The sequence below is a fragment of the Lacinutrix sp. WUR7 genome (assembly GCF_016864015.1).
Taxonomy (GTDB): domain Bacteria; phylum Bacteroidota; class Bacteroidia; order Flavobacteriales; family Flavobacteriaceae; genus Oceanihabitans.
Genome location: NZ_CP045067.1, coordinates 2872057 through 2929727, shown reverse-complemented (window position 1 = coordinate 2929727; position 57671 = coordinate 2872057). Strand labels below are relative to the sequence as shown.

Genomic DNA, 57671 nt, shown 5'->3' with positions numbered 1-57671 from the left:
TTTTTATTGTCAGTTTCCTTATTCCTATTTGGTTGGTTATCGATTTAATCCGAAAAAAAGTAGCAGATAAATCCATATTTAACCTTACCTTTTTTATATCTTCCATCTCTTTACTGCTCCTGTTTTTTGCTATAATATTTATTAAATAATACTATTTATTAGGAAAAATAAAAAGGAAATATTAATTTTACATAAGTACTTATATAACTATTTATATTATGGATGCACTACAAGGTTTCGGAGAATTAGCAATAGGCTCTCGATTAAAACGAATTAGTGAGTTTATGATGAAGGAAACACAACTCGTATACAATCATTTTAACATCGATTTTGATCCGTATTTGTTTCCCACTTTTAAAATAATTGTCAATAAAAAAGGAGTTACAAATACAGAAATTAATGAGTCTTTAAACATATCACAACCTGCCGTTACACAAGCATTAAACAAATTATCTAAAAAGGGATTAATAGCGGTTTCCAATTCAAAAACAGATAAAAGAAAAAAAAATATTCAGCTTTCCAAAAAAGGAGAAAATTTTCTTATTCAAATTATACCTATTTGGAATGGCATCGATTCTATAATTAAAGAATTCACCATGCATTCTTCCTCCTCATTAATAGAACATTTAAATAAATTAGAAAGTAAACTAAATGCACAACCATTAAGTCAATTAATAATAGATAAAATAAAAATGAATACACCAACACAACTAGAAATCATTGCTTATGATAACATATATGCTAAAGATTTTTACAACTTAAATATAGAATGGTTAAAAAAATATTTTGTTGTTGAGCCGTATGATGAAGAGGTGCTTGGCAAGCCTGATACATATATTATAGCCAAAGGTGGTTATATCTTTTTTGCTAAATTAGAAAATGAAATTGTTGGCACAGTAGCACTAATGCCAATAGAAGAAGAAGGGACTTTCGAGCTAACAAAAATGGCAGTTTCTCCTGCACATAGAGGTTTTAAAATCGGACAAAAACTCATGCAACATTGTTTAGATTTTGCAAGAGAACAAGAATTTAAAAGACTACTACTCTACTCGAGCCGAAAACTAGAAAATGCAATCTACATTTATAGAAAATACGGGTTTATTGAACAACCATTAGAAAAGAATTCGCCGTACCAACGAAGTGATATTAAAATGGAATATCCTTTATAACAGCAAAAAAGATGTCTGTTTGAGCACAGTCAGAAATTTTAAGAATTGGTTTTAAAAGTATTTCGTTTTCGCTCTATATGATATTAAAATCAAAAAGACGTTTCTAAAATTAGAAACGTCTTTTTATTTATTATATTTATTTAATAACCTTAGGTCTAAGCTAGTACACCTTCTTTTTCCTTAGCTTCCGTACTTTGTTTATCGGAACCAAATTGGTTAGAAGTATTATTTTCACCTCCTGCTTTTAAAGCTCTATCTCCTGCAAAAAAGGCTTTATGATCATCTCCAAGATCAGAACCAGCCATTCTTTGGTGCTTTACACAAGAAACTCCTTTTCTAATTTCTTGTCTTTGTACACCTTTAACATAAGCAAGCATACCTTCTTCTCCAAAATAACCTTTGGTTAAATCATTCATATGCAATGCGGTTGTATGGTAGGTTGGCAACGTAATTAAGTGGTGAAAAATACCAGCTTCTCTTGCGCCATCTTTTTGGAATGTTTTGATTTTCTCGTCTGCACGGAAGCACAACTCAGTATTGTCATATTCTGCATTCATTAAATTATTTCTATCGTAAGCAGTCATATTTTCTCCTTCTGCAAGCATTTCTTCAAATACTTGTTTACGGAAATTTAATGTCCAGTTAAAAGATGGTGAATTGTTATAAACCAATTTCGCATTTGGCACCACTTCTTTTACTCTATTTACCATATGTGCAATTTGTTTCACATTTGGTGTTGGGGTTTCAATCCATAATAAATCTGCGCCATTTTGAAGACTGGTAATACAATCTAAAACCACACGATCAATATTCGATCCATCTTTAAATTTATACAAACCGTTTGGTAAACGTACCGGACGCACTAATTTACCATCTCTTTTAAGCAATACATCATCTTCTCTAGCTTCATCAATAGCAATTTCTTCTGCTTCTACAAAAGCTAAATACTGTGACGCTAAATCTCCTGGCTCTTGACTTACTGGAAGTTTTTGTGTTAAACCTGCTCCTTCCGAATCTGTTCTTGCTACTATAATTCCATCCTCTATTCCTAATTCTAAAAAGGCATAACGAATAGCATTTAATTTCGCTATAAAATCTTCATGTGGCACGGTTACCTTTCCATCTTGATGTCCGCATTGTTTTGCATCCGACACCTGGTTTTCTATCTGAATCGCACAAGCTCCTGCTTCAATCATTTTTTTAGTTAATAAATACGTCGCTTCTTCGTTTCCAAAACCAGCATCAATATCTGCAATAATTGGAACGATATGGGTTTCAAAATTATCTATTTGATCTTGCACATCTTCCCCGTTTTCTAGTCTTTTAAATAAATCATTCAATTCGATAGCATCTGCCTGACGTAGAAAATCATAGATTTCTGCTATAAGACTTGGTACTGCAGTTTTTTCGTGCATAGACTGATCTGGTAATGGTCCGAATTCTGAACGTAATGCAGCAACCATCCAACCAGAAAGGTATAAGTATCTTTTGCTTGTTGTTTTATGATGTTTTTTAACGGCAATCATTTTTTGTTGGGCAACAAATCCGTGCCAGCAACCTAAAGATTGTGTGTAATTCGAAGAATCGGCATCATAAGCAGCCATATCTTCTCGCATAATTGCTGCTGTATATTTAGCGATGTCTAAACCTGTTTTAAAACGATTTTGTGTCACCATTCTAGCTGCGTTTTCTGGGTTTATTGCATTCCAAGTATTTCCATACTTTGCTTTAAGATTTCTTACTTTTTCTAAAGCTGAACTATAATTACTTTGTGCTAAATTTTTCATAATTTTGTATTTATGTATTAAGATTTTTTTCTAGATTTTGATATTGTTGTCTCGCAAACTATTGCAGTAGTTGCGAGACTTTTTTTTTTTACCCTTAGTATGCGATAGAACTTCGTTGTGAAGTTTGGAGATACAATAAATACTAGTGTTTTTTATTTTTAGCATAGCATTGTTATGGTGAAAATAAAAGGCGCTGCGCAGCGATAGTATTTGCAGTAGCTCCAAGCTGTAATAGATTTTCTATTGTATACTATGGGTTAAATGTATTGGTATGCTGAAAGTGTTAAAAACTCTTCAAATTTTTCTTGTGTTACTAATCTTTCAAACAACTCAATTGCCAATTCAAACTTGGTATCCTCTATTTTATCTTGACCAATTATGGTAATGATTTTTTCGACTTCACTATCAAAAATAGCATCAAATAAAGATCTTGTAAATAATCTACCATCCTCTAGTTGGACTTCGTTTTTTAGCCATTGCCAGACTTGTGTTCTGGATATTTCGGCAGTTGCAGCATCTTCCATTAAATTATATAATGCTACTGCGCCATGACCTCGCAGCCAAGCTTCGGTATATAAAATACCAACGTTAATATTTTTTCTAATTCCTGCTTCGGTTACGGTACCTTGAGGGATTTCGACTAAATCTTCAGCGGTAATATGTACATCTTCACGAAGCACATTTAATTGGTTTGGTGTTGGCATGTATTTGTTAAATTCTTGCATAGCAACGGCAACCAAATCTGGATGTGCAACCCAAGTACCATCGTGTCCGTTTTTAACTTCACGTTCTTTGTCTTTTCTAACTTTTTCTAAAGCCGCAGCATTTGCTTCTTCATTATTTTTAATCGGAATTTGAGCTGCCATTCCACCAATAGCAAGAATTCCTCTTTTATGGCAACGTTGAATAACCAATTTTGAATATGCATCCATAAATGGCGTAGTCATCGTAACCTGATCACGATTAGGAACTACGAAATTTGGATGGTTTCTAAATTTCTTGATATAGGAAAAAATATAATCCCAACGACCACAATTTAAACCTACAATATGCTCTTTCAACTCATAAATAATTTCGTCTAGCTGAAAACTTGCCGTAATCGTTTCTACTAAAACGGTTGCTTTAAAGGTTCCTTGTGGCACATTTAAATAATCTTCAGCGAAAGTGAATACCTCATTCCACCAACGTGCTTCTAAGTAATGTTCTAATTTTGGAAGGTAAAAATAAGGAGCCGTTCCGTTTTCCATCAAGGATTTTGTATTATGAAAAACATATAAACCAAAGTCTACTAAACTTCCTGAAGCCTCTTCATTATTAATAAGAATATGTCTTTCGTTTAAATGTAAACCTCTTGGTCTTACTAATAAAACCGCTGTTTTACTATTTAATTGGTACGACTTATCTTTTCTAGAATCATATAAAGAAATCGTCTTATTATTGGCATCTATTAAGTTTTGCTGTCCTTCAATAGTATTCGACCAAGTTGGTGCATTACTATCTTCTAAATCGGCCATAAACGTTTTTGCTCCAGAGTTTAAGGCGTTAATGATCATTTTTCTATCGACAGGACCTGTAATTTCTACACGTCTGTCTTGCATGTCTAAAGGAATTCTTCCTGCAGTCCATTCGCCTTCTCTAATGTTTTTAGTCTCTCTAGGAAACTCTGGAAACTTTCCAGTATCAAAAACTTCTTGTTCTTGTTCTCTTCTACTTAATAACTCTAATCTTTTCGAATTAAACTTTTCATGTAAAGCAGTTATAAAAGCTAGCGCATTATCGGTTAAAATTTCAGGATAGTAATTTTTCACGGATTTCGCGAATTGGATCTTCGTTTGTTTTAAAAGTGTGTTTTCCATGTTGTTATGATTTTACTCTACAATATTAAAACAAACTTTTCAATAAAACAAGCGAACGTTCGCTAAATTTTACAAATCCTCTTTTTTTATAAAGTTCGCAATATTTTGTATCTTTGATTTTATAATTATGGAAGAAGAATATATAAAGCTCATATTTGGCTTGAAACTCAAGCAAATACGTACAGACAAGGATTTATCGCTTTTTGGTTTATCGAAACTTTCTGGACTTTCAAAATCGTATTTAAACGAAATTGAAAAAGGAAAAAAATATCCAAAACCGGATAAAATCGCAACACTTTCGGAGAAATTAGATATCCCTTATGATCAAATGGTATCTCTAAAACTAGATAAGAACCTCGCTCCTATTGGTGAGATTCTTCAGTCCAAGATTTTAAAAGAAATTCCGTTAGAAGTCTTCGGAATCAAAGAAAGTACCTTGATAGAAATTGTAGCGAATGCTCCTGCAAAAGTGAATGCTTTTATAAGTACCATTATTGAAATTGCACAGCATTATAACTTTAGTAAGGAAAGTTTTTACTTAGCTTCGCTTCGTTCATACCAAGAAGCAAATAATAATTATTTTAATGATTTAGAGGAAAGTGTTATTGCTTTCGCTAAAGCCTATCAAATCGATCTAACGCAACCGATTACTTCTAAAGACCTGGAAGATATTTTAGTGGAAGAATACGGTTATACCATTCATAATAACGAATTAGACAAACATAAAAGCTTAGATAATTTGCGTTCTGTGTTTGTGCCGAAAAACAAAAACTTACTATTAGCAAGTGAAATTGATGATGCACAACGTACTTTTATTTACGCGAAAGAATTGGCTTATAATTATTTAAAATTAGAAGATAGATTATACACGTTCTCTTGGATTAAATTTGAGAATTTTGATCAGGTGCTAAATAATTTTTATGCTTCGTATTTTGCAGGAGCATTAATTTTACCAAAAGCATTAATCACAGAAAAACTAAAAACTATTTTTAATAAAAAGACTTTTGACACTTCGCTTTTTGAAAAAACAATGCAAAGTTTTAATGCTTCGCCAGAATCTTTTTACCAACGTTTAACGAATATTCTACCTAAAGAATTTAATATTCAGAATTTATTCTTTTTACGATTTACGCATAAAGCTGGAACCGATAAATATCATCTTAAAAAAGAGCTACATTTATCGCATCAACATTCTCCTCGTGCCAATGAAACCAATGAAAGTTATTGTCGACGTTGGGTTTCTTTACATGTATTAAAAGAAATTAGCAACAACAATAAAGAACATGTTTTTGATATGCAAATATCGAATTACCCAAGTGATAATATGAAGTATTTAGTGCTTTCCTCGGCCACTAAAGATCCGTTTAGAGAAAACCATTACCGAAGTATCAGTATTGGATTACTAATAAATAAACAACTTCTTAAGAAGCTTCAGTTTGCGGAAAACAAAAAGATAATAACGCAAGATGTTGGTGTTACTTGTGAACGTTGCGCCATTCAAAATTGTGAAGTACGAAAAGCGCCAGCTATATTTTTAGACAGAATAGAAAAGAATAATCAGATTGAAAAGGTGGTTGCCGAATTAAATGAGAGGTTTAGTTAGTAAACAATTGTTTCACTGCGTTTTACAAATCCTCTGAATTTCTTTACCCGGAAATCCACCTCCTGTTAACTAAAAGGAAGTGACAGTTCTAACAACATGTATCTAATTATTTATGCTCTCCTCTTATTTTAACAGTCGAATGAATTTTGATTTTCCGTAAAGAAAATCGGAAGAAATAGGAGTTAAAAATTACTTACCAATAAACCCAACTCTTTACAGAATGCATTATTATTTTCACACAAAATATAGGTAGTATTAAATAATAAATCCTTTGCTTCTTTATTTTCGGGACTTAAATTGTGCGCTAGTTTGAATTCAGAATATGCTCCAATAATATTATTATTCTGCAAACGACTTTTCCCCGATTTCATTAAAAACAAAAAAGCTTCTTTATTAAAGACTTCTATTCTTTTGGTTTTTTGGTGTTGTACTTTCCTTGCATGTTCTAAAAACGCAGGTTTTTTCACAAACACAACAACCACGAAGAAACTTAAAAGCAATAAGGAAAAAATAATATAAAAATTACCAACCGGTTTTGAAGGCTGTAATTTAAAAGTCCTACTGTATTTTGGTAAGGCAGTAAATGTTTTTTTAGGCTCTACAGAAAATGGCTTACGAGGTTGCATTCCATAAATCCATTGCTGTAAACCCATTCCCATGTAACCCATAATATACTTTATATTATAAGTCATTCAGAATAATAAAATGTTACAAACTAATCCTCTTTAATCACTTCTTTCAATCCCTTAATAGAATCAATCTGACGTTGTAACTTTTCAATTTGCAACGACTCTTTATCTACAGCAGGAATAGATTTTATAGAATCTAAAATCTTTTGTGCGGTTTCTATGGTTTTTGTTTCGTCTACAAAATAGTAACCAATACCTTCACTTGCTCTCCAAGCTTCGTTTAATTGGTCGTACACTGTTTTCTCCCATTGACTTGGGTGTTTTGCATCAATCCAAACGACATCTCTGTACTCGCTGTCTATTAAAGCTAAATCTGGAGTTGCAGAACCATCAAATTGCGCGCTTTCATCTCTAATAGCAGAAACAGTTCCTAAGAAAAACATACGTTTTCTACCAGCGATATCCTTAATATATGGTCTAAATTCTACGGGTTTATTAACCGACCAATCGTATTCTTTTCTAGACTCTATTACTTTTAAAGGCATTGCCGAAACTCCTGCATACCCTTGTTTTTTTGAAGCATGATCATAATAATACAAAGCATCAGTACCATCTGCAGGAACAAATACACTATAAGTTAAACTGGTACGTTCATCACCAACGGGCTCTAAACCGAACCAGTGATATAAACCACTATATGCACTTACTTTGGTATCTGAGAAATCGAAATCGGTTACAAATGGTTGCTGATTTTGATCGTTTGGCAAATTCGGAATCTTAACAGCCGTTTTCATGTTCCATGGTAATGGATCACTAAATCCGCCAAGAAACTTTAAAGATTCTGCTTGTAAACGAGAAACTTTTTCCGATAAGGTATTCTGCTTCGTTAAATACGGATGGTTTTGCATTTCTTCAGGTGAAATAAAAGTTCCTTTACCAATAGTAACACGTTCTAGATAATCGTTAAAATCGTGTTCTCCACTATCTACAACCATAACACCACCAAATGTTGGATATGGAAATAAGAAACCTTTCCACTTAATTAAACTTACCACTTCGACCCATTTACCGGAATCATTTTTCATATAAAACGTATCGCTTGGTTCGTAATTAAATAGCATCCAAGGATTAAAACGCTGCACTACTGCATTGTATGTATTTCTACTAAACTTTAAAGATTCGCCAATAGAAAAAGTTACCGAAATTCTGTTTTCACTAGAAAAACGAGGAAAAGGTGTGGTACTGGATACCGCAAAAACTTCTTCGGTATTATCGCTCATTCCTTGCCAAACGTATTTCTCTGTTGGTTGGATTGCCATAGTCCATTTATTTAAGCCATCCACTCTAACTAAATGAGGCAAAGAAACATCTTTGGTTTCTCCAACACTTTCGTTAGCCATAGAATAAATATTTCTTAAAGGCTGAATACGTTCGTTTTGCGTTAAAGGCAATTCGTTAATTTCTATTTTATTGAGATTATTAAAAACGTTGTATGTTTTCATATAATCGTACATTTTAAAATGCCAACCTGCAATATAAAGAATCCCAAAAAACAGCATCATCATTACCAAAACACCAATTCGTGTTCCTCCTGAAGCCGAATTTCTAAATCTTCGTAAACCAAAAAAGAGCACAATGGCACTTAAAAGTATTACAAAAATGTACTTTCTAACAAATAGTAAAGCTGGTTGATAATCGTCACGCAAAACAAATAATGCGATGATTAAAACAAGTAATCCTATAATTACTATTCTTTTTTGCTTTCCTCCTTTTCTCCAGTAGTTTTTAATCATTGAAAATTTATGTTTTCATTCCCATGAAAATGGAAATCTTATTTTTTTGGTTTATTTTTCTTTTATGAGATTCCTGCTTTCGCAGGAATTTGCTACATCAATCCTTTATCCTTCAAACGATCTCTTGCACTTTTCGTTTCCGCCTTTACATCTTCTTTAATCTCTTCTATCTTATCTTCGGTTTTATGAAAAGATTTCTCTCCTTTCTCTTTTAAGTCTTCCATAAAATCTTTTCCTTTTTCAATAGTTTCATGAAAAACATCTTCAATAGATTCGCTTTTCTCATCTATCACTTCTCCTGATTTAAACACAAAATTAGCGATGTATGTTCCTACTAAGGTTCCAACAATCATAGAAGCAAATAAAGAAATAGTCGCAATATCTATAGGAATTAAAAATCGTGCGATAACAATTCCTACTAAAAACAAAGAAGTAATAAACACGATGCGCAACAATAAGGATTGCTGATACACAAAGCCTTTTTTATTACCAGACTTCATTTGCAATTCTTTAGCATTAAATAGTTTATTAAAAAAGCGATATACGCCATTTCCTTGTGATTCTCTCCAATACAAAAGGATTCCGAATAAAATGGATGCGATAAATATGATGAGTTCTAGTGTCATAATCTAAGTTAAAAGTTAAGAGTGAAAAGTTAAAAGTTTCTTCTACTAAATTAGTCTAATTTCTTTAGATATTGTTACTAATTGTTTCTATAACCCAATCTTTCATAGAGTCGCTGTATGTTTGATAGGCTTTATAAAATGCTTCTTTATCGTACCAATATAAAAACAGCACATCTTTAGGTGACACATTAATTAGCAGTTTCCAGATTAAATCTTGGTGTTTTGCATTTAAGGAAGAATGCGGCTGGTGCAATGCATCATAAAACTTTTGATCTACTAAATCATGAATCTTAAAAGCGTTGCTTCGTTCCATTTTTTCCAAATAAATCTCTACGCCATTTACGCGTTTTAAAGCAGCTCCATCGATAGTGTTTAAATATCTTCGAAATAACACATTGTCGTCTAAAATATCTTTTATAGGATGCTTGGTTTCTTTTAATTCCTTATACAGCATCATTTTCTTCACACGACTGTATTGTGGAGTTTTAATGACTTTATCTAAATCACATTCTATGATTACATGATCACGTAATTTCTCCATGAGTTCTGGTTGCTCGATATGATAAATTAGTACGTCGTGAATGGTATCTTTTATCGCTTCTTTATAACTTTCCTTATCTTCGAAAACTACAATTTCACTAATAAAATCTCGCAATACATAAACGCCTCCAAGCGCTCTTGTATAAAATGAGTTTGTTTTAAATTCTAATACTGGTAATTCTAAATCTCTCTGACGTAAATCACCGTAGGTTTTCGCCGAATTTAATAATTGCTGCTGTAAATCTTCGTCTATAAAATTATTACCTCTTTTAAACTTTTCTATCAGTTCAAATTGTTTTTTTTGCACATGATACAATTCATTTATCAAATGAAAATTTATAGAAACCGTATCGTATTTAAGCACATCTAACGGCTCATAAAAAGCATCAATATGTTGATTGAAATCTAAACAAATAGCGCAATCTCTGGTGATATCATTAATTTTAGTTTCGTAAGTACTAAAAACAAATTTCATCATTTCACGATCGAAAGTGTGATACGGAATGTACACTGGTTTTCCTTTTTGTAATGGTGTAATGATGATTCCGTGCGGATTTGCATCGCCATGATTTAGGTAATGCATGTCCTTTTTTTCTGCAGCTATTTCCGGACTCCAACCAATTCCGTCGATAGAAAAACGAGTGAGCGAAGTAGCATCAAACCCTAATTTCACTAGGCATTTGTTGTAACGCTCTACTAATTTTCCACTTATTGGAATTAGTTCGCTTTGGTATAAATTTGCGTTTTTTAATTTTTGCATCTTGTTTCGGTGAAAACGGTAATCTGGTTACTATTATTTTTTTATTCATGAGATTCCTGCCTACGCAGGAATTAACAAATTATGTATTTGTGCATATTGCAATAACATAATTGTTTTTGCATCCAGAATGGTTTGATTGTTCATCATCTCAATAGCTTTAGTAAAAGGAACTTCCATAACTTCAATTTCTTCATTTTCGCTTTCTAATCCGCCACCTTCATTTACTTGCATGACATCTGTATATGCTGCAACAAACAAATACATTTTTTCGGTAACGGCTCCTGGAGAAGTGTACGCTTCTAAAACCTTGGTTGCTTTTGGTATTTTATAACCAACTTCTTCTTCCACTTCTCTAATTATACAAACTTCGGGAGCTTCATTATTATCTATTGCTCCTGCGCAAACTTCGATGGACATGCCTTCGTTTTTGTTGTTTGCATAGGCTGGCATTCGGAATTGTTTCGTCAAAATAACTGTCCCTTTTTCTTTGTTGTATAATAAAATACACGCGCCGTTGCCTCTATCGTAACTTTCTCTAGATACGCGTTTCCAACTGCCATCGTTAAATTGATAATCGTAATCGATTTGATTTAAAGTAGCCCATCCATTGGAAAGTATTTTGTTTGTTATGTTTTTTAGTTTGTTCATTTTGTTTCCTTATTTCCGCTTCGTAAAATATAGACTTAAGAATTTTTAATATTTAAATTCTATAAAAATTGAAATCTAATTAACTGTCTAATTAATAATTTGTATAATTCCGATTATAGACAAAACTATCATAACTCCCAATAAAAACATAAAACTCCAACCTACTAAATTATCCTTAAAACTGCTTTTATAAGGTTTAGAAATATTTATTTCGCTTCTGTTCTTATAAATTGGCTGAATTAATGAACACATATCTTTTATGTCATAACCCAACCAATCTTTTCCCTCAATTTTTATTACTTCGTTTTTTTCTTTTAAATTATTCATAGTTTTTAGACTTATCAACAATTCTTTAGCAAACAGGACAATACCATCTTTATTGGTTCTAATACAAGCAGAAAACTCTTCTCCTTTAGTATTAACGCGTTCATAATCTAGATCAAAATATCCATGTTCTTCCGAACCATTAATTTCTAGAATATCAATGATTTTATTTAATTCTTCATCTTTCATAAACCTTACTTCCCAAAAGTCTCTCTTGCTTTTAGATCTATATTCATTTGATTTACTCTTGCATCTACTTTTCGTTTAAAGTCGGTATCTGCAATGGTTGCCACATTATCTAAATAGCGTACTACTTCTTGTCTTCTTATTTCTGAAAAATCTAAACCTTTCATATTGGCACGCATTAATTCTTGCAGCATATTGAATTTGGTATCGTAATCTTTTTTGAAATAGATTTCCGGATTATCAAACCAATCTTCTTCTAAATCGAAATCGGTTAAACGCAGCGAAACAGCACTTTGAATATTACGCACATCACGAGAAGAAAAGAATGGAAATATCTTTTGAATCTCCATATACAGATTCGCATAAAATAAATGATGGTTGGTTTTAAAATGTTTTTCTACTTTACCATAGGCATCTAAAACTCGCTGTTCTGTTGGTTTGTTAGAAACATTTAGAATTTCTCCCATACTTTTTGCTAAACCTTGATCTTGCAGATAACTATAGTTTTCTGGACCTTGCATGTTTACAAAATTTGGCATGGTAGTATCTAATTTTCGCCACCACAAATGATCTTGATCTAAAAAGTCGTGTTCGGTTCTTGCTCCATCAATTTTAAATCGTCCTTGTACACGAGAAATAACCGCTTTATCTAACATCTCTGGAAGATTGGTAAATAAACCTACCGAACTATTTCCATAATTCACAGCATAAGCACCTTCTGTGTACCTTAAAAATACACCAATTACTTCTTTAACTCCTGCCGAAACACCTTGTGCTGTACGTTCTTGCAGATTATTTTCGGCATCATCAATTGGTGCAAAAATTAATTTGGTAGGATCTTGTAAAGGCTTCATCCACTCTACCATTTTCTCAGCAGAACCACCTTGAAACGTACTAATTAACGTGTCTGGCATTGGGTGAAACAAAAACGGGATATCTAAATTATCGCAATGCATTTTTAATCGTGTGGCAATAGCTGCAATAAGCATACTCTTTCCCGTTCCCGGAATTCCGTACCCCATAAAAACAGGCATAAAACCACCAAGTTCTTGAAACGGATTCTTTTTTTCTTCAAAATCGTAACTCAGCATACGTTCTGTTAAACGTCTTGCAAAGTGTTTTGCATCTCTGTTTCCAACAATTTGTTCGAATTCTATTTTATTGAATTCGATACTTTTTGCGGTTCCTTGAAATACATTATCCCAACCAGAAACTGCAAAATCACTTTTTTCTAGTTTATAGGTTCTATCGACAATGGTTTCGGTGTATTCTAAACTACTTTTTCGGAGTTGAATTTCATCGATTAATGCTTCAAAATAAACCACTGTAAAATCGATGACATCTTTATCCGATTTTATAATATCTGGATGCGAAAGGTATTTATCATAATAAAACAACTGACAAGCAATTCCTTTTAAAGGTGAAATCAAAGAGACTTCTGGAATGCCTGCAAACTTTTGCTTCATAACCGATAGATCGTCGGAAGCATGTGGTTTTAAATCGTATAAAATTTTATAAGCAGTAGCAAAAAGCATATATGCCGTTGCGGTGTGCATTTTACTTTCGTATTCTCGTTTTCCGTCACTATCTAAAGCAGATCTATTATCTATCAAAGTAGATAAACCAGATGCGTCGTAAAAACTATCTTTTATCCAAATACCCAATGTAATTCCTTCTTGAACTGCGTAAAGCGTGTGATTTAAATGAATAGGAATTGCTACAGATTCTGGCAACAAACGCTTTTTTAAAGCTAAAATCGTTTTAGAAACAGACGTTAAACTCACATTGCTTCCGTTATTTGCTCGTGACAAATACAGTAATATGGATTCGTCTTTTGCGTCCTTATCTTTATTTTTTGCACGTTGGCTTTGTTCCCATTGCACCGATTTTATATAACTAGTTGCTTCGTCACGAAGCATATCTAATTCATTTTGTTTTATTGGGAATGTTGAGTTGTGTTCCATTTTATTAGTTTTCAGTCTCAGTCGCAGTAAACAGTTGCTTACGCTGCACTACTTTATTTATCTAAAACTGTTTGTTATTATTATGTAATACTATCGCAATACTGAAAACGGAGACTGCGACTGTACACTTATCTTATTTATCCACGATCAATTCTGAAATCTGAATCGGAGCTTTCGCCAACTTATTCATGATTTCTGGTGTTTTATTATATAGTAATTGTATGATTCTATGTGGCGCAAATACGTAACGTTGTCTAAAAATAGCATCCCATTTTTGAAAGGTTTGCTTACTAAAGAAACTACCTTCTTTAAATTCGCTTTCTGACTTGAGTTCATCTATTTTAAAAGAAATGGCATAGGAATTTAACGGAATGGTTTTACTCGCAATACCTTCTAAAATAGCGTGTGTTACTTGATTTTCATCTTTTGCAAACACATTATGTATTGGTCCTAAATCCACACGTTTTATTAATTTAGGAAACACTTTTGGTAAGCGTTTATCAATACCATACGCCATGGTATCTAGATTCATGTCTCTATCTGCAACGGTTTTAAGCGTCTTGTAGATTTCGTCTCTTTCTTTTTGCACATCGCTACCATCATAATCAAAATACATATAGCAAATAAATGGTCGGTTATGTGATACATCATAAAAACTCCAACTTACTAGATGTTCCCCTGGAGCATTTTCTGGTGCTTCTAATATTTTACCTTGTACAAAACGATTGAATATATATTCTTTTTTTGCCGAAGCGTAATAGACTATGGAAGCTGCTTGAAATAATTTTCGTTTGGATATTGGTTCTTTTTTATGAAGTAGTGTCGTTAAAAATTCTTCTTTTAAAGTTTCAATATTGGTCAGTTTCCCTAAGTATTCTTCGCGTAATTCTAAATCGTTAAATAGATAACGAAATTCTAAATAGTTTGGAAAACCAGAATCTGTTAAATCTACTTTCATGTTTTCCTCATCGTCATACATGTATTTTACACGCATTGCTTCTACCGAATACAATAGTAAATCACTGTATTGTTTAAACAGAAGGATTTCTTGCTCGCTTAATATTTGTTTTTGTTGTACAGCAACTAGGAGTTCTTTAAGTGCAAAATCTACCATTTTGTGATAGAAAACGTATTGCTCTTTGGAGTCGAGTACTGCGGAATCTAAAGGTGTTACTATCATTGTATTGCTATTAGCTTATAGCTTTTGGCTCTTCGTTTAAGGTTACACGAATGTTGCGTTAAGGATGGAACGGTTTGTTTGAGCTCCTCGCAGAGAGCGAGTAGTGAGAGCCTGACCCTCTGAAGCTTTTCAGCGAAAGAGGGAAACGCCCAACTTCGCTTTAAAAGCTACGTTGGACATGCCATCTTTAAACTATCCTAATAAATCGTCGTCGTTAGCTTCTGGTTTAGGAGCATCTGCAGGTTCATCTCCTCCACCTGAAGGTGCATTTGCATCTGCATTGTAATAATCTTCAAAAATTTCTTTCATATCGATTCCGTAACGTTCTGCAAAGTTCTTTTGGATTGCTGAATCTTTAGCTCTAATCTCGCTTAAAGCCTCTGCATAACTACCATAAACACCTTGCATTACTTTTTCATGCACCGGAATATTATCCATCATTTCTTGACGTGCTTTTGCACTTGCTGTATGCATAGATGCTAAAGTTTCCCCAATATGCTCATCGGTTTTCACACCTAAATGTTCTAAAATAGCAGCGAATTCTTGATCTGTTCTTGCTTTTAATGCAACAACATAACCATCGTAATATTTAAGACGCTCGTCAGTATCACTCTTTAATTTTGCACGATGCGTTTGTAAATTACTACGTAAAGAAGTTAATACTTTAATCGTTAAATTATGCTTGTGTACAAAACTGTCTTTAGAAGCGGCAAGGGTTGTGTATGCGTTTTTAAGTCCTTCTAACTCTTCCACTTTTTGCTCTAGAATTGTTACTGCCGATAATGCTTTGGAGTATTCTTCCGATTGCTTATCTGCTACTTCTTCTAGTGCTTGACGTGCTTGTTTTAATAACGCGTATTGCTCTTCTAGTTTATCTTCTACTTCTTTCTTTTTCTGTAGTGCTTTTGTATGGTTATTGGAAGCTTCTACAATAGCTGTTTTAAGGCTCTCTTCTACTTCTTTAATTTCAATTTCCCTGTCTTTTAAGCGTTTTACTGCTGCCTGACTTTTAAAAGAAAGCTCGTTTAGTAAGGTTTGTACATCTGCGCTTTCTATACGTTGTTGAAATAATGCTTTTGCTTTATTGTCTGCTTCGTCACGTGTTTTTTGTGCTTGTTGCAGTTCTTGTTCTGCATCTTTTATTTTTCCTTTTCTTCCCCAAAGGTTATTCCAAAAAGTATCTGGTTTAGCGTTTGCATCTTCTAGTTCTACTTTTGCACGCTCTAAACGTTTAATAGCGTCGTCTATAATTTTTTGTTCTATTGGGTTTAATGCTGAAAAACCTTCGAACATAATACCAACTTCGTCTTGATAGTCGGTTAAATCTTTAATCGCATCTAATAATGTAGTTCTGTCTTTTTCTGCCATGTCTACAACATTATCTAATGTGGCATTTAAGATTTTCTGACGACTTTCTGGATCATCTTCTTGTGCCAGCTTAGACTTCATTTGGTCTATGGCTTTTCCCCAATTTACATCTACCTTCTCTGTTTTCTCGTTGGAGCTTGTTTCTAATAAATCAAAATCATCAGACATATTGTGTTGTGTGTTTTAAGTTGAACTATATTTGGATAAGCAATTTCGATAAAAAATATCAGTATCTAAAACGAAATCGTTTAAAATATAAGTAGCTAATCATAATGTTTTGTTACATATTTAATTAATTGCTTTTCGATTATTATCTTTAACTCTAATATATGCATAGTTATGAAAAACACATTTACACTACTTATTATTACCCTTTTATCTTTTTCTAGTTGTAAAAACGAAAGCCAAAAAACCACAGAATTAACAACTAAAACAGAAGTAAGCACAGCGGTTAAAACGGAAATAGAAAGCGACTTAAAAATTACGCCAATAAATCATGCAACTATGGTTTTAGAGTATGGAGATACTGTGATTTATACAGATCCTGTTGGTGGATCGGATGCTTTTAAAGGTCAAAAGAAACCAACCATTGTCTTAATAACAGATATTCATGGTGATCATTTAAGTGAAGAAACATTAGAGGCTCTAGATTTAAGTAATGCTATTGTTGTTATGCCAAAAGCAGTTGCCGAAAAATTACCAGAACTAAATGCTATAGAGCATATTATTCTAGATAATGGTAAAACAACAACCGTTAAAAAACATACTATTGAAGCCATACCTATGTATAATTTAAGAGAAGAAGCTTTAAAATTTCACGAAAAAGGAAGAGGAAATGGTTATGTCATTACTCTTGGAGAAGAACGTATTTATATTTCTGGTGACACGGAGGATATTCCAGAAATGCGTGCTTTAAAAGATATTGATAAAGCTTTTGTTTGCATGAACTTACCATATACCATGCCTATTGAAAGTGCTGCAAATGCTGTTTTAGCATTTAAACCAAAACAAGTGTATCCTTATCATTTTAGAGGCACTGAAGGTTTTAGCGATGTGGTATTGTTTAAAACTATGGTTAATAATAGTAATAAGAATATAGAAGTTATACAGTTGAATTGGTATTAATATTTTAATAATGAACACATTACTTAAAATGTTTTTTATATATTTGAACCTGATTACGCCCAAAAACAATCTATAACGAATCATGATAACTTCACATTTTATTGCTTTAATAAAACAAACTAGTGTAGTTACTCTTTTAAGTATTAGCGTTATTTTCTTTTCTATTGTATTAATTGTTGTTTTAAGAAAATCTTATAAATTAAAATCTGAAAACGAAAAACTAATGAAAGCTACAGATCATTTATTAGATGATGACGACAAAGAATATACAGATTTTACAGAAGGACATTTGTATAGTAAAACGACTAAAAAAGAATAAATGATGGAAATTATATGTACCACTATTTTTGTTGTGGCATTTTTAGTTTTAGCTTTTTTTATAAAGAAAGATCTATATTGTTATGAACATGAGTCTGATATAGTTCGTGAATTGGATGCCTTTGACAAAAATATTACTGAAATAAATGATCTTACAAATATTCCAGATTACCAATTAGGCTCAGGCCATTTGTACAAAAAATAAAGAATAAAAAAACCTGCATTTAGCAGGTTTTTTTATTCTTAATATTTACAAATTAGCGCACTAACTTTTTATACTTAATTCTTTTCGGCATTAAATCACCACCAAGACGTTTCTTTTTATTTTCTTCATATTCACTAAATCCACCTTCAAAGAAATAGACTTGACTATCTCCTTCAAAAGCAAGAATATGAGTACAAATTCTATCTAAAAACCATCTATCGTGACTAATTACTACGGCACAACCTGCAAAGTTTTCTAAACCTTCTTCTAATGCACGTAATGTATTTACATCTAAATCATTGGTTGGCTCATCTAAAAGTAATACGTTTCCTTCTTCTTTAAGTGTCATGGCAAGGTGCAAACGGTTACGTTCACCACCAGAAAGTAGTTTTACTTTTTTGTTTTGCTCACCACCAGAAAAATTAAATCGGCTTAAATATGCTCTAGAATTGACTTCCTTTCCACCCATCATTACCAATTCCTGCTCATCACTAAAGTTTTGCCAAATTGTTTTTTCAGGATCTATATTAGAATGCTTTTGATCTACATAAGCGATTTTTGCTGTTTCTCCGACTTTAAATTCACCTTTGTCTGGTGTTTCTTCTCCCATAATCATACGGAAAATAGTGGTTTTACCAGCTCCATTAGGTCCAATAACACCAACAATACCTGCTTGCGGTAAACTGAAGTTTAAATCTTCATAAAGTAGTTTATCATCATAGGCTTTACTAATACCAATAGAATCGATAACATTTGTTCCTAAACGCGGACCATTAGGAATGTAGATTTCTAACTTTTCGTCCAGCTGTTTTTGATCTTGACTCATCAGTTTGTCATAATTCTTCAAACGCGCTTTTTGTTTGGTTTGACGACCTTTGGCACCTTGACGAACCCATTCTAACTCACGTTCTAATGTTTTTTGACGTTTAGAAGCTGTTTTACTTTCTTTTGCCATACGTTTCGATTTCTGATCTAACCATGAAGAATAGTTTCCTTTCCAAGGAATTCCTTCACCTCTATCTAGTTCTAAAATCCAACCTGCAACATTATCTAAAAAGTATCTATCGTGCGTTACAGCAATTACAGTACCTTTATATTGTGCTAAGTGATGCTCTAACCAATGTACAGATTCTGCATCCAAGTGATTGGTAGGCTCATCTAATAACAATACGTCTGGCTCTTGTAAAAGCAAACGACATAAAGCTACTCTACGACGCTCTCCTCCAGAAAGTACACTTATCTTTTTGTCTCCATCTGGAGTACGCAAAGCATCCATTGCAATTTCTAGTTTAGTATCTAGTTCCCAAGCATTAGCAGCATCAATTTGATCTTGAAGTTCCGCTTGACGGTTCATTAGCTTTTCCATTTTATCGGCATCGCTATATACTTCTTCTAATCCAAACTGGTCGTTAATACGATTATATTCATCAAGAATGGCAACTGTTTCTGCGGCACCTTCTCTAACAATTTCCATAACGGTTTTATCTTCATCCAGTTGTGGCTCTTGTTCTAAATAACCAACCGTGTAGCCTGGTGAAAAAACAACATCCCCTTGATAATTTTTATCTATTCCAGCAATAATTTTAAGCAAAGTAGATTTACCAGAACCATTAAGTCCTAATATTCCAATTTTTGCTCCGTAAAAAAAGCTTAAATAAATATTTTTTAAAACTGGTGTTTGTGCACTTGGAAACGTCTTGGTTAAACCAGACATTGAAAAAATTACTTTTTTATCGTCACTCATAATATTTTTACGTTGTATAATATATTGATATACTTTTTTATTCTTAAATTCAGTAAAAAGTTAGAATTACATTCTTCCTTTTAAAGCATTAAATACCCATGCAATAGAGAAAAATCCTATTCCTACTGCTGCGAATCCCCAGCCTGCTACATCATCATATCTAAATGCTCCTAAAGCAATTAATGCTAAACCAACAAAAATCATAATCCATGTAGCCCAAGCTAATACTGTATTTTTATTCATTGCCATTTTCTATTTCCATTTTAGTTAGTATACAAATATCGGTTTTTTGTTAGTTTAATAACCAATAGTACTAGATAATTTTTACACCGTTTACGAATTATATTCTATATAAAAATGGCTTTCCTTATAAAGAAGCAGCTAATCGTGCACCTTGATTTATGGCTCTTTTTGCATCTAATTCGGATGCAAAATCTGCTCCACCAATAACATGCACCTTTTTATTTGCATCTAATAATGGTTGATATAACTCTTTAAATGGCGTTTGTCCTGCACAGATAACAATAGTATCTACTTCTAAAATTTTTGATTCTTCATTTTGGGTATAATGCAAACCTTTGTCCGTAATTTTATCATAAGACACTTCTCCAATAAACTGTACTTTCTTCTTTTTTAAAGTAGATCTATGAATCCAACCGGTAGTTTTTCCTAAGTTTCCTCCAAATTTACCTTTACTCCTTTTAAACATAAAAATCTCTCTTGGCGATGGATGAAAAACAGGTTTTACACCTTCTATTCCCGAACGTGCTTTCATTGTTTTATCAATACCCCATTCTTTTAACCATGCATCAATATTTTGTGATGTAGATTCTCCTTCATGAGATAAATATTCAGAAACATCAAAACCAATTCCTCCTGCACCAATTACAGCTACTCGTTTTCCAACAGGTTTTTTGAATTTTAAAACATCGAGATAGCTCAATACTTTTTTATTATCAATCCCTTCTATTTTTAATTGTCTAGGCTTAATTCCCGTAGCTATTATTATTTCGTCAAAATCAGATACGATTAAATCTTCTGTAGTAACTCTCGTGTTTAGTTTTACAGTGACCTTATGCAATTCAATTTGTTTATTAAAATAACGTAACGTTTCGTAAAACTCTTCTTTTCCAGGAATCTGTTTTGCAATATTAAACTGACCACCAATTTCTTTGTCGGCATCAAAAAGCGTCACATCATGTCCTCTTTGCGCTGCAATGGTAGCTGCTGCTAAACCAGCAGGACCTGCACCAACTACTGCAATTTTTTTCTTATTTTCTGTTGGACTATAAACTAACTCGGTTTCATGACAAGCTCTTGGATTTACCAAGCAACTTGCTACTTTACGTTCAAAAACGTGATCTAAGCATGCTTGGTTACAACCAATACATGTATTTATTTCGTCTGCTCTTTCTTGTTCTGCTTTGTTTACCCATTCTGGATCTGCCAAAAACGGACGTGCCATAGAAATCATATCTGCATCTCCATTTGCCAATACTTTTTCTGCAGTTTCTGGCATATTAATTCGGTTAGAAGTAATAAGAGGAATCTTAATTTCTGCTTTCATTTTTTTGGTAACCCAAGTAAATGCCGCTCTGGGAACAGATGTTGCAATGGTTGGAATTCTAGCTTCGTGCCAACCAATACCTGTGTTGATAATAGTTGCACCAGCCTTCTCTATTTCTTTACCAAGTTGTACGACTTCTTCCCAAGTACTTCCTTTCTCTACAAGATCTAACATCGATAATCTGTAGATAATAATAAAATCTGTACCAACTGCTTCTCTAGTACGTTTTACCAATTCAATTGGTAAACGCATACGATTTTCATAAACCCCTCCGTAGTTATCTGTTCTTTTATTGGTTCTTTCTACTAAAAATTCATTGATTAAATAGCCTTCGGAACCCATAATTTCTACACCATCATAACCTGCTTCTTTAGAAAGTCTTGCCGAGTTTACAAAATCTTTAATAGTACGTTTAATACCAGATTGTTTTAGTTTAAAAGGCGTAAACGGCGTTATTGGTGATTTTATTTTAGAAGGAGCTACAATAAAAGGATGATAGCCATAACGGCCAGAATGCAAGATCTGCATACAAATTTTACCACCTTCTTTATGCACAGCATCTGTAATTACTTTATGATGACGTGCATGTTTTTTGGTACTCATTCTGGAAGAAAAAGGACCAGTCCAACCTTGTATGTTAGGAGATATTCCTCCGGTAACAATTAGTCCAACACCTCCTTTTGCTCTTTCGGCATAATAAGCAGCTATTTTATCTAATCCGTTTTTCTCTTCTTCTAAACCGGTATGCATCGAACCCATTAAGATTCTATTCTTTAAAGTAGTAAATCCTAAATCTAACGGTTCAAAAATATGCTTGTATTTCATAATGATCTTTCTAAATTTTGTTATGCGTGCATAATACTTCAAAAATATACAATTTTTTTAAAAAAGTCATATAATGTCGTTATTAAACTTTGATAAGTTACATACAAAATACTGTATTGCTCATCATTCTATCTTATTTTATCTAGTAAATCACTTAATTGAATTGCTTCGTCATCCGTTAGGTTTTTAAGTAAATCTTTACGGTTTGCTTTAGAAATATCTTCTAATAATTTTAGACCTTGGCTTGTAATCTTTATATGCACTACTCTTCTATCACTTGGGCAAGCAATTCGTTCGATAAAATCTTTCGCACAAAGTTTATCCATTAACCGAGTAGTATTCGGAGATTTTTCAACCATCCTTTCTTTAATAGTCTGCACTTTTAAAGCTTCTCCTGCTCCTTTTAAAATTCGTAAAATATTATATTGCTGTGACGAAATTTTAAAGGGCTTGTAAAAAGAATAATGATAACTGTGGATCCAATTTGCCGTAAACATAATGTTAAGCATCGCTTTGATCTTAAGGTTTGGAAATGTAGAATTAAGCTCTTTAGAAATATTTCCCATCCTTAAAGAGATTTACTAAACAAGGCTACTTTTTCAGTAATATCTTTATTTAGTTCTTCATTAATAATCTTTCCATCTACAAAATTATCATTAAACGAAGGCAATGAAAAATCAGCAATAATATTTCCTCCCATAAAAGGAAAACGTCCTTTAGCAATTTCTAAAACAGTTGCTCCTCCTCTTGCTCCTGGAGAAGTTGCCATAAGCAGCATTGGTTTATTGTTCCATAATTTTCCATCCATTCTAGACATCCAATCAAAAATATTTTTAAATGCGGTTGCATAAGCACCATTATGTTCTGCTAAAGAAAGAACAATACCATCCGATGATTTTATCTTCTCTAAAAACGCTTTAGCATTTTCTGGAATACCATGTGCTGTCTCTAAGTCGATACCATAAAGGGGTAATTCAAAATCATTAAGATCTAACACATCAACATTAGCATCTTCCACTAAATTAGCTGCATAAATTGCCAATTGCTTGTTTATAGATTCTTTACTATTACTTCCCGCGAATGCTATTATTTTATTCATATTAGTTTTGTGTTTTTTTGTTAAATATATAAGATACTATTAATAGAACTAGTGCTACTAACGCTGCTGTTTGTCCGCCATCACCAATCATATAATGTGCAAAGAATGCCAAGATGAAGGCAAAGAAAAAACCTGCATAAGCCCATTCTTTAATAATTTTAAAGTTAGGATTCCAAATTGCAAATAACCCTAAAAGTTTCGCTACAGCATAAGGATAAATAATATAAGTTGGGTACCCAAAACTTGTAAACATTTGTGCTACATCATCATGTTTAAAAAAATACATATTAACGGAAAATAACATCAATAATGTTAGTAATCCTGTGGCTACATAAAAAATAATTTTATCTCTTTTCATTTTCAGTTCGTTTTAATTGAAAGCAAATATACTATAAAAACAACATCTCTACCTAGGTACATATTACCATGTAATATTATTTAACAAAACATTCATTTTTTATACAAGGTTTGGTTTTGTAAATTCGTAGCAAATAATTTTTATTCATGGATATCAATTTCAATAAAAACGAAGATCACAATAAACTTCTAGTATCAGATTTAACAAAACGTTTCGCCAAAGTTAAACTTGGTGGCGGACAAAAACGTATTGATAAACATCATGCAAAAGGTAAAATGACCGCTAGAGAGCGTGTCGATTACCTATTAGATTCTAAAGCGAAGTCCATAGAAATTGGTGCTTTTGCAGGAGATGGCATGTATGAAGAACATGGTGGATGTCCTTCAGGAGGAGTAGTTGTTAAAATTGGATACGTAAAAGGAAAGCAATGTGTTGTTGTTGCAAATGATGCTACAGTGAAAGCCGGAGCTTGGTTTCCTATCACAGGAAAAAAGAATTTACGGGCACAAGAAATTTCGATAGAAAACAGATTACCAATAATATACTTAGTAGATTCTGCAGGTGTTTATTTACCAATGCAAGATGAAATTTTTCCAGATAAAGAACACTTCGGACGCATTTTTAGAAACAATGCTGTGATGAGTAGCATGGGAATTACGCAAATTTCTGCAGTTATGGGAAGCTGTGTTGCTGGAGGAGCGTATTTACCTATAATGAGTGACGAGGCCTTAATAGTAGACAAAACAGGAAGTATTTTTCTTGCAGGAAGCTATTTGGTAAAAGCTGCAATTGGTGAAAGTATTGACAACGAAACACTTGGTGGAGCAACTACACATTGTGAAATCTCTGGTGTTACCGATTATAAAGCGAAAGATGATAAAGACGCTTTAGATACTATTAAAAGGCTAATCGATAAAATTGGTGATTATGACAAAGCTGGTTTTAATAGAGCGAAAGCAATAAAACCTTTGGAAAACCAAGAGGATATTTTCGGAATTCTTCCAAAATCGAGAGCAGATCAATATGATATGTTCGAGATTATTAAACGTTTGGTAGACAACTCGGAGTATGACGAATATAAAGCTGGCTACGGAAAATCGATTATCACTGCTTATGCAAGAATTGATGGTTGGGCTGTTGGGATTGTTGCCAATCAGCGAAAACTAGTCAAAAATGCAAAAGGCGAAATGCAGTTTGGTGGTGTGATTTATAATGACAGTGCAGATAAAGCGACGCGTTTTATTGCGAATTGCAATCAGAAGAAAATTCCATTAGTATTTTTACAAGATGTTACTGGTTTTATGGTTGGAAGCAAAAGTGAACATGGAGGAATCATTAAAGATGGTGCAAAAATGGTAAATGCGGTTAGTAACTCTGTAGTTCCAAAATTCACAATTATTATTGGTAATAGTTATGGAGCTGGAAACTACGCTATGTGTGGAAAAGCCTATGACCCAAGACTTATTGTTGCTTGGCCAAGTGCAGAACTTGCCGTAATGAGTGGTAATTCTGCTGCTAAAGTTTTATTACAAATTGAAAAAGCATCCTTACTTAAAAAAGGAGAAGAAATTACACCAGAAAAAGAAGCAGAACTTTTTAATAAAATAAAAGATAGATACGACAATCAAGTATCACCTTATTATGCGGCTTCCAGAATTTGGACAGACGCTGTTATCAATCCATTAGACACCAGAACTTGGATTAGTATGGGAATTGAAGCTGCAGACCATGCTCCTATTGAGAAGAAATTTAATTTGGGCGTTTTGCAGGTATAGAACAACACCTTAAAATAAAAAAAGGCATTTGATATATTCAAATGCCTTTTAAATTATTACAGACTTTCATACGACTTTACCAATCTAATAAATTCTGATCGATAACCAAGTGTATCCTCTCCTCTACCTAATTTTGCTAAAGAAATAACATCTTCAACACTCGAATTATTATAGAATTGAGACTGTCTTAATTGCATACCAAATAAAGCCACAGCTGCTGCAAACTGCATATCTGGAGAAGCAGTATCAACGATGTCTTTTTGCACATGTACCATTTCTATGCTTTTCTTACCATCTGGTTTTTTATATCGAAACTTTACCGTTAATAATTCATCTTGAAAATGAGTAGATACTTCTGTTTTTGTATATTTTAAATCCGAAATACTTTTTAAATATGCACTATCTACACCTACCGGAATCACTTCATATAAAGCAGTTACTGTATGTCCGCTACCTAATTCGCCAGCATCTTTTGTATCATCCATAAAATCTTCATTTTCTAGCATTCTATTTTCATATCCAATCAATCTATATGCTTGTACTTTACTCGGATTAAATTCCACTTGAATTTTCACGTCTTTTGCAATAGTATACAATGTACCTCCAAATTCTTTTCCAAACACTTTTTGTGCTTCTTGCATGGTATCAATAAATGCATGATTCCCATTTCCTTTATCGGCTAATGTTTCCAATTTAGAATCTTTATAGTTTCCATAACCAAATCCTAAAACAGATAAAAACACTCCTGATTTACGCTTTTCTTCAATTAAGGTTTGCATATCGGCATCACTAGAAGCTCCAACATTAAAATCGCCATCTGTTGCAAGAATCACTCGGTTATTACCTTTCTTTTTAAAGTTCTTTTCTGCTAAAGCATACGCAAGTTCAATGCCTTCTCCTCCAGCAGTAGATCCTCCTGATTGTAATTTATGTAATGCTTTTAAAATCTTCTTTTTATCTTTTCCAGAAGTTGGTTCTAGTACAACTCCAGCAGCTCCTGCATAAACAACTATGGATACTTTATCCTGTTCACGTAACTGATTTACTAATAATTTAAAAGCTGATTTTAATAAAGGTAATTTATTTTGTGAGCTCATAGAACCGGAAACATCTATCAAAAAAGTAAGGTTGCTTGCTGGTAATTCTTGGTTGCTATACGTTTTACCTTGTAAACCTATTTTTACTAATTTGGTTTGGCTATTCCAAGGTGTTACTGCTAATTCTGTTTGAATTGAAAAAGGATGCTCTCCTGTTGGTTGCTTATAGTCATAATCGAAATAATTTACCATTTCTTCAATTTTCACAGCATCTGCAGGAATATTTTGCCCATTATTAATCATTCTTCTAACATTGCTATAAGAAGCTTTATCCACATCAATAGAAAAAGTAGATACAGGTGAATCACTTGTGGTTTTAAATTTATTTTCATGAATTTTTGTATACGATTCATTAAGTACTTTTAACTGTTGCTTCGCTTGATAGGATCCTTTTTTGGTGTTCACTACAATAACGCCACTTCCACCACTAGTTCCATATAAAGCAGCACCATTTGCTCCTTTTAAAACATTGACTTCTTTTATTTTATTAGGTTTTAGCTTACTTAATTCTTCTTCTGAAGCAATTTTACCATCAATAACAATTACCGCTTTATTGTTACCTGCTGTAGAACGATTGCCACGTAGAACAATACGAGTAGGTGGATTTTGATTCTTATTTTTAGTGTTAATTTGCAGTCCTGAAACTTTACCAGTTAAACTTTGAATAATATTAGGATTGGAAGATTGATTCAACTCCGCTGCTCTCACAACCTCCATGGCCGTCTGAGGTTTATTTCTGTATCTTTTAATTCCTAAAGCAGTAACAACCACTTCGTCTAATGTATTGTCTGCTTGTAGGGAAACATTAATGATATTCGATTTACCAACAATTTCAGATTTGTTAACATAGCCAACATAGCTAAATATTAAAGTATCTTTTTCATTTGCTTTTATAGCATAATTCCCGTCAAAATCGGTTGAAGCCCCGTTGGTTGTTCCCTTTACAATAACTACTGCTGCTGGAAGTGGTAGACCATTCTCATCACTAACAACTCCTGATATTGATTTTTCTTGTGCATGTAATTGCATTGTAAACAACAACACAAAAAATAATTGTAATACATTTTTCATAAGGTTTGGTTTTAAAGTTTACGTAAACTTATGCCTTACCTTTAGGTTACAAAATCGCAAATGCGTGAACGATGCTTTTCAATGCGTGAAATACTATTTTAAGCTTTTTAAAGTTTGCTGACGAAGAATTTTACCGTTAGCACTTTCTATAAATTTTTCTACGGAATAGATTTTCTTCGGGATTTCAAATTTTGTTAATCCAGGAAAAACGGAAGTATCCACAGTATTACTTTTGCTTTCCACTACTAAAATGATGCATTCTCCAAGCGTTTCCTCTTTTTCTTTACTAATAAAAAAACGAGTACTCATTTTAGACTCTAGCTTTGCTTCAATCTGTTCTGGAAATAATTTTACTCCTCCAGAATTTACCACATTGTCATATCTACCAAACCATTCAAAAGAAGTTTCAGAATGTAATTTTACAACATCATTGGTTATTATTTTATCCTTAGAAAGCTTTGGTGCTTCTATTATTAAACAATTTCTTTCGTCTTGAGAAATATGAATATTGGGAAGGGTTTTGAAATGAGATGCTTCGACAAGTTCAGCATGACATTCTGTTTCAATTTTAAAATTATTAATCTTCTTAACAGCAATATGTGTGATGGTTTCCGTCATTCCATAGGTTTCAAATACATTGGTTTTGATTCCTTGAATTGCTTCTTTTAAACTACTAGAAACCGAAGCTCCTCCAACAATTAGACTTTTGATATTATTACAATACGTTCTCACTTTTTGAAGTTGCAAAGGTACCATTGCGCAAAAATCGTAATGTTTTTCATAATCAAATACTGGCTGACTAGTTGGTTCTGTAATATCCAACTCTAAACCTAAAATCATAGCACGAACTAGCATCATTTTTCCTGCTATATATTGACTTGGCAAACAATGCAAGGCTGTATCTCCAGGTTTTAATTTAAAAAAATCACCAGTTGCAATTGCCGAATGTACCATGGCTTGCTTTTGCAGTTTTATAGATTTTGGCTTTCCTGTTGATCCCGAAGTTTGTACAAAAACATAGTCTTTATCGTCTAACCAATCAATCAAAAAATTGCCTATTTCCTTCTCAAAAGGCAAGCCTTCTTTTACATAACTATAGGCTACTTCTTCAAGATCTTCATATAAAAAAGAGCTGCTATTTAATTTAAAACGATTGTGTATTTTATTATATGCTGGAATCACTATCTATTATTTTATAATCCTCTTTTACTGGTTCCGCAACACGTCCTAAAAGTTTTTCACTCCAATTGCTCCATTTATATTTTTTAGCTAGAATAAAAAGAATAATAGGAAAAATGATAAAAACAGGCATAAAAACATCCATAAATCCTGCCGAAGTAGGTTCAGAAACATCTTTAAAAAGTGAATTTGTTTGAAAAGCGGTCCAATCTGCTGTTACTAATAAAGCGGTAAATAAATTATTAGCAGCATGAAATCCTAAGGCTAGTTCTAAACCATCATCCATAAGTGTCATAATACCTAAAAAGAATCCGGTACCAATATAATACACCATAATAATGTAACCTAGTTGCTCTACTTCCGGATTTGCTAAATGCATTAACCCAAAAACAATAGAGGTGAAAAATAATGGAAACCATTTTGTTTTCGTAATAACTCCTAATCCTTGCATTAAATAGCCTCTAAAAAGATACTCTTCCATACTGGTTTGCAATGGTATTAATAGTATTGCAATTACTGCTAGTGTTAAGAATGGTACCAATTCAAAGTTCCAAACATAACCTTCTGGTTCCATAAAATAATCTATTAAAACAAAAGATGAAGACACCGCTCCCCAAAGAATAAAAACAAACCAAAACCTACTCCAATCTATTTTTTTTCTTGCGGTTGTTAGCGCTGTAAAAGATTGATGATGAATAACTTTAGCAGTAAATATTACACCAACCAAGCCAATAGCAAAAGTTAAAAGCATTAAAAATAAAAATAAATTACTGCCTAAAATTTCAGCCATTTCTGAAATATCTGTAGGGAAATCTCCATTTTGTATTCCTTCTAATCCTAAAGAATAAAATATTCCTGCTATTAAAGGAATAGACCCTATTAATTGCCATACTATAAAAATGATGATAAATCCTAGTAAATATCTCCACCACTCATGTAATGATTTAAACGCTTGTTCTATATACATATCTAAAAATTAGTTCCGAATCCAGTTCGGAATGATAGTTTTTATTTGAAACTACAATGCAAATCCTTGTAGCATTTTATTCAATTTCCAATTTGCTTTATTTTGGTATCGCAATGTACCATTTTTTACTTGTAATGGACTTTCAATATTATTGGTAAAAAGACTTCCTGTACCAAGTCCTTGCGGTAATTTACTTTGCAAGGTATAGGTAAATTGTGCAATTGCATTTAACCCTATATTACTTTCTAATGCACTAGTAATCCACCAACCAATATTTTGTTTTTCAGCCATATCTATCCAATTTTGACTGCCTGCAAATCCGCCAACTAAACTTGGTTTCAAAATAATGTATTGCGGATTTATAGTTAGTAGCAAATCTTCTTTCTTTGTTACATCAAAAACACCAATTAATTCTTCATCTAATGCAATTGGTAAAGGGGTTTCTTCACAAAGTCTTGCCATTTCTTGAATTTGCCCTTGTTTGATAGGTTGTTCTATGGAATGTAAATCTAAATTTGAAAGTATTTTCAATTTCTCTAAAGCTTCCGAAGGATGAAAAGCACCATTAGCATCTACTCGTAATTCGACGTCTTTGGAAGTAAATTCTTTTCGGATAGATTGTAGTAAATCGATTTCCGTTTGAAAATCTATGGCGCCAATTTTCATTTTAATACAACTAAAACCAGCTTCTATTTTATCTTTTATTTGTTGCTTCATAAAAGCTTCGGTTCCCATCCAAATTAATCCGTTAATAGGAATACTATCTTCACTTTTAGTAAAACGAGAAGGGAACAGAATAAAAGGATTCTCACTTTTTAAGGAAGCAAAAGCTTGTTCTAATCCAAATTGAATGCTTGGAAATTCAACGAGTTCCGTTAATAAAAATGCCAAACCTTTATCGATGTTGTTGCAAGTCCATTGCAGTTTTTCTTCGTAATGCGGAACATCATCTGCACTTAAACCTCTAAAAAGTCCGCATTCTCCTACTCCTTTCTTACCTTGATGTTCTACAATTAGAAACCAAGTTTCTTTCGTTTTTAAAACACCTCGCGAAGTTCCGCTGGCTTGTTTAAAGTTTAAAATGTATTGTTTGTACGTTGCTATCATAGTTCGCTTCAAAAATAGACAATATTTTTTGTATTTTGCAAAGTATAAAGATGGAACTATTTGTACTTCGAATCTAACTTCGCTATAGCCTTAGAAGATAAATGCGCTTCGTATAATAATATCCATTTAACAAGAAAACAAAATGACTGAATTTCCAGATATCATCCTTTATGCCATTCCGTTTTTTATAATTTCTATGTTGCTAGAACTTTATGTTACTGCCAAAGAAAATATAAAAACCTACGAGAAAAAAGATGCTTTTACTTCTATTACCATGGGTTTAGGAAATGTGTTTTTAAGCTATTTTAGTAAAGCTTTAGTTTTTGTAAGTTTTTTTTATGTGTACGAAAATTTTAGGGTTTTCACCATTCCAGTTACTTGGTGGAGTTTTATACTTCTTTTCTTTGCAGACGATTTTTCTTATTATTGGTTTCATAGAATTTCACACGAATGCAGAATATTTTGGGCTTCCCATGTGGTGCATCATTCATCACAACATTATAATTTAAGTACAGCTTTACGTCAAACATGGTCTGGCGGATTTTATACTTTTATCTTTTGGATATGGTTACCGCTTTTAGGATTTCATCCCGGAATGATTGTGTTACAAATGTCGATTAGTTTGATTTACCAATTTTGGATACATACCGAAGCAATTGACAAAACGCCTTCGTGGTTTGAAGCAGTAATGAATACACCTTCACATCACAGAGTGCATCATGGGAGCAATCCGTTATACTTAGACAGAAATCACGCAGGAATTTTAATTATTTGGGATAAACTTTTCGGCACCTTTCAACCAGAACTTAAAGAAGAAAAAGTGGTTTATGGTTTGGTTAGCAACATAAACACCTACAATCCTGTAAAAATTGCTTTTATAGAATGGACTAACATGTTTAAAGATGTCTTTTCAGGAAAGAAATCTTTAAAAAGCAGGTTTTTGTATTTAGTAAAACCTCCAGGTTGGAAACATGATGGAACGGGAAAATTGAGTAGTGATTTGAGAGCGGAATGGGAGGAACAGAGTTTTCAGTCGCAGTCACCGTTTTCAGAAAAAAAATGATTTGGTGCTCTAGACAAACAATGAAAGTTTAATTTAAAACCTACTCGCTTTCGCGAGCACAAGATGACATTTAACAACAAAGTAGTTTGGATTACTGGCGCTTCCAGCGGAATTGGTAAAAGCTTAGCCATTGCTCTTTCAAAAGAAAATTGCAAACTGATACTTTCTTCTAGAAGAAAAGAAGCATTAGAGAAGGTAAAAGCATTATGTAATCATCCGGAAAATGTTTCGGTGCTACCTTTAGATTTAGCAGAAACAGATACCTTAGCTTCTATAGCAAACCATGCTATTTCTATATTCGGAAAAATAGATATGCTAATTAATAATGGTGGTATTAGTCAACGTTCTGCGATCATTGAAACGACTATTGCAGTAGATAGAAAGTTAATGGAAGTGGATTACTTAGGAACTGTTGCTTTAAGCAAAGCACTTCTACCCCATTTTGTTGCCAATCAATATGGTCATTACGTGGTGGTTTCTAGCCTCATGGGAAAATTTAGTTCTCCGCTACGCTCTGCATATTGTGGTGCAAAACATGCTTTACATGGCTTTTTTGACGCCATGCGTTTGGAACATGAAAAAGACCGCGTAAAAGTGACTATGATTTGCCCTGGATTTGTAAATACCAATGTGGCTAGAAATGCATTAACAGCAGATGGTAGTAAACAAGGAGATCAAGATGAAATGACCGAAAAAGGATTGCATGTAGATGTATTTACAAAAAAAATGCTTCAAGCAATCCGTAAAGAAAAGTTTGAAGCTTATATTGGTAAAAAGGAAAGATTCGGCGTTTATTTAAAACGAATCTCTCCTAGATTGTTGCATAAATTGGTTTTGCGTAGTAAAGTGAGGTAAATTGTTAAAAAAACACCCCTTGAGGGGACTTTAGAGGTGTCCAAATATTATTTAAGTCGTCTTTAAAACTTTCCCAAGGAGCAACTTAATCTAGTTTATTGATATCTACTTCTCCAATAGAAATACCATTTTCTAAGGTTGCACTTCCTTTATAGTTTATTGTTGGTTCTCCATAAGAAGTGATTTTAAGATTATCACTAACATTAAATTGGTAGCTACCGTCACCATAAGCAGTAATCTTTGTTTCCTTATTATTTACTTGTAAAAAGTCAACAACAGATTCTCCGTAACCCGTAATTTTCTGACTTTGGATGCTTCCGTTTTCAATTTTCAAATAGCTTTCTCCATAAATAGCCACTTTTAATTCTTTTAAAGTAACGTCTTTCATGGTTATTTGTGATTCGCCATAAATATTAAATATTATTTTATCGGAAATGATTGGGCCTTCAAAAAGAAAACGTTCTTCTCCACGTAACGAAAAGGTTTTTACTTTTTTATAATATACAATCGCTTTAGCAACCGTTCCATTATAAGCAGCAACCGTTCTGTGTTTGGTGCTTTTTTCTTTATCCGCTTTTGTAGTCGTTTTTGCATCTTCTAAATAGATTTGAAGTGTTTTACTTTTCACTTCTACATGGATTTCATCTAGATCTTCGCTTAGCATTTCAATAACGACTTTTTCCTCATCTCCTGTTTTAAAAACAACTTCTATATGCGGACTAATAATTACTTTATCGAAAGTCTTTACTGTAAAAGTTTTGGATTGTGCTTGAATTGTAAATGCTTGCAAGAAAAATGTTGCTATAAAAAGGATACTAAGATTTGCTCTGAATTTTAAAAAAGTATGCATTGGTTTTGTTTTAAATGAATAAATATAAACTAAAGACATCCTTTTTTTGAAACTGTTACAGTTTATAAAAAATTACTTGTACTCTACTATTAAATAAACGGAAGTACTATCGCCAACATTTAATACTTCGTGCTGTGTTACTGTATCTTTACTCCAGCTAGTTCCTGCTTTCACGTTAATGGTTTTTGTGCCATTTGCATCTGTAATTTTAAATGTTCCTCCTTTTAAGGTATAGCCAAAATGTGGTTGGTGTTCGTGTTTTTCGTGTCCAACTCCTGGAGCAAACGTACATTTTAAAACACGTACTTCTTTATCTTCATGTACAATTTCGCAAACGCTTTCTCCTTCCCAACCTGCTTGTAGAGGATCTGGAAGTGTTGCTTTTTCTTTGCAGGAAAAAAGGGAAATACAAAAAAGGAATACACTTAGTTTTTTCATGTTTACTTTCCGCAAAAGCGGAAATCTATTTTAATTAATTCATTATTCTAACCAGCAATTCTTTTAGCAAATCGCCTTGAGACACAGAATTGCTACCAACACCTTTACTTTTCACATCAAACTCACGTAAAGTCCCAATAACTTCACTCACTTTTCGCATTGGGTAATGTCTAGCTGCAGTAATATATTCGTTTACAAAATAAGGATTCACTTTTAATGCAGAAGCAACATTTCTAGGATTCTTATCGCTTAATCCGTGTAAATGCAATAGCTGTGAGAAAAAATTAAAAAGCAAAGAAACCGTTACTACCATTGGATTATCCTTTGGGTTATCGGCAAAATAGTGTGCAATCTTATGTGCTTTTAATATATTGCCTTCTCCAACTGCTTTACGTAGCTCGAAGTTATTGTAGTCTTTACTAATACCAATATTTTCTTCAATATGCTCTGGCGTAATTTCTGTTCCTGCTGGTAAAACAATTTTTAATTTAGAAAGCTCGTTGTTGATTTTACTTAAATCGGTTCCTAAAAACTCCACAAGCATTTGAGATGCTTTTGGTGAAATAGTATAATTCTGTCCAGAAAGCACACGACGAATCCAATCTGCGACTTGATTTTCGTATAGTTTTTTACTTTCATAAACAACACCAACTTTTTTAAGTGCTTTATATAAAGCCTTACGTTTATCTAGTTTTTTATACTTATAATTAAATACTAAAACGGTTGTTGGTTGCGGATTAGCAGCATAAGCAGCCAATTTTTCAATAGACCGAGATAAGTCTTGCGCTTCTTTAACAATAACCACTTGACGCTCTGCCATCATTGGATAACGTTTCGCATTGCTAACAATATCATCAATCGTTACATCGCGACCATAAAGTACCATTTGGTTAAAACCCTTTTCTTCTTCGGCTAAAACATTAGCTTCAATATAATCGGAAACACTATCTATATAATATGCCTCTTCTCCCATTAAAAAATAAATGGGTTTCAGGTTTCCTTTTTTTATGTCTATTATTAGTTGCTTAACTTCGTCCAAAATAAATAAATTGTTTAAATGTTGTCACATGGAGTACGATTGCAATACCATTATTCTTCATATCTAATGGACATCGACTGCATTCCGCTTGACGGATAACTATAATTTTATTAAAAAAAATAACAAAAACTTCTCGATAATCTTTTCGATAAAAATAACTCGAAGTAACATTATAATTATAAATTTGTGTAGTGCAAAAACTAAATTTCCCTACATATTCGTTTCGATTCAAAAATAGCGAAAATAAAACGCTTATTTATGATGAAATACGCAAAAAATTTATGGTCTTACAACCCGAAGAATGGGTTAGGCAACATTGCGTAAAATATTTAATGGAGGAAAAAGGATTTCCTAAATCTTTAATTAATGTAGAAAAAGAATTAAAGGTAAACAACTTACGGAAACGCTACGACATTGTTATTTTTAATCCCGACGGAAGTATTCATTTAATTGTGGAATGTAAATCGGCTAAAATAAATATTGACCAAACTACTTTTGACCAAATTGCACGTTATAATTTAGCTTTAAACGCTACTTATTTAATGGTTACTAACGGAATTAATCATTATTATTGTGCAATGGATTTTGACGCAGAGCGTTATCAGTTTTTGAAAGATATTCCTAATTATAGTTTACAGTAAGCAATAATAAATATTCGTGTATTCGTGGCAAATATTTTAAACTTATAAATAATATTGAAAATAGCAGTCGTCATATTAAATTGGAACGGAAAAGCACTTCTAGAAAAGTTCTTACCTTCAGTGGTTGCACACTCTAGTGAAGCAACCATTTATGTAGCAGATAATGCCTCTACAGATGCTTCTGTAGCTTTTGTAAAGGCGAATTATCCGGAAATAAAAATCATACCTAATACTGAAAACGGAGGCTATGCAAAAGGCTACAATCAAGCTTTACAGCATGTAGAAGAAGATATATTCTGTCTTTTAAATAGTGATATTGAAGTAACCCAAAATTGGCTCTCTCCTATTCTTCAAGAATTTAAAACCAATAGCGAAACTGACATCATTCAGCCAAAAATATTAGATTACAAAAACAAAGAATACTTTGAATATGCTGGTGCTGCAGGAGGATTTATAGATAAGTATGGCTATCCGTATTGCAGAGGTAGAATATTTGACACCATTGAAAAAGACGAAAACCAATACCAAGACGCAAACATTTTCTGGGCATCTGGAGCTTGTTTTTTCATAAAAAAAGAAACCTTTAAAATACTAGATGGTTTTGACGAAAGCTTTTTTGCGCACATGGAAGAAATTGATTTATGTTGGAGAGCATTCAACTTAAACTATAAAACCAAATATATTGGCGCTTCTACAGTATATCATGTTGGAGGAGCAACATTACAAAGCAGCAATCCTAAAAAAACCTATCTAAACTTTAGAAATAGTCTGTTTACACTAACCAAAAATGCATCTGGATCTCTATTCTTTTTAATCTTCACCAGATTGGTTTTAGATGGTGTTGCAGCAATTAAGTTTTTACTTCAATTAAAAATAACGCATATCCTTGCAATATTTAAAGCGCATTTTAGTTATTACACCGCATTACCAAGATTATTAAAAGAGCGAAAAAAACTTCCGAAGAAAAAGGATTATTACCAGACAAAATCTATAGTTTTTTCTTATTTTATAAAAGGTAACAAGACTTTTTAATTGTTTATAAAAATGTTAAAGTTTTTGTTAATAATGGAATATTGTATCATTCTTTTGTATAATTTTGTCCTGTTAAATTAACAATATTTAATCCATTCATTTATTATGAAAAAAATTGTATTACTAAGTGCAACAGCACTTTTGCTTTTAAGTTCATGCGTTTCTAAAAAAGAATTCGCAGCTTTAGAAGCCAAACAAAAAACAACGCAAGATTTATTAAATACAGCAACTGTTAAACTAAATAGTTGCTTAGCAGACGAAGCCGCATCTGCAGCAAGACTTAAAGAAATGCAAGCACGTTTAGCAGATATGCGAGCAAACAACCTTGCTTTAATTGAAAGCACTAAAGACATGACTATGTTAACAGCTCAAGGCGCTAAAAACGTAGAAAAATCTTTAGAAAGTTTAAAAGAAAAAGATTTAAGAATTACAAGATTACAAGATGCTTTAACTAAAAAAGATAGCGTTACACTTGCTTTAGTTTCTAGTTTAAAGAAAGAAGTTGGCTTAAATGATGAAGATATTGAAATCAACGTAGAGAAAAGCGTTGTATTTATCTCATTATCTGACAAGTTATTATTTAAAACAGGTAGCTACAATATTTCAGATAGAGCAAATGAAATCTTAGGAAAAGTTGCTACTGTAATTAACGGGAAACCTGATTTTGAAGCCATGGTAGAAGGTCATACAGACAACGTACCATACAACAGAGGTGGTGTTTTAGTAGACAACTGGGATTTAAGTGTAAAACGTAGTACTGCTATTGTTAGAGCATTACAAAGTTTAGGAGTTAAACCAGAACAATTAATTGCTGCAGGACGTGGAGATCATTTACCATTAGTACCTAATGATACTGCTGAAAACAGAGCAATTAACAGAAGAACTAAAATATACATTCTTCCAAAAATCGATCAATTCTATGAAATGATTGAAACGGAAATGAAATCGCTTTCTGAAGAAAATTAATTTTTAGAAAAGAATAAGTATAAAAGCTCAACCGCAAGGTTGGGCTTTTTTTATGGCGTTACCCTACTTCGCTGAAAAGCTACGTAGTGTCAGGCTTTCAAGGCTCGCTATCAAAGATGAGCTCAAACAAACCTTTCAATCCTTAACGCGAAAACCACCTCGTCTTCCGTTTCTTTAGTAAAAACGGAATCCACTCCTTCTTAAAAAAGGAGGAGAATTAAAAATAACCTAGATCTTGTTATTCTGAACTAGACTCAGAATCTAAATTTCACAGGAATAAGAATTAATCATAACACCAAATAGCAAGTTCGTTACCAGAAGGGTCTAAAAATTGAAATCGTTTTCCGCCAGGAAAAGAAAAAGTATCCACGCTAATTTTTGCATTAGCAGCAATCACTTGTTGTTTTATTTTATCTAAGTTTTCATGGTATAAAACCACCAGAGCACCATTGGTAATTGCTGCTTCTGTTTTTTCAAAACCACCTGCAATTCCACTATCTTCAAAAGATGTATACGTTGGTCCGTAATCAGTGAAAGTCCAACCAAATACCTTCGTGTAAAATGCTTTGGTTGCTTCTAAATCAGTTGCTTTAAATTCTATGTAATTGATGTGGTTGTTGATGGGTTTCATGTTTTGTTACCGTTTAAAGTTTCGCAAATCACTGTGCTTCTCGATACAATTTTCTCCTACGTCGCAAATCACTGCGCTTCTCGATACAATTTTCTCCTACGTCGCAAATCACTCGAAGTGACATGTAATAAAAGATTTCTATTTAAAAAATATCTAAACTTCCTTTTCCTTCTCTTACAATTATTGGATCTCCTTCCGAGAAATCGATAACTGTAGACGCCTCATTATCTCCATAACCTCCATCAATCACTAAATCTACTAGACTACCCCATTTCTCTAAAATAAGTTCAGGATCTGTAGTATATTCCAATATAGCATCGTCATCACGAATAGAAGTAGAAACAATTGGGTTACCAAGTTCTTTTACAATTTCTAGTGCGATATTGTTATTTGGAACACGAATACCTACCGTTTTTTTCTTTTTAAAAACGACCGGTAAACTTTTTGCTCCGGGAAGAATAAAGGTATACGGACCAGGAAGCGCACGTTTCAATATTTTAAAGGTCGAAGAATCTATTTGCTTTACGTAATCGCTTAAATTACTTAAATCATGGCAAATAAAAGAGAAGTTTGCTTTTTCAAGCTTCACTCCTTTTATTCTTGCAATACGTTCTAAAGCTTTGGTATTTGTGATATCACAACCTAAACCATAAACGGTATCTGTAGGATAGATAATTAATCCTCCTTTTTTTAACACGTCCACTACCTTCCTAATCATCTTACTATTAGGATTTTCCTCATAAATTTTAATAAACTCAGCCATAATAACTATCTTTAAAAAACGTTTACAAAGTAGTTAATTAATTTATTATGCGAAATATCTTCAGGCATTTATTATTGTACCTTTTTCTAATTGGTCTATTTTCATGTGATAATACTAATAATAGTACGGATAGCAAGGATGAAATGCTTCTAAATCCCTTAGAGTCTTATGAAGAGTTGCACATATCTTATGGCGCAGATAGTGATCAAATTTTCGACTTATATCTTCCTGCAAACCGAACAGAAGACACTAAAATCATGATACTAGTTCATGGTGGCGGCTGGATTTCTGGGGATAAAACAGATATGAATGATTTTAAGATTTATATGAAACAAAACTTGCCAAATATAGCAATTGTAAACATGAATTATAGGTTGGCAGATAATACTACACAAGCGTATCCGATGCAAATAAATGACATTACAACGGTTGTAAATCACCTGAAAAACAAGCAAAACGAATATGTTATTTCCGACGACCTAGGTTTTCTTGGTGTGAGTGCTGGTGCACATCTATCGATGCTTTGGAGCTATGCTTTTGATATAAATAACCAAACAAAAATGCTTTGCAGTATTGTTGGTCCTACCAATTTTACAGATCCTGCATACCTAGACAGTACAGATCCTAACTTACAAGCGATATTGAATACATTTGGCGTAGATACAACCACTGCGTATTTAGAAGAGGTAAGTCCGTATCACCAAGTAACCGCAAGTGCGCCTCCAACTATTTTATTTTATGGTGGAGAAGATCCTTTAATACCAACTTCACAAGGAACAGCAATGCGTGATAAATTGGAAGACCTTGGTGTTATTCATGATTTCACCTTATACCAAGAAGAAGGTCATGCTTGGGATGACTTAAACTTACTAGATACCACGATTAAGCTACACACTTTTATTGAAGCGCATTTAGACTGAAGACTGAACAGACTTATCCTACCACCTGCAACTTAGCAAAACGAAGCAATAGTTTCTTAACGCCACCAGTTAGAAACTTAATTTCTGCTTTCATATCGCCACCAACACCTTCAATTTTTAAAACTTCTCCTTTACCAAAACGCATATGTTTTACAACGCTACCAACTCTTAATTCACCATCAAACAAGTTTGTGTTTGTATTTGTGTTTGTATTTTCGCTAGTACTTGCAGTAGTTTTTGCAACAGGTTTTAAATGCTTTGGCGCTGTTATTTTAAAGTTTTCTGGTTCTTTTTTAGCGGCTCCTTTTTTCTTAAAAGTAAGTTCTTTCGGTTTTTTAAATCTAATTTTACTAGGAGGTGTATCTCCAAAAATATCCGAATCTAACATTGGGTTAAATCGTCTTTCTTCTTTTGGAGTAGTATTTTCTACAAATCCCTCATCTATTTCATCAATAAAACGACTAGGTTCTGAATCTACTAATTTTCCCCATCTGTAACGAGACAAAGCATAGGTTAAGTAGGCTTGTTTTTCGGCTCTAGTAAGTGCCACATAAAACAAACGACGCTCCTCCTCTAGTTCGCTACGGGTATTCATACTCATAGCACTAGGGAATAAATCTTCTTCTAAACCAACTATAAATACATTATTAAACTCTAATCCTTTTGCTAAGTGAATGGTCATTAATGCTACGTGATCTGCGTCGCCTTTATCAGCATCTAAATCTGTAGCAAGGGCTACATCTTCTAAAAATTCAGCCAAAGAGTCTCCAGCATCTGCTAGTTCCATTTGTCCTTCCACAAAATCTTTAATACCATTTAAAAGTTCTTGTACGTTATCTAAACGCACAATACCTTCTGGTGTACCGTCTTTATTAAATTCGCGTATTAATCCGCTACTTTTAGTAACATGTTCTGCTAAATCAAATGCATTTGCCGTTTGATTCATTACTTGGTAACTTTCAATTAAAGTCACAAAATCACGCAACTTATTTTTCGTTCCGTTATTGATATTAATTTCTACTTTATCTAGGTTTTGTAAAACTTCAAACATGGTTTTACCATAACCATTGGCAGCAACTACAAGTCGGTCTATAGTGGTTTGTCCAATTCCCCTTGCAGGATAATTAATAACACGTTTTAGTGCTTCCTCATCTGCAGGATTAAGTATTAAACGTAAATACGCCGTTACATCTTTAATTTCTTTACGCTGGTAAAAGGACAGTCCGCCATAAATACGATACGGAATATCGCGTTTACGTAAGGCATCTTCAATAGAACGAGATTGCGCATTGGTACGATATAAAACGGCAAAATCACTGTTGTGTAATTGCTTATTCATTTTTTCGTCCCAAATAGTTCCTGCAACAAAACGTCCTTCATCACCATCGGTTAAGGAACGATTTACTTTTACCTTTTCTCCTTCGTCATTTGCGGTCCAAACTACTTTATCAATTTTGGTTTTATTATGTTCAATAACCGAATTGGCAGCACCAACTATGTTTTTTGTAGAGCGATAATTTTGTTCTAGTCTAAAAAGTTTCACATCATCGTAATCCTTCTGGAAATTCAAGATATTATTAATATTTGCACCACGGAAGGCGTAAATACTTTGCGCATCATCTCCTACCACACATATATTTTGAAAACGATCTGCTAATGCACGAACAATAAGGTATTGACTATGGTTTGTATCTTGGTACTCATCTACTAAGATATATCTAAACTTATCTTGATATTGTGCTAAAACATTAGGAAAACGCGTTAACAACTCATTGGTACGCAGTAACAAATCATCAAAATCCATACAACCCGCTTTAAAACAACGATCTACATATTCTTTGTAAATCTCTCCCATTTTTGGTCGTCGTGTCATGACATCGGCTTCCATTAATTCTGGGTTCTTAAAGTATGCTTTAACGGTGATTAAATTATTTTTATAGGAAGATATTCTACTAAAAACCTGTTTGGTTTTATAGATATCTTTTTCTAGGCCCATTTCTTTTATAATAGAACCCAAAAGACGCTGTGAATCTTGCGCGTCATAAATGGTGAAATTACTTGGAAATCCTAAATGGTGTCCTTCAAAACGAAGGATTTTAGCAAATACAGAGTGAAACGTTCCCATCCATAAATTCTTGGCTTCATTACCAACAATAGTGGAAATACGTTCTTTCATTTCTTTAGCAGCCTTATTGGTAAAGGTTAGTGCTAATATGTTAAACGAGTCTACACCTTGACTCATTAAATATGCAATTCTATAGGTAAGCACACGTGTTTTACCGGAACCTGCTCCTGCAATGACAATCATAGGACCATCTTTTTGAATAGTTGGTGCTAATTGTGCTTCGTTTAACTGACTTAAATACTTCTCCAAATCTCTTTCCTTTTATAAAACGTGAAAATAACCAATCCCTGTGTTTTTATGCTTCAGAATTATTAATAATTATAAACAATTACAGTATTGCTTCCTTTTTTTTATTTTTGAATATCTTAACCAATGACCATCGTTTATTAATTCTTGCTCAAAATTTGAATCTGGAATAGAAGTGTATTGTGCATTTGCGCAAAAGAATATAAACAGACATATTGTTAAAATAAGTAGTTTTCTTTTCATTGGGTATAGTAATAAAATGTTAGGTATTGCTTAATAGCGATCAACTTTATCATGCAAATTATCACATTCCCATTGATAAAGCATTAGAGCCGCATCAATTTACGTAGGGGTACGTAGTACGTAAAACCAATATTAAATACTGATAATCAACACGTTATTAGAAGTGATTGTTTTTCAGTCTTTACATTGAAATTATCTTCCAAACAATTTCACTTTACCTTTTTAATAGATTTAAAAAAGCATCCAGTGAAAGTATTAACTTTTAATTTTAAACTTTAAAATGGTTTTTTTACTTTTTATAAAGTACATCCCCTTTTAATTTATATTTTTGAACAAAAAACATTCAAAATGGAAACTCTTTTCAATTTTTTAAGTGCTATATCTTGGTGGATGTGGATAATCATAGGTTTAGTATTAGTAGCTATTCGAGATGTCTTTGTTCAAAAATCACACACGATTAGCCATAACTTTCCTATTGTTGGTCATGTTCGTTATCTGTTTGAAAGCATCGGACCAGAAATTCGTCAATATTTTGTTGCTAACAACAGAGAAGAGCTACCATTCAATCGCATTGAACGTGGTTGGATTTACGCTTCTGCAAAACACGAAAATAACTACGAAGGTTTTGGTACCGATAGAGATATTTATGCACACCAACATATTTTTATCAATAATGCGATGATGCCTTATGAAATTGGTCCAAACCATCCAAATACTATAGATCATTGCTTTTTACCTTGTGCAAAAATAATGGGTGAATTTAACCAACGTAAAAAACCATTTAGACCAGCTTCGGTAATTAATGTTTCTGCTATGAGTTTTGGTTCTCTTTCAGCTAAAGCTGTGGAATCTATGAATAAAGGTATTAAAATTGCTGGTGCTTATCATAATACAGGTGAAGGAGGTTTATCTCCACACCACAGTCATGGTGGAGATGTTGTTTTTCATTTTGGAACAGGATATTTTGGTGTTCGCGCGGCAGATGGCGGTTTTTCTATGGAAAAGTTAATAAAACTAGTAGAGGACAATCCTTTTATTCGTGCTATTGAAGTAAAACTTTCACAAGGAGCAAAACCAGGAAAAGGAGGTGTTTTACCAGGAGCTAAAATAACTCCAGAAATAGCTAAAATTAGAGGAGTTGAAGTTGGTAAAGATGTACTATCTCCGCCAAATCACAAGGCATTTAGTAATGTTCCTGAAATGTTAGATTTTATTGAGCAAATTGCAGAAGCAACAGGATTACCCGTTGGTATTAAAGCGGCAATAGGGAAATTAGAGCAATGGGAAGAACTAGCAGATATTATGAAAGCTACAGGAAAAGGTCCTGATTTCATTACTGTTGATGGTGGTGAAGGCGGTACAGGAGCAGCTCCTCCAAGTTTTGCAGATCACGTGAGTTTACCATGGGTTTACGGTTTTGGAGATTTATATAAATTATTTCAACGTAAAGGCCTAAGCGAACGTATTGTATTTATTGGAAGTGGTAAATTAGGTTTTCCCGCTAAAGCTGCAATGGCTTTTGCAATGGGAGCAGATTGTATAAATGTTGCTCGAGAAGCTATGATGAGTATAGGTTGTATACAAGCACAAGTATGTCATACTAATAAATGTCCAAGTGGTGTTGCTACGCAAAGTAAATGGTTACAAAGCGGTATAGATCCTACTTTAAAATCGGTACGATTAGCACAATATTTTAAAACATTTAGAAAAGAGTTTATCGAAATCACACATGCTGCTGGATATGAGCATCCTTGCGAGTTTACAATGAATGATATTGAAATTAATGTAGATGATCATAACTTATCTAAAGAACTAAGTGGAACTTATGGTTACGAAAAAACTCCTGTTCCTTTTAATGGTATGAAAAGTTTACAAGATTGTATGTATTTAGGTGGAAATAAAACTAACTAAACAAACTTAAAAAGGCCTTTCTATTGGTTTTAGATATTGGTACCCGGTACGTATTATCTAAAACCACATATCCTTCATTTTCAAAATGACGCACTTTATCAAGATTTATAATGTGCGATTTATGGCATTTAAAAAATTTGGTGTTTAGTAATTTTTCAAACTTACCTAAATTGTAAGAACTTATTATTGTCGTATTATTTATTAAATGAATTTTGGTATACCCTTCATAACCTTCTAAATGCAACACCTCATCTTGTGGTATAAAAGAAACTCCTTTTTGCGTTGGTACTATTATCTTATTGTTTTTAGCTATATTTTCTTCTAATAAGGTAACTAATTTCGAATTGTTTTCACTTTCCTTTTTTAATTTCACAAGATCGATTGCTTTATGTACAGCTTCCACTAAATCGTCATTATCTATAGGTTTTAAAACATAATCTATAGCATTTTTTTTAAAAGCTTCCAAAGCATATTCGTTATAAGCCGTTACAAAAATAACTTGAAAATTGATTTTATTTAATTTAGCAAGTAACTCAAAACCACTAATTCTAGGCATTTCAATATCTAAAAATAGAATATTTGGTTCTTGTTGCTGAATAGCTTCTATGGCATCTTCTGGTTTTTGAAAAGCGCCAGTAATTTGAACATTAGGAAACAGTTTTTCCATTTTACGTTGTAACCCCTTTAAGTTTGAAACCTCATCATCTACCAATATGGCTGTTATATTACTCATCATTTAATTATCTTAATTAAAAAAACCGATTTATTGCCTTTATCCTTTTTATTTGGATGTACTTCTTCTTCTTTATAACTGATTTGCCATTTTTCGGAATAATTTAAAAAATGCAATCTATCTTTTAAAACGTTAGACGACTTAACATTTTTATTTTGTCGCTTTTTTGTGTTAACAAAACCTACGCCATCATCTATAATTTCGACTTTAAATGTTTGGGTATCTATATAAATAAAACGCAATGCTACCAACCCATTTTCCATTTTATTAAAAACGCCATGATTTACAGCATTTTCTACTATTGGCTGTAATAACATGGTTGGTATTTTTGTATTTTCCTTATCTAAACTAGGATCTACATTTATAGTGAAATTTAGTTTTTCTTTAAAACGAAGTTTTTCTATTTCTAAGTAATTGTTTAGCAAGCTTATTTCTATAGCCAAAGAAATTTCATTTTCTTTAGAAAGTTCAAAAAATTGACGAATAAGCTTGGAAAACTTTACTAAATAGGTTTCTGAAGCCTCAAAATCATTTTCACCAATATAATATTGTATTGCAGAAAGCGAGTTGAATACAAAATGTGGATTCATTTGCGAGCGTAGTGCTTTTAGCTGTAATTCGCTTAAGCGTTTATCTTCAAAAATTTTTTGATTTTTTTTAAATTGAGAACGTCTCACAAAAAATCTAGAAATTAACGCTACTAAAAAAACACCAAACAATATAACTAAACCTTTAAACCAAAATGTTTGCCACCACAATGGTTTTATAGTAAACCGTAACTGCTTATTTATATTCCCAGATTTAAAATGAAAAATATAACTATCTGGTTGTAAGTTATTAAAGTTAAAAATATTAGTATTAGTTGTTGTCCATTCTTTTTGAGAAGGCTCTAGTTTAAAATCGTACAAAAAATCTGTGTTATTTTCTGAGAAATCGATATTTGCTACTGTTATATTGACGTTGTTGTTTTCTGTATATTTAAATGTAGCGTTATCTGTAGTTATATGCTTTTTATTATACTTGGCTTTATCAATGTAGACATCTAATAATTGCGGTATGCTTTCTTTCTTTTTTGGTAAAATTGCTATGCCATTATTGGTACCTACTATTAAGTTCTCATCATCTACAAACACCGTATTTATATGATCTGTTGGTAAACCATCTTCTATTGTAAATTGTTTTTCTAATTGATAATCACTATTATTTTTTGTAAATTTTAGAACGCCAGTATTTGTTGCTAGCCATAAATTTTCGTCTTGAATAAAAGCTTCTTCAACAATTAAAAATGCAGTAGAAACCAAAGGTTTTATCTCTTTTAAATCTGAAATATACGCACCAAAACCATCCGTATTAATTATGATATTAGTGTCATCCATTTTTTTAATACTTAAAATAGATTTATTAAATGTTTTATTCTCAAATATTATAGGGTGTAAGGAATCATTTTTAATTTCCTTTAAACCATTGGTAGTTGCTATTAATAAACGGTCTTTAAAACATACAATATCATTTGCTCCTTTTTGACGAAATTCTTTTTCAATTTTCAAAGAATTTAAATTTAGTTGATTAATTCCGAAGGAAAAGTTACCATATAATTTGTCATCAAAATACAATAGTTTTCTCCCTAATTCATTTATGACATATTCTTGTTTATAGATTTCGGAAAGATCTAATAAAGAAACAACTCCATTTACTTCTTTTAAAATGGTATTTTTAAACAAGTAAAAATTGGTGTTTATTGGTTTTATTTGGCTTGCACCAAAAACATAATCTTTACTTTTAATAAATTCTTTAAAGACCTTTTCTTTTTTATGGTATTTATAAAATCCCTTTTCATATACTCCTACAATTAACTCTTTATCAATTATATTAAAGCTTTGAATTTTATCATTAAGTAATTCATATTTTACATTTTTCTTTACATAAGGCAGCTTGTAAACGCCGTTATTAAAAGTTGCGATCCAAATGGTATTCAATTTATCTATAAAACCAAAATGGCCTTGCATATTTTTAGGAAAGAAGAACGGATTAACTATTTCATATTTTTCATCTAGTTTTGCTACAAATCCGTTACCCGAAATTTGCAATCCTCCATTCACTAAATTAATTCGAAGATTTTTAACCTCATCTATACCTATAGATTTTTTTAAATGAATTGTTTTTACTTTTAAGGTATTAAAATTAAGTATCGAATAATTTTTATTTGTGGTCCAGAAAAACAAACTATCATTTAATTGTCCTCTAGCTCCAGTTTTTCCATGGATGTCTTTAGAATAAAAACTAGTTATTACATTATTTTTTTTATCGTATAATTCTATTTCTCCCTTTTCTTTAAAGGCAATATTAGCCACATTACTTTGTCTTACTTTTATTCTGTCTAAAAAAAAAGTGTTTAATGATTTAACCGACTCACCAATCCATTGATTGTCTTTTAACGTAAAGGTTCTATTTGGACCAGACGGAAAAACAGAATCACCAACTTGAGAAGAATATATGGGATTAATAATTTTGTTTTTATTGCTATTAGGAAAGGATCGAATAGAATCTTCTTTTACATACCCTAGACTTGCAGATTTAGACATATACCAAACGTTACCATCTGGAGTTGGATACGCATCCCAAACATCATTATTTGGCAATCCATCTTTTGTTGTAAATGTTATTAATTGGTTTCCATTAAACCTGGTCATTCCCTTATCGGTTAAAAACCACATAAAGCCTTTAGCATCTTGTATAATAGTATATACATGATTACTTGGTAAACCATTTTTTGTAGAATAATTGGTGTATTGTTGTGCTAAGGAAGTTGCTACCGAAAAATAGGCAAAGAAAGCTAGAGTTTTTAGTTTTGCTGTTCTTTCCTTCTGTTTAAAAAAAATAGGAAACACTGAAAATAAACGCCATATCCAAAGGGATAGCATTGTGATATGGCGTTTTTTATGTTTCAATAGTATTTACTTTTATGTTGTATTACAAATATAATGGTTTTGCAGTTGTTTTGGCCACTTAGATTTCACATCCATTAACCGTTTCAAACTTAGACTGTTTCTATTACTTTTATTTTATTGGATATTAAATTATATCTATAAAACTTCATCAATAACAACACAAAACTCGACTTCAACTACTCCATAGACAACATCCAATCGTATCTCATCTCCTACTGCTGTTCCTGCACGTTGACAAGTAACTGTTACCGCTTCTAATTCGGCACCATTTATGGAAATCCAACCCGTTCCAGTTTCATTTAGCTCTATGACATTAGTTGTAAAAAACAACGTTGGAGAACTTGTGAACGATGCTATTTCTATTCCCGGAGCACCATAAGGTCCGTTACTTGCATTCGGAAAATGTTGTGTATTTAATTCAGATTCCGCAATTAATGTTTGGTCATTATTATTGGTATCCAAATAAGAGAACCCTTGATAATTACATTGGTCCTGATTAGTTGCATCATTATTAACATCATCATCATTGTCACAAGATATGATAGTACATAACAAAAGCAACAGAAAGCATATTTTTCTCATTCGTATTGTTTTAAAGGTTTACAAAAGTATAATCCACATCTATTGTTCTCTTTATAGGTTTTACAGTATTCCCCATACTATCTACACCAACAACATTAGAAGTGGATTTGTTATTTTTTAATGGTATAAATCTATTACAACACAATACTCAGCTTCTAAACCTGACCCGGTAATATCGTATCTAAATTCTTCTCCTATGGCATTACCAGCTCTCTGACAAGTAACATTTACATTATAAATGGTACCATCAACACTTAGCTGACCTCCTCCCGTTTCTCCGTCTGTTACGACTAAAGTTACAAACCAAAAATTTCCTGGATCGCTGGATTTGTATATTTCCACTTCTGGTCCATTAGAAGATGTGTAATAAAAGTCTGTGGTTAAATCAGATTCTGCAATTAATGTTTGCGTATTGTCTGAAGCATCTAAAAAAGTAAATCCGGCAAAATTACAATCGTCTTGATTGTCTGCGTTATCATCATCATTATCACAGTTAAAGAATACTAGTGTTAAAACTAATAGACAAAGCATTTTTGAATGTTGTTTTCATAATCGTTAATTTGTTTTTATTTTAGTTAAACATTTCCCTTTTATTAAAAGAATAAAGAAATTGTTATGCCTTAATGGATTCTTTTTTTATTATTAAAAAAGCTCATCTGTTATTCCATCACAATTATCATCAATCCCATTTTCAACTTCCACAGCATACGGATGTACTTCAGGGTTAGTATCATCACAATCTAAATTATTATGTACTCCTATTGCATTTGGTGGTAATACGTTTACATCTCCATAGCCATCACCATCGGCATCGGAATAATATTCCATAATATCTACAAAACCATCACAGTTATCGTCAATATCATTACCAAGAATTTCATCTGCTTTTGGGTTTATCATAGCATTGTTATCATCACAATCGGCATTATTATACACCATCCCATTTGGTGCAGGGTCTCCAAAATTAATTTCAAAAACATTTCCAGCATCTGGATCTCCAAAGCCATCACCATCGGAATCTTTATAAAAGGTAATACCTAAAAGGTCGTTACAGTCTTCGTCAACGTTATTATCTGGAATTTCTGTTGCTCCTGGATAAACACTTGCATTGGTATCATCACAATCGTCCGGATTATCTGCATATCCAGGGGGTTGCGGAGGCGCATGCCAATTTATATCTTCACGTGTACCGTAGCCATCACCGTCATTATCTAAATACCAACTCTGACTATCTGGTCCAGGATCAGAACATCCAGCCCCTATTATAAATATTGCTACTACCAATAGCATTATTGGTAAAATTGTTTTTAAAAATTGTCTTTTCATCTTTTTATATATTAATTGTGTTTACGTTATTTTGTTTATAAAAAATATAATAGAAATATGTCGAAATAGCGATTAGGCATATTCCTATAAACTGGGAGTGTGACAATAAATTTTCAATTACAAAACCTCTATCGTCTCCTCTAAAAAGCTCTAATATTCCTCTTCCAAAAGCATATATCATTAAATAGAGAAAGAAAATCTGTCCATTAAATTGTTTGTACTTTTTAATTACTAATAACGATATCATAATTACTAGTAATAGCGTCACTTCATACAATTGTGTTGGATGTACGGAAATACCATGTGTTGTTGGAAAAACTAATCCGATACCACTATCTGTTGGCGCTCCGTAACAACATCCTGCAGCAAAACAACCTAATCGACCTATGGCATGCACGATAGTAGTCGTGATTGCAAATATATCTAGCATTGGTAAAACAGGAATGTCGTGCTTTTTTAAATACCAAATAACATAAGGGATAATCACTACAAACGATCCATAAAACACAAAACCTCCTGAAAAATTATCAGACATTAAACTTGGTTTTTGCATGTATAACAAAGGATCTTGTAAATAGTAAAACAACTTTCCACCAACAAAACCTGCAACAAAAATCCCATAGAAAAAGGAATTAGGTAAGTTACTTATTCCCAACTCTCTTTTTGCTGTCCTCTTAGTATATAGCGCTGCTATTAATGTACCTAATGCAATTAAAGTTGCATAGGTATAAACGGTAACTTCCTGCACACCAAAAAGGCTTGCCAAAAAATCGGATAAATGGAATTTGAATAGTTCGGGATACATCTATTATTTTATTGCTTAATAATTTTTTTAATGGAAACACCTTCCTTCGTTCTTACTTGTAAAAAGTACAAACCGTTAGATAGATTAGAAGTATTTAATGTGTTATCTCCTTTTTGAAGCTGTCCTTGTTTAATTACTTGCCCATTTACAGAAACGATACTATAAGCAGCTTCTGCTTCAATAGATACAGTAATCTTATTTTTTGTAGGATTCGGAAAAACAGTAAATAAATTTTCGTTAACAGCAATTTCATTTACTGAAAGTGTAGCATCTATCTCTGTAGTTGCAGTGTTGGTAATAATTGGCAAATTATAATCAAAATAAATATCTGCTTTATTTGAAATAACATCTCCTATAACAAACGTACTTTTTGGTTTTATTCTATAAAAAACCCAACCATGACTTCCCGGTTCATCTGTTGTACTATCTGCTAGATTAATACCGTTAAAAACAAAATCTACTTCATTACTATTACTAATAACGGTACTATAGTTATGGCTTGCTGCTATTGGCTGAAAAGTGCTCCAATCAAAAAAAGCATCTAAAGTATTTTCTACAGTAATATTAATTGCTGAAGCTGTTCCTGTATTCTGAAACCTAATAATTACCGCTAAATAATCATCTGCTTGCGTTTCAGAAATTAACGGCCCTTCCAGAATGGTTACATCATTAGGATCATAAGAACCAATAGTAATCTGATTAAAAGTATAGGTATTATTTGCTGGTGTAGTATCTCCAGCTATTGGAGTAATCGAAGTCGTGTACGCTAAAACATCGCCATTGTTTACTGTTGGTGGTGTAAAAACATTAAAATGAACATCTATAGTTCTTGTTTCTAATGGTATTAAGTTTACATAATTCCAACTTAAAGAACTTGCTGTTGTTGCATCTGGAGTTGTAGATGCATTTAAATACGTAACACTGGTATTATCATAACTCAAATCTACAGCTCCGCTTAAGGTAGTACTCCCTAAATTGGTATACTTTATTTGATAAGCCGTATTAAAACCTGGCCTAGCTTGTGTTGTAGGTATTATATTAACAAGTACATCGTTTGCAATGGTATTTGGTGTGATACAAAAATCTTGATTTGTAAAATCATTAACACCTGCAGTAACTACATTGGTGTAGTTTATCGGACTTGCATCATAAATCGCATGATTTGTTTGTGTTACAAAGTTTCCTGTTATGTTTTGTGTTTCTACTGTAAACGCTCCATTAACATCGGTAAATACATTATAACTGGTATTTGAGTTTGTTTCGTTTACTTGAATAGGATAATTTTCTACTGTTGCACTAGATGTAGCACAACCATCATTATTAACATCTAAAGTAACTGCACCACTAAAAGTATTAATAATAATCTCTCTAAAACCTACATTATCTACTATAAACTCTTGCTCTGGACCATATTGTCCATCAAATTCAAGATAATATGTTCCGCTAGATATAACTGTAAAATTTTGAGAATTACAAGAATCTAAATAGCCGCCTGTCTGGCAAGTACCTAATCCAACATTATGGACTGTATTACCATTAACATCCTTCAAACTAACACCATAAAATCCACCCAATGGGATATCTCCCATCATTATATCATTCTGTACATTTCGGTAATCGGTATATAATTTGTAGGTTTTATTTGCTTCCAAATAAAATGAAGGAGAATCTAATAAAAAATCTCTAGTATATATACCAGAAATATTAAAATACATTTCGCCTGCATAAGCACTAATAGTAATATCTGTTCCAGTAACACTCCAACCAGAAGTATCTGTATTAAATCCTCCATTAGGGATTAATACCGTTTGCGCTTGTGTTACACTTACAATAATCAAAGCAAGTAATAGTAGTGTTTTCTTCATAATTCTTAAATTTTAAATATTAAAAAAGCTTCGTTTTGTTCGCTTTCTATTTCTATATCAAAAAACGATGCGAAATGTTACCCCTTTTTCAACTAAAAAAAGAATCGCCAGCAAAAAAGGCTGTTTTCTCACTGACGATTTACTTTACTGGTAACTGATTAATAGCTTCTGCAAAATACTATGTAATAAAAAGACTACACTCAACCATTCAACCAAAGGATGCTTTCACATATCGAAACTACCGTTTCATTCCATGAACAGATAATTTGCGCCATTATAAAAAACGACTTATGTTTGTAATTGTATATTTGAAACTATGGAACAACAACTTTTAAACCTATTAATGTATATCATTCCTGCTTTGGTTACAGGAGCAATTGCTTTTCTATTTTTTAGAGAACATATAGAAAATGAAAACAACCGAAGAACTTTTTTAATGCATAAAGAATTGCAAAAAGAATCGTTCCCACTTCGCTTGCAAGCGTATGAACGATTAACACTTTTTTTAGAAAGAATCATTCCTGCCAAATTACTTTTAAGAGTACACCCAACTTCTTCAAGTAAAGAAGATTACGAATCTTTATTAATAGCTTCCATTGAACAAGAGCTAGAGCATAATTTAGCCCAACAAATATACGTTTCCGAGGAATGTTGGATTGTTGTTAACGCTTCAAAAAACGCTACTATTCAGTTAATACGAAAAGCTGCTTTATTAGAAAAAACAGATTCAGCTAACAAACTTCGCGAAGTTATTTTAACCGAAATGATAGAAGGACACCCACCAAGTAACGCTGGGTTATCTTACATTAAAGACGAAGTAAGTAAAATGTTTTAAGTGCTGTAATTAATACTTTACCGCAACCGTACTAGAATCTTTGCCATGCTTATCTTCTGCATACAAAAAACCATCTAACCACCAGGCAGTCATTAGTTTTTTACTAAATATCAAAGAGTTTTCTGTAAGCTTTGTTGGTGTATAGTATAAATTCAGCTTTACGTTTCTGTGCTTTGCTGCCAACTTACCAATAGCAATATCACTTTTTTCTACCTGATCTAATAAGTGTCCAAATAAATTCAACATCAATGAAAAAGGGTTTTTACCAAGCACCTTATTGTACTCCATATTTTCACTTTCCAATATAATTGCATCAATTTCTGTCGCACCACGCTTAACCGCTTCACGTATAGGCACTACACAACCAAAAGCACCATCTGCATATTCAAAACCATCTACTTTTGCTAAAGACATAAACGGAATATAGTTACAAGAAATCCAGATCCAGTTACAAAACGCTTCATAACTAAACTCTTTAATAGACTTATACTCTACTCTATTTTTAGAAAGATTAGAAACCGTTACCACTACATCTTTTCCGCTTTTTATAATCGCGTTAAACTCCTGTTCCGTAAAGTTTCGCTTGATATGTCTTCGCAAGCTTTTACTTTCTCCAAAAGTTCTTTTTCGCTTAATAAACTGCCAAATAGAATTCACATAATTAATAGAAACATATTCTCTTCCGTCTTTCTTATGCTGCACAAAAGGGTTTACGCTAAAAATATTATGCTGACTCACATTTGTAAACATATCATACAGCTTACCAACATCATTTAACGCCAAATGCGGCACTAACAAGCTCCCTGTAGAAGTCCCCAAATACATATCGTACTCGCGTTTTTCATGTTCTATTAAATATTGCGCTACTCCGCCGGCAAAAGCACCTTTACTTCCTCCGCCAGATATTACTAATGCTCGCATTAAATTATTTTTAGTTAGTTATTTTTAAACTTTCTTTATGCTTTTCAAAAAAAGCTTTAGCAAACTTTTTTAATCGCCAGTTATGATGTTGTGCCGCTTGCTTATAATGATTTACAATCACCTCATTTCTAATCTCTAAAGATTCTAAAAAAGAAAACGCTTGCATTCTTATTTCATAATTATATGCTGGTGAGGTATATCTAATTAACTCCGTTAAATGCGCTTTCTTTTCGTCAACAGCATAATCTGGAGTCACCAAAGATAAGGCTAACCAAAGCAATCTAACGTTTTTATTAGGCATACCAATAATACGCTTTGTTTTATCTAAATACACACTTCTTTCTTTCGGAAAATTAGTCCAAAGATTATATAATGCAGTTTCTATAGTTACATAGGATTGATCTTCTAAAAGCGATTCATAATCTTTCTTTAACTCGGAAGGTATTTCTACTACACTTTGCGCTATTGCTTGCCTTACCTTAATACTATTTTTAAATACTTCGGAAGTAATTTTTCCTGGCACCTGAGAAATTATCTTGCTTTTTGCTTCGTCCGAAATCCCTGAAGTCAAGTAATAATCACACTTCGCATTAGCCGCTTCACAATCTACCATTAAGTATTCAGCAATAAATGCAGACTGTCTTTGCAAAGAAGCTTCTACTTCCTCATAGTAAAAGGTTTTGTCTTGTAACCATTTAGCAACAAAAGCACTTAAATCTTGATCGCTTGCTTGCGCAACTTCATCTATAAAATTATCTGTCTCCACATTTTGAAATGCATACTTCTCTAAATAACTCTTAACTGCCGTTTTAAAAGCGATATCCCCAACTTTTTCATGCAACATATGCAAAACGATTGCTCCTTTCTTATAAAACGTTAAGCTACTCGCTTTCGCATTCATAACTTCGGTACTTGTCCCTAATCGATCTTGTGCTGCTAATTCTTGTGCGTATTCATATAATTTAAAATAGTAATAGTCATCCCCAAAAACGTGTCGCTCTGCAAGTAATGCGTAATACGTCGCAAAACCTTCTTGAAGCCAATGGTGCGTTCCCGAAGTTTCGGTTACCAAATCGCCAAACCACTGATGTGCAAGCTCGTGAGCATTTACATTTACGTAGTTCTTATCTACAAAGGCGATTTCGTCAATCATAAAAGCATCCGAAAAAATAGTACAACTCGTATTTTCCATGCCTGCATACAAGAAATCATGCACAGGAACCTGTTTGTAATTCTGCCACGGATAAGCAAACCCTATTTCTTCTTCCAAAAAATCGAACATCTCTTTAGAATACCTATATGTTGGTTCGACTTTTAACAAATCTTCCGGGTAATAATACATCTCCAAAGGAATACCGCTTTTTGATATCTCCACTTTTTTAGCATACTTACCAACCACCAATGCTGCCAAATAGCTAGACATTGGTTTTTCCATGTCGTATTTCCAGAGCACATAATCGGAACTCTCATTTTCTAACACCAAATTTCCGTTAGAAATCACTTCATAGCCTTTTGGAGCAGCAAAAGTAAGATCAAACTCTATTTTATCGTTCATATCATCTATACTTGGTAACCAATGACTTGTGTTTTTCCCTTGTCCTTGCGTCCAGATTTGGTTTCGCGCTTCATCCTCCCAGCCCACAAAATACATGGCTTTTTTAGGGGAAGCGAAAAATAAGAATTGCAGTTTATTATCTTCGGAAGGCTTGAATTTCTTATAGATAATCAGCTTTTTACCATCGTTCTTGTATTTGATTTTCTTTCCGTTTAAAGCAATATTCTTAAACTTCATATGCACAGCGTCTAAATAAATAGAATCTGTTTTTTTTAGGATATCGAAGCGCGCTTCATAAGAATCATAAAGCGTACTATCTATTCGAATCTGATTAAAAAATACCACAGCATCTACCTTTTTAAAATCCACAAAATCTGTCTGTTGCGCTTTTACAACAAGAGAAAACAGGATTAGGAATAAAAACAAAATACGCTTCATAGCTCTTTGAATTACAATCATTACGCCAAAATACAATTTTTTATGATTCCTGTGAAAGCAGGAATGACAAACCTTTTCTTTTAAAATATATCCAAAAACACTAATTTCGTTCTTTATGAGTATAAACCTGCAAACCCCTATAGATTATTTAAAAGGTGTTGGACCAAATCGTGCTGATTTGCTTCGCAAGGAGTTAGGTATTCATACCTATCAAGATCTTCTTAATCTTTTTCCGAATAGATATATAGACAGAACACAGTTTTACAAAATCAACCAATTACAGCGTAACAATGCAGATGTTCAAATAGTTGGTAAGATTATAAAGTTTGAAGAAATTGCTCAAAAACGCGGCAAAAGACTCGTTGCAACCTTTCAAGACGAAACCGGAACGATGGAACTGGTTTGGTTTCGAGGACAAAAATGGATTCGAGAAAGCTTACAACTCAATACGCCCTATGTAATCTTCGGAAAAACCAACTGGTTTAGTGGCAAGTTTAATATGCCACATCCAGATATTGAGCTTCAAAAAGTACATGAAGAGAATTTACGTTCTTCGATGCAAGCCATTTATCCTTCTACCGAAAAACTTTCTAACAAGGGAATTACCAATCGTGTAATGACCAAAATCATGCAACAATTATTTTTAGAAAGTAATGGAAAATTCGTAGAAACCTTACCTGAAAATATTCGCACAGAACTAAAATTAGTTTCTAAACCAGAAGCTATTTTTAACATCCATTTTCCAAAGACACAAGAGCTACTTTCTAAGGCACAATTTAGGCTGAAATTCGAAGAATTATTCTACATACAATTACAATTAATTTTAAAAAACTTAATCCATAAATCGAAGATAAAAGGCTTTCCTTTTCCAACGGTTGGAAATTATTTTAATTCCTTTTTTAAGAACCATTTACCTTTCGAATTAACCAATGCACAAAAACGCGTTTTAAAAGAAATTCGTCACGATTTAGGAAGCAATGCACAAATGAATCGCCTTTTACAGGGAGATGTTGGCTCCGGAAAGACCATTGTAGCACTAATGTCAATGCTTATAGCGCTTGACAACGGTT

Annotated in this window: 51 protein-coding genes (1 of these 51 running past the window's edge); 15 read left to right on the top strand and 36 right to left on the bottom strand. The window is 32.8% G+C overall.

Features of this window, described 5'->3' with window-relative positions:
- The first annotated feature begins 218 nt into the window (after window positions 1-218).
- Entirely contained in the window at window positions 219-1169 is a 951-nt protein-coding gene (locus FG167_RS17520) for a bifunctional helix-turn-helix transcriptional regulator/GNAT family N-acetyltransferase (RefSeq protein WP_203458638.1), read from the top strand.
- A 155-nt stretch (window positions 1170-1324) separates the two neighbouring features.
- Here the strand turns inward: FG167_RS17520 and FG167_RS12825 are convergent, their stop codons facing one another.
- Window positions 1325-2956 carry an isocitrate lyase gene (locus tag FG167_RS12825; RefSeq protein WP_203458637.1) on the bottom strand — a complete coding sequence of 544 codons (1632 nt, stop codon included), beginning with the start codon at window positions 2954-2956 and terminating at the stop codon, window positions 1325-1327.
- Between the two features lie 257 nt (window positions 2957-3213).
- A complete protein-coding gene (gene aceB, locus FG167_RS12820; RefSeq protein ID WP_203458636.1) occupies window positions 3214-4812 on the bottom strand; it encodes a malate synthase A in 1599 nt (532 codons plus the stop codon).
- A gap of 127 nt (window positions 4813-4939) precedes the next feature.
- Here aceB and FG167_RS12815 point away from each other — a divergent pair, with 127 nt between their 5' ends.
- Window positions 4940-6415, top strand: a complete 1476-nt coding sequence (locus FG167_RS12815; RefSeq protein ID WP_203458635.1) for a helix-turn-helix domain-containing protein — start codon at window positions 4940-4942, stop codon at window positions 6413-6415.
- A gap of 182 nt (window positions 6416-6597) precedes the next feature.
- On the opposite strand, the gene FG167_RS12810 is transcribed toward FG167_RS12815, so the two are convergent.
- The 9 genes from FG167_RS12810 to FG167_RS12770 all read right to left on the bottom strand — a co-directional run bounded on the left by FG167_RS12810 (window position 6598) and on the right by FG167_RS12770 (window position 16601).
- On the bottom strand, window positions 6598-7107 hold the full coding sequence (locus FG167_RS12810) for a hypothetical protein (RefSeq protein WP_203458634.1): 510 nt from the start codon (window positions 7105-7107) through the stop codon (window positions 6598-6600).
- Window positions 7108-7130: 23 nt separating this feature from the next.
- Entirely contained in the window at window positions 7131-8837 is a 1707-nt protein-coding gene (locus FG167_RS12805; RefSeq protein ID WP_203458633.1) for a hypothetical protein, read from the bottom strand.
- 92 nt (window positions 8838-8929) lie between these two features.
- Window positions 8930-9463, bottom strand: a complete 534-nt coding sequence (locus tag FG167_RS12800) for a hypothetical protein (protein ID WP_203458632.1) — start codon at window positions 9461-9463, stop codon at window positions 8930-8932.
- A 64-nt stretch (window positions 9464-9527) separates the two neighbouring features.
- Window positions 9528-10763: a DUF6638 family protein gene (locus FG167_RS12795; RefSeq protein WP_203458631.1), complete on the bottom strand. Its 1236-nt coding sequence runs from the start codon at window positions 10761-10763 to the stop codon at window positions 9528-9530.
- A 60-nt stretch (window positions 10764-10823) separates the two neighbouring features.
- Window positions 10824-11411 carry an NUDIX domain-containing protein gene (locus FG167_RS12790; protein ID WP_203458630.1) on the bottom strand — a complete coding sequence of 196 codons (588 nt, stop codon included), beginning with the start codon at window positions 11409-11411 and terminating at the stop codon, window positions 10824-10826.
- Between the two features lie 87 nt (window positions 11412-11498).
- Complete coding sequence (locus FG167_RS12785; RefSeq protein ID WP_203458629.1) at window positions 11499-11924, bottom strand: hypothetical protein; 426 nt, start codon at window positions 11922-11924, stop codon at window positions 11499-11501.
- 5 nt (window positions 11925-11929) lie between these two features.
- Window positions 11930-13885 (bottom strand): AAA family ATPase, encoded by a 1956-nt coding sequence (locus FG167_RS12780; RefSeq protein WP_203458628.1) that lies wholly within the window; start codon window positions 13883-13885, stop codon window positions 11930-11932.
- A gap of 133 nt (window positions 13886-14018) precedes the next feature.
- Window positions 14019-15065 carry a hypothetical protein gene (locus FG167_RS12775; protein ID WP_203458627.1) on the bottom strand — a complete coding sequence of 349 codons (1047 nt, stop codon included), beginning with the start codon at window positions 15063-15065 and terminating at the stop codon, window positions 14019-14021.
- A 192-nt stretch (window positions 15066-15257) separates the two neighbouring features.
- Complete coding sequence (locus FG167_RS12770) at window positions 15258-16601, bottom strand: microtubule-binding protein (protein ID WP_203458626.1); 1344 nt, start codon at window positions 16599-16601, stop codon at window positions 15258-15260.
- A 171-nt stretch (window positions 16602-16772) separates the two neighbouring features.
- On the opposite strand from FG167_RS12770, the gene FG167_RS12765 reads away from it, so the two are divergent.
- The 3 genes from FG167_RS12765 to FG167_RS12755 all read left to right on the top strand — a co-directional run bounded on the left by FG167_RS12765 (window position 16773) and on the right by FG167_RS12755 (window position 18081).
- A complete protein-coding gene (locus FG167_RS12765) occupies window positions 16773-17558 on the top strand; it encodes an MBL fold metallo-hydrolase (RefSeq protein ID WP_203458625.1) in 786 nt (261 codons plus the stop codon).
- A gap of 82 nt (window positions 17559-17640) precedes the next feature.
- On the top strand, window positions 17641-17877 hold the full coding sequence (locus FG167_RS12760) for a hypothetical protein (RefSeq protein WP_203458624.1): 237 nt from the start codon (window positions 17641-17643) through the stop codon (window positions 17875-17877).
- Window positions 17878-18081 (top strand): hypothetical protein, encoded by a 204-nt coding sequence (locus FG167_RS12755; protein ID WP_203458623.1) that lies wholly within the window; start codon window positions 17878-17880, stop codon window positions 18079-18081. It abuts the gene before it with no gap.
- Window positions 18082-18133: 52 nt separating this feature from the next.
- Here the strand turns inward: FG167_RS12755 and ettA are convergent, their stop codons facing one another.
- The 6 genes from ettA to FG167_RS12725 form a co-directional block, all read right to left on the bottom strand.
- On the bottom strand, window positions 18134-19825 hold the full coding sequence (gene ettA, locus FG167_RS12750; RefSeq protein WP_203458622.1) for an energy-dependent translational throttle protein EttA: 1692 nt from the start codon (window positions 19823-19825) through the stop codon (window positions 18134-18136).
- A 66-nt stretch (window positions 19826-19891) separates the two neighbouring features.
- Window positions 19892-20074 carry a CAL67264 family membrane protein gene (locus FG167_RS12745; protein ID WP_055444644.1) on the bottom strand — a complete coding sequence of 61 codons (183 nt, stop codon included), beginning with the start codon at window positions 20072-20074 and terminating at the stop codon, window positions 19892-19894.
- A gap of 118 nt (window positions 20075-20192) precedes the next feature.
- On the bottom strand, window positions 20193-22217 hold the full coding sequence (locus FG167_RS12740) for an NADPH-dependent 2,4-dienoyl-CoA reductase (RefSeq protein ID WP_203458621.1): 2025 nt from the start codon (window positions 22215-22217) through the stop codon (window positions 20193-20195).
- Window positions 22218-22345: 128 nt separating this feature from the next.
- Window positions 22346-22783 (bottom strand): MarR family winged helix-turn-helix transcriptional regulator, encoded by a 438-nt coding sequence (locus FG167_RS12735; RefSeq protein ID WP_203458620.1) that lies wholly within the window; start codon window positions 22781-22783, stop codon window positions 22346-22348.
- A 2-nt stretch (window positions 22784-22785) separates the two neighbouring features.
- The gene (locus FG167_RS12730) at window positions 22786-23316 is read right to left on the bottom strand and encodes an NADPH-dependent FMN reductase (protein WP_203458619.1); all 531 of its coding nucleotides are present in this window, start codon (window positions 23314-23316) and stop codon (window positions 22786-22788) included.
- Window position 23317: 1 nt separating this feature from the next.
- A complete protein-coding gene (locus FG167_RS12725) occupies window positions 23318-23674 on the bottom strand; it encodes a DoxX family protein (protein ID WP_203458618.1) in 357 nt (118 codons plus the stop codon).
- A gap of 146 nt (window positions 23675-23820) precedes the next feature.
- On the opposite strand from FG167_RS12725, the gene FG167_RS12720 reads away from it, so the two are divergent.
- Window positions 23821-25449: an acyl-CoA carboxylase subunit beta gene (locus FG167_RS12720; RefSeq protein ID WP_203458617.1), complete on the top strand. Its 1629-nt coding sequence runs from the start codon at window positions 23821-23823 to the stop codon at window positions 25447-25449.
- A 56-nt stretch (window positions 25450-25505) separates the two neighbouring features.
- On the opposite strand, the gene FG167_RS12715 is transcribed toward FG167_RS12720, so the two are convergent.
- From FG167_RS12715 to FG167_RS12700, 4 genes are all read right to left on the bottom strand, one after another.
- Entirely contained in the window at window positions 25506-27617 is a 2112-nt protein-coding gene (locus FG167_RS12715) for a VWA domain-containing protein (RefSeq protein WP_203458616.1), read from the bottom strand.
- 93 nt (window positions 27618-27710) lie between these two features.
- A complete protein-coding gene (locus FG167_RS12710) occupies window positions 27711-28799 on the bottom strand; it encodes an AMP-binding protein (protein ID WP_203458615.1) in 1089 nt (362 codons plus the stop codon).
- The gene (locus FG167_RS12705) at window positions 28783-29763 is read right to left on the bottom strand and encodes a CPBP family intramembrane glutamic endopeptidase (protein WP_203458614.1); all 981 of its coding nucleotides are present in this window, start codon (window positions 29761-29763) and stop codon (window positions 28783-28785) included. The genes FG167_RS12710 and FG167_RS12705 overlap by 17 nt, the downstream gene beginning before the upstream one ends.
- A 51-nt stretch (window positions 29764-29814) precedes the next feature.
- Window positions 29815-30870 carry an o-succinylbenzoate synthase gene (locus FG167_RS12700; RefSeq protein WP_203458613.1) on the bottom strand — a complete coding sequence of 352 codons (1056 nt, stop codon included), beginning with the start codon at window positions 30868-30870 and terminating at the stop codon, window positions 29815-29817.
- Window positions 30871-31012: 142 nt separating this feature from the next.
- On the opposite strand from FG167_RS12700, the gene FG167_RS12695 reads away from it, so the two are divergent.
- Both FG167_RS12695 and FG167_RS12690 read left to right on the top strand, forming a co-directional pair.
- A complete protein-coding gene (locus FG167_RS12695) occupies window positions 31013-31933 on the top strand; it encodes a sterol desaturase family protein (protein ID WP_203458612.1) in 921 nt (306 codons plus the stop codon).
- A 63-nt stretch (window positions 31934-31996) separates the two neighbouring features.
- Window positions 31997-32788 carry an SDR family oxidoreductase gene (locus FG167_RS12690; protein WP_203458611.1) on the top strand — a complete coding sequence of 264 codons (792 nt, stop codon included), beginning with the start codon at window positions 31997-31999 and terminating at the stop codon, window positions 32786-32788.
- A gap of 85 nt (window positions 32789-32873) precedes the next feature.
- On the opposite strand, the gene FG167_RS12685 is transcribed toward FG167_RS12690, so the two are convergent.
- The 3 genes from FG167_RS12685 to holA form a co-directional block, all read right to left on the bottom strand.
- The gene (locus FG167_RS12685; RefSeq protein ID WP_203458610.1) at window positions 32874-33638 is read right to left on the bottom strand and encodes a head GIN domain-containing protein; all 765 of its coding nucleotides are present in this window, start codon (window positions 33636-33638) and stop codon (window positions 32874-32876) included.
- 72 nt (window positions 33639-33710) lie between these two features.
- Window positions 33711-34076 (bottom strand): cupin domain-containing protein, encoded by a 366-nt coding sequence (locus FG167_RS12680; RefSeq protein ID WP_203458609.1) that lies wholly within the window; start codon window positions 34074-34076, stop codon window positions 33711-33713.
- Between the two features lie 34 nt (window positions 34077-34110).
- Window positions 34111-35115: a DNA polymerase III subunit delta gene (holA, locus tag FG167_RS12675; RefSeq protein ID WP_203458608.1), complete on the bottom strand. Its 1005-nt coding sequence runs from the start codon at window positions 35113-35115 to the stop codon at window positions 34111-34113.
- 191 nt (window positions 35116-35306) lie between these two features.
- Here holA and FG167_RS12670 point away from each other — a divergent pair, with 191 nt between their 5' ends.
- The 3 genes from FG167_RS12670 (at window position 35307) to FG167_RS12660 (ending at window position 37754) form a co-directional block, all read left to right on the top strand.
- A complete protein-coding gene (locus FG167_RS12670; protein WP_203458607.1) occupies window positions 35307-35756 on the top strand; it encodes a type I restriction enzyme HsdR N-terminal domain-containing protein in 450 nt (149 codons plus the stop codon).
- A gap of 54 nt (window positions 35757-35810) precedes the next feature.
- Entirely contained in the window at window positions 35811-36788 is a 978-nt protein-coding gene (locus FG167_RS12665; RefSeq protein WP_203458606.1) for a glycosyltransferase family 2 protein, read from the top strand.
- 105 nt (window positions 36789-36893) lie between these two features.
- Window positions 36894-37754 carry an OmpA family protein gene (locus FG167_RS12660; protein WP_203458605.1) on the top strand — a complete coding sequence of 287 codons (861 nt, stop codon included), beginning with the start codon at window positions 36894-36896 and terminating at the stop codon, window positions 37752-37754.
- 283 nt (window positions 37755-38037) lie between these two features.
- Here FG167_RS12660 and FG167_RS12655 read toward each other — a convergent pair whose 3' ends face one another.
- Window positions 38038-38385, bottom strand: coding sequence for a VOC family protein (locus FG167_RS12655; protein ID WP_203458604.1), 348 nt, complete (start codon window positions 38383-38385; stop codon window positions 38038-38040).
- 142 nt (window positions 38386-38527) lie between these two features.
- Complete coding sequence (locus FG167_RS12650) at window positions 38528-39148, bottom strand: L-threonylcarbamoyladenylate synthase (protein WP_203458603.1); 621 nt, start codon at window positions 39146-39148, stop codon at window positions 38528-38530.
- 143 nt (window positions 39149-39291) lie between these two features.
- Between FG167_RS12650 and FG167_RS12645 the strand changes: the two genes are divergently transcribed.
- Complete coding sequence (locus FG167_RS12645; protein ID WP_239004389.1) at window positions 39292-40068, top strand: alpha/beta hydrolase; 777 nt, start codon at window positions 39292-39294, stop codon at window positions 40066-40068.
- A gap of 13 nt (window positions 40069-40081) precedes the next feature.
- On the opposite strand, the gene FG167_RS12640 is transcribed toward FG167_RS12645, so the two are convergent.
- Window positions 40082-42442: an ATP-dependent helicase gene (locus FG167_RS12640; RefSeq protein ID WP_203458601.1), complete on the bottom strand. Its 2361-nt coding sequence runs from the start codon at window positions 42440-42442 to the stop codon at window positions 40082-40084.
- Between the two features lie 588 nt (window positions 42443-43030).
- On the opposite strand from FG167_RS12640, the gene FG167_RS12635 reads away from it, so the two are divergent.
- Window positions 43031-44593, top strand: coding sequence for an FMN-binding glutamate synthase family protein (locus tag FG167_RS12635; protein ID WP_203458600.1), 1563 nt, complete (start codon window positions 43031-43033; stop codon window positions 44591-44593).
- On the opposite strand, the gene FG167_RS12630 is transcribed toward FG167_RS12635, so the two are convergent.
- From FG167_RS12630 to FG167_RS12600, 7 genes are all read right to left on the bottom strand, one after another.
- Window positions 44586-45326 carry a LytTR family DNA-binding domain-containing protein gene (locus FG167_RS12630; protein ID WP_203458599.1) on the bottom strand — a complete coding sequence of 247 codons (741 nt, stop codon included), beginning with the start codon at window positions 45324-45326 and terminating at the stop codon, window positions 44586-44588. The two genes, FG167_RS12635 and FG167_RS12630, sit on opposite strands and share 8 nt — an antisense overlap.
- Window positions 45326-48274, bottom strand: a complete 2949-nt coding sequence (locus FG167_RS12625) for a histidine kinase (RefSeq protein WP_203458598.1) — start codon at window positions 48272-48274, stop codon at window positions 45326-45328. The genes FG167_RS12630 and FG167_RS12625 overlap by 1 nt, the downstream gene beginning before the upstream one ends.
- A gap of 135 nt (window positions 48275-48409) precedes the next feature.
- Complete coding sequence (locus FG167_RS12620) at window positions 48410-48856, bottom strand: hypothetical protein (RefSeq protein ID WP_203458597.1); 447 nt, start codon at window positions 48854-48856, stop codon at window positions 48410-48412.
- Window positions 48857-48973: 117 nt separating this feature from the next.
- Window positions 48974-49387, bottom strand: a complete 414-nt coding sequence (locus FG167_RS12615) for a hypothetical protein (RefSeq protein WP_203458596.1) — start codon at window positions 49385-49387, stop codon at window positions 48974-48976.
- 111 nt (window positions 49388-49498) lie between these two features.
- Window positions 49499-50182, bottom strand: coding sequence for a putative metal-binding motif-containing protein (locus FG167_RS12610; RefSeq protein ID WP_203458595.1), 684 nt, complete (start codon window positions 50180-50182; stop codon window positions 49499-49501).
- A gap of 4 nt (window positions 50183-50186) precedes the next feature.
- Window positions 50187-50987 carry a prolipoprotein diacylglyceryl transferase gene (locus FG167_RS12605; RefSeq protein ID WP_203458594.1) on the bottom strand — a complete coding sequence of 267 codons (801 nt, stop codon included), beginning with the start codon at window positions 50985-50987 and terminating at the stop codon, window positions 50187-50189.
- Between the two features lie 8 nt (window positions 50988-50995).
- Entirely contained in the window at window positions 50996-52852 is a 1857-nt protein-coding gene (locus tag FG167_RS12600; protein ID WP_203458593.1) for a T9SS type A sorting domain-containing protein, read from the bottom strand.
- A gap of 316 nt (window positions 52853-53168) precedes the next feature.
- On the opposite strand from FG167_RS12600, the gene FG167_RS12595 reads away from it, so the two are divergent.
- Window positions 53169-53687, top strand: a complete 519-nt coding sequence (locus tag FG167_RS12595; protein WP_203458592.1) for a hypothetical protein — start codon at window positions 53169-53171, stop codon at window positions 53685-53687.
- 9 nt (window positions 53688-53696) lie between these two features.
- Here FG167_RS12595 and FG167_RS12590 read toward each other — a convergent pair whose 3' ends face one another.
- Complete coding sequence (locus FG167_RS12590; RefSeq protein ID WP_203458591.1) at window positions 53697-54608, bottom strand: patatin family protein; 912 nt, start codon at window positions 54606-54608, stop codon at window positions 53697-53699.
- A 10-nt stretch (window positions 54609-54618) separates the two neighbouring features.
- A complete protein-coding gene (locus FG167_RS12585; protein ID WP_239004388.1) occupies window positions 54619-56622 on the bottom strand; it encodes a M1 family metallopeptidase in 2004 nt (667 codons plus the stop codon).
- 94 nt (window positions 56623-56716) lie between these two features.
- Between FG167_RS12585 and recG the strand changes: the two genes are divergently transcribed.
- On the top strand, window positions 56717-57671 hold the beginning of the coding sequence (gene recG, locus FG167_RS12580) for an ATP-dependent DNA helicase RecG (protein ID WP_203458590.1). 1148 nt of this gene lie beyond the right edge of the window; only the first 955 of its 2103 coding nucleotides appear in the window; the start codon lies at window positions 56717-56719; the stop codon falls past the right edge of the window.

Bases quoted from the DNA above. Each gene is read 5' to 3' on its own strand.
- FG167_RS12715 (WP_203458616.1), bottom strand. From the start codon at position 27,617: ATGAAAAATGTATTACAATTATTTTTTGTGTTGTTGTTTACAATGCAA.
- FG167_RS12600 (WP_203458593.1), bottom strand. From the start codon at position 52,852: ATGAAGAAAACACTACTATTACTTGCTTTGATTATTGTAAGTGTAACA.
- FG167_RS12720 (WP_203458617.1), top strand. From the start codon at position 23,821: ATGGATATCAATTTCAATAAAAACGAAGATCACAATAAACTTCTAGTA.
- FG167_RS12685 (WP_203458610.1), bottom strand. From the start codon at position 33,638: ATGCATACTTTTTTAAAATTCAGAGCAAATCTTAGTATCCTTTTTATA.
- FG167_RS12730 (WP_203458619.1), bottom strand. From the start codon at position 23,316: ATGAATAAAATAATAGCATTCGCGGGAAGTAATAGTAAAGAATCTATA.
- FG167_RS12650 (WP_203458603.1), bottom strand. From the start codon at position 39,148: ATGGCTGAGTTTATTAAAATTTATGAGGAAAATCCTAATAGTAAGATG.
- FG167_RS12645 (WP_239004389.1), top strand. From the start codon at position 39,292: ATGCTTCTAAATCCCTTAGAGTCTTATGAAGAGTTGCACATATCTTAT.
- FG167_RS12765 (WP_203458625.1), top strand. From the start codon at position 16,773: ATGAAAAACACATTTACACTACTTATTATTACCCTTTTATCTTTTTCT.
- FG167_RS12635 (WP_203458600.1), top strand. From the start codon at position 43,031: ATGGAAACTCTTTTCAATTTTTTAAGTGCTATATCTTGGTGGATGTGG.
- FG167_RS12775 (WP_203458627.1), bottom strand. From the start codon at position 15,065: ATGATAGTAACACCTTTAGATTCCGCAGTACTCGACTCCAAAGAGCAA.
- FG167_RS17520 (WP_203458638.1), top strand. From the start codon at position 219: ATGGATGCACTACAAGGTTTCGGAGAATTAGCAATAGGCTCTCGATTA.
- FG167_RS12620 (WP_203458597.1), bottom strand. From the start codon at position 48,856: ATGAGAAAAATATGCTTTCTGTTGCTTTTGTTATGTACTATCATATCT.
- FG167_RS12805 (WP_203458633.1), bottom strand. From the start codon at position 8,837: ATGATTAAAAACTACTGGAGAAAAGGAGGAAAGCAAAAAAGAATAGTA.
- FG167_RS12815 (WP_203458635.1), top strand. From the start codon at position 4,940: ATGGAAGAAGAATATATAAAGCTCATATTTGGCTTGAAACTCAAGCAA.
- FG167_RS12700 (WP_203458613.1), bottom strand. From the start codon at position 30,870: ATGATAGCAACGTACAAACAATACATTTTAAACTTTAAACAAGCCAGC.
- FG167_RS12680 (WP_203458609.1), bottom strand. From the start codon at position 34,076: ATGAAAAAACTAAGTGTATTCCTTTTTTGTATTTCCCTTTTTTCCTGC.
- FG167_RS12745 (WP_055444644.1), bottom strand. From the start codon at position 20,074: ATGGCAATGAATAAAAATACAGTATTAGCTTGGGCTACATGGATTATG.
- FG167_RS12615 (WP_203458596.1), bottom strand. From the start codon at position 49,387: ATGCTTTGTCTATTAGTTTTAACACTAGTATTCTTTAACTGTGATAAT.
- FG167_RS12655 (WP_203458604.1), bottom strand. From the start codon at position 38,385: ATGAAACCCATCAACAACCACATCAATTACATAGAATTTAAAGCAACT.
- FG167_RS12660 (WP_203458605.1), top strand. From the start codon at position 36,894: ATGAAAAAAATTGTATTACTAAGTGCAACAGCACTTTTGCTTTTAAGT.
- FG167_RS12690 (WP_203458611.1), top strand. From the start codon at position 31,997: ATGACATTTAACAACAAAGTAGTTTGGATTACTGGCGCTTCCAGCGGA.
- FG167_RS12810 (WP_203458634.1), bottom strand. From the start codon at position 7,107: ATGACTTATAATATAAAGTATATTATGGGTTACATGGGAATGGGTTTA.
- FG167_RS12590 (WP_203458591.1), bottom strand. From the start codon at position 54,608: ATGCGAGCATTAGTAATATCTGGCGGAGGAAGTAAAGGTGCTTTTGCC.
- FG167_RS12760 (WP_203458624.1), top strand. From the start codon at position 17,641: ATGATAACTTCACATTTTATTGCTTTAATAAAACAAACTAGTGTAGTT.
- FG167_RS12785 (WP_203458629.1), bottom strand. From the start codon at position 11,924: ATGAAAGATGAAGAATTAAATAAAATCATTGATATTCTAGAAATTAAT.
- FG167_RS12770 (WP_203458626.1), bottom strand. From the start codon at position 16,601: ATGTCTGATGATTTTGATTTATTAGAAACAAGCTCCAACGAGAAAACA.
- FG167_RS12735 (WP_203458620.1), bottom strand. From the start codon at position 22,783: ATGGGAAATATTTCTAAAGAGCTTAATTCTACATTTCCAAACCTTAAG.
- FG167_RS12780 (WP_203458628.1), bottom strand. From the start codon at position 13,885: ATGGAACACAACTCAACATTCCCAATAAAACAAAATGAATTAGATATG.
- FG167_RS12610 (WP_203458595.1), bottom strand. From the start codon at position 50,182: ATGAAAAGACAATTTTTAAAAACAATTTTACCAATAATGCTATTGGTA.
- FG167_RS12790 (WP_203458630.1), bottom strand. From the start codon at position 11,411: ATGAACAAACTAAAAAACATAACAAACAAAATACTTTCCAATGGATGG.
- FG167_RS12695 (WP_203458612.1), top strand. From the start codon at position 31,013: ATGACTGAATTTCCAGATATCATCCTTTATGCCATTCCGTTTTTTATA.
- FG167_RS12740 (WP_203458621.1), bottom strand. From the start codon at position 22,217: ATGAAATACAAGCATATTTTTGAACCGTTAGATTTAGGATTTACTACT.
- FG167_RS12630 (WP_203458599.1), bottom strand. From the start codon at position 45,326: ATGAGTAATATAACAGCCATATTGGTAGATGATGAGGTTTCAAACTTA.
- ettA (WP_203458622.1), bottom strand. From the start codon at position 19,825: ATGAGTGACGATAAAAAAGTAATTTTTTCAATGTCTGGTTTAACCAAG.
- FG167_RS12725 (WP_203458618.1), bottom strand. From the start codon at position 23,674: ATGAAAAGAGATAAAATTATTTTTTATGTAGCCACAGGATTACTAACA.
- FG167_RS12595 (WP_203458592.1), top strand. From the start codon at position 53,169: ATGGAACAACAACTTTTAAACCTATTAATGTATATCATTCCTGCTTTG.
- FG167_RS12825 (WP_203458637.1), bottom strand. From the start codon at position 2,956: ATGAAAAATTTAGCACAAAGTAATTATAGTTCAGCTTTAGAAAAAGTA.
- FG167_RS12795 (WP_203458631.1), bottom strand. From the start codon at position 10,763: ATGCAAAAATTAAAAAACGCAAATTTATACCAAAGCGAACTAATTCCA.
- FG167_RS12705 (WP_203458614.1), bottom strand. From the start codon at position 29,763: ATGTATATAGAACAAGCGTTTAAATCATTACATGAGTGGTGGAGATAT.
- FG167_RS12755 (WP_203458623.1), top strand. From the start codon at position 17,878: ATGATGGAAATTATATGTACCACTATTTTTGTTGTGGCATTTTTAGTT.
- FG167_RS12605 (WP_203458594.1), bottom strand. From the start codon at position 50,987: ATGTATCCCGAACTATTCAAATTCCATTTATCCGATTTTTTGGCAAGC.
- aceB (WP_203458636.1), bottom strand. From the start codon at position 4,812: ATGGAAAACACACTTTTAAAACAAACGAAGATCCAATTCGCGAAATCC.
- FG167_RS12800 (WP_203458632.1), bottom strand. From the start codon at position 9,463: ATGACACTAGAACTCATCATATTTATCGCATCCATTTTATTCGGAATC.
- FG167_RS12585 (WP_239004388.1), bottom strand. From the start codon at position 56,622: ATGATTGTAATTCAAAGAGCTATGAAGCGTATTTTGTTTTTATTCCTA.